Here is a 49,827-nt window from a genome sequence, read left to right as displayed (position 1 = left end):
TCCGTGGATGCGCCGTCCGCTTGCGAATTGGGCCCGCGTCAACGGGCCCAATTCTGCTTGCTGGCTGCTTACTTCAGCAGATCCTTGACGCCGTCGCGCTCTTCCAGGAGCTCCTTCAGCGTGAAGTCCAGTCGCTCACGCGAGAAAGCGTCGATTTCCAGGCCTTCGACGCGCTTGTATTCGCCGTTTTCGGTGGTGACCGGCACGCCGTAGATGATGCCTTCGGGGATGCCATAGGAGCCATCCGACGGGATGCCCATGGTGACCCACTTGCCGTTGCTGCCCAGGACCCAGTCACGCACGTGGTCGATGGCGGCGTTGGCGGCCGAGGCGGCCGACGACAGGCCACGGGCCTCGATGATGGCGGCGCCACGCTTGCCCACGGTGGGGATGAAGGTGTCGCGGTTCCAGGCGTCGTCGTTGATGAGCTTGGCCAGCGATTCGCCGCCGACGGTGGCGAAGCGGTAGTCGGGGTACATGGTGGGCGAGTGGTTGCCCCACACGACCAGCTTCTCGATGTCGGCCACGGCCTTGCCCGACTTGGCGGCCAGTTGCGACAGGGCACGGTTGTGGTCCAGGCGCAGCATGGCGGTGAAGTTCTTGGCGGGCAGGTCCGGAGCCGACTTCATGGCGATGTAGGCGTTGGTGTTGGCCGGGTTGCCGACCACCAGCACCTTGACGTTGCGGCTGGCGACGTCGTTCAGGGCCTTGCCCTGGGCCGTGAAGATCTGGGCGTTGACCGACAGCAGATCCTTGCGTTCCATGCCGGGGCCGCGCGGGCGGGCGCCGACCAGCAGGGCCACGTCCGCATCCTTGAATGCCGTGCGCGGGTCGCTGTGGGCGGTGACTTCCTGCAGCAGCGGGAAGGCGCAGTCATCCAGTTCCATGATGACGCCCTTCAGGGCCTTTTGCGCTTTTTCGTCGGGGATTTCAAGCAGTTGCAGAATGACGGGCTGATCTTTGCCGAGCATTTCGCCGGAGGCGATGCGGAACAGCAGTGCGTAACCGATTTGGCCGGCGGCGCCGGTGACGGCGACACGCAAGGCAGGCTTAGACATGGACGTTCTCCGTAATGGTGTGGCGAGAAAGAAATCTCGCCAATCAGTGTAATCCGTTGGCCGGCGAGGCAGGCCCGCGCGCAAGGGGCGGCCAGGTTGCCGGACAGACAGAAATCCTAGAACTAATTTACGGGTGCGTCAATTGATCTTATATCTTATATAAGACATAAGACGTTGGACAGCGCCACGCCCGATATGCCACAATAGAGCGTTTGTTCGAATGCGCCGCAGCACCGCCGGCTGCGCGCCTGTATCAGGCCAGAACACCGGCACCGCAGCAGGGCGCATGCGAATGGAAGCCGCATCGTTTGCGTGGCCTTTTTGCGCGGTCCTTCCATTCTCCGGATGAACATGACACTTCCAAGACGATCCATGGCAGACCCCCGGCCCGAAACTCCCCTACGCACTCGCGCCGCCCGTCCGACGGGCGAGGGGGCCGCTTTCAGCCCGCTGTACCGCCAGATCAAGGACCTGCTCGTGCAGAGCCTGGACCGCGGCGAATGGAAGCCCGGCGAGCTCATTCCCAGCGAAATCGATCTGGCCGCCCGTTTCCAGGTGAGCCAGGGCACGGTGCGCAAGGCGGTCGATGAGCTGGCTGCCGAACACCTGCTGCTGCGCCGCCAGGGCAAGGGCACCTTCGTCGCCACCCACCATGAAGCCCGCGTGCGCTACCGTTTCCTGCGTCTGGCCCCCGATGAAGAGGGCGAGGCCGTGCGCGCGGAAAGCCGTATCCTCGAATGCCGCCGCCTGCGCGCGCCGGCCGAGATCGCGCGCGCGCTCGACCTGCGGGCGGGTGAAACCGTGATCTCCATCCGCCGCCTGTTGTGCATGGGGCAGGTGCCCACCGTGCTGGACGATATCTGGCTGCCGGGATCCATCTTCCGCGGCCTCACCTTCGAGCTGTTGAGCGCCAACAAGGCGCCGCTCTACGGCCTGTTCGAATCCGAGTTCGGCGTCAGCATGGTGCGCGCGGACGAAAAGCTGCGCGCGGTGGCCGCGCCGGCCGAAATCTGTACGCTGCTTAATGTTGCCGCCGGCACGCCGTTGTTGCAGGTGGATCGGGTGTCTTACACCTATGGTGACCGCCCCATGGAAATTCGCCGGGGCTTGTACTTGACCGATCGATATCACTACCGCAATAGTCTGAATTGATGAGCTTTTTACCTACGATTTGATACCAACCCGATCTCTGGGCGAAAATACCGTGTTTGCCCGCAAGGGCCACGGCGTTGCCGCCGTCACGATTCCCTAGTTCCGAAACACCGAGGCCGTCATGTCCGACACCGCTGCCAAGCCACGTCCGCAGTTTCGCAATATTGGGCTTGCCCAAGTTGCGTTCTCCTATCGCCTGCCTTTGGCCGGCAAGCTGTCCATCCTGCACCGCATCAGCGGCATATTGCTGTTCCTCTGTCTGCCCTTGGTCATTCTGCCGCTGTTCGCGGCCAGCGTGGCCTCGCCGCAGACCTTCGCGGCCGTCGCCGCGTATGCCGGCAATCCGATCGTCAAGCTCGTGCTCCTGGTCCTGATCTGGGGCTACCTGCACCACTTCTGTGCGGGCATCCGCTACCTGCTGCTGGACCTGCACCTGGGCATCGACAAGCTGTCGGCCAAGAAGAGCGCCGGCGTGGTTTTCGGTGTCAGCCTGGCGCTGACCCTGGTGTTCGCCCTCAAACTGTTCGGAGTGCTGTAAATGGCCGCCGCTAAAAACTACGGACCCAAGCGCCTGGTCGTCGGCGCGCACTATGGCGTCATGGACTTCATCATCCAGCGCATCACCGCCGTCATCATGGCCGTGTATACGCTGGTGCTGCTCATCGGCATCCTGTTGATGCCTGCCTTCACGTACGAATCGTGGCACGCGCTGTTCACGTTCTACGTCGGCGTTCTTCCGGTCGGCCAGATCCTGGCGACCCTCGCATTCGTTGCGTTGGCCTGGCATGCCTGGATTGGCGTGCGCGACATCTGGATGGACTACGTCAAGCCGGTGGGCCTGCGCCTGCTGCTGCAAGTGCTGACGATCCTCTGGTTGATCGGTTCGGTCGTTTACTTCGCGCAAATCCTCTGGAGCATCTAAGCCGTGGTCTCTGTCATGAAATCCTTGCCGCGCCGCCAGTTTGATGTGGTGGTCGTTGGCGCCGGCGGAGCCGGCATGCGTTGTTCGCTGCAACTGTCCCAAGCGGGCCTGTCCGTTGCGGTGCTGTCCAAAGTGTTCCCCACGCGCTCGCACACGGTTGCCGCGCAGGGCGGCGTCAGCGCCTCACTGGGCAACATGAGCGAAGACAACTGGTACTGGCACATGTACGACACCGTCAAGGGGTCGGACTGGCTGGGCGACCAGGACGCCATCGAGTTCATGTGCCGCGAAGCCCCGAACGCCGTGTACGAGCTCGAGCACTTCGGAATGCCGTTCGACCGCAACCCGGACGGCACCATCTACCAGCGTCCGTTCGGCGGCCACACCGCCAACTTCGGTGAAAAGCCGGTCCAGCGCGCCTGTGCCGCTGCCGACCGTACCGGCCACGCGCTGCTGCACACCCTGTACCAGCGCAACGTCGCCGCCCGCACCCAGTTCTTCGTCGAATGGATGGCGCTGGATCTGCTGCGCAATGAGGCCGGCGACGTCGTGGGCGTGACCGCCCTCGAAATGGAAACCGGCGAGATCTACATCCTGGAAGCCAAGACCACGGTGCTGGCCACCGGCGGCGCCGGCCGCATCTGGGCCGCTTCCACCAACGCCTTCATCAACACCGGTGACGGCCTGGGCATGGCCGCCCGCGCGGGCATCCCGCTGCAGGACATGGAATTCTGGCAATTCCACCCGACCGGCGTGGCCGGCGCCGGCGTGCTGATCACCGAAGGCGTGCGCGGCGAAGGCGGCATCCTGCTGAACAAGGATGGCGAACGCTTCATGGAGCGCTACGCGCCCACGCTGAAGGATCTGGCCCCGCGTGACTTCGTGTCGCGCTCGATGGACCAGGAAATCAAGGAAGGCCGCGGCTGCGGTCCGGACGGCAGCTACGTGGTGCTCAAGCTCGACCACCTCGGCGCCGACGTCATCAACAAGCGCCTGCCCTCGATCCGCGAAATCGCCATCAAGTTCGGCAACGTCGACCCGATCAAGGAACCGATCCCCGTCGTCCCGACCATCCACTACCAGATGGGCGGCATCCCGGCCAACTACCACGGCCAGGTGCTGACGCGCGAAAACGGCGAGAACAAGATCGTCAACGGCCTGTACGCCATCGGCGAATGCGCCGCGGTGTCGGTGCACGGCGCCAACCGCCTGGGCACCAACTCGCTGCTGGACCTGATCGTGTTCGGCCGCGCCACCGGCAACCACATCGTCAATTCGCATCCGGAACGCCAGCACGCGCACCAGCCCGTGCCGCAACAGGCTGTCGAATTCTCGATGGACCGCGTCAACAAGCTGGAATCGCGCACCTCGGGCGAGAAGACCCAGGACATCGGCAATGCCATCCGCTTCTCGATGCAGCGCCACTGCGGCGTGTTCCGCACGCTGGAGCTGCTGAACGAAGGCGTGACCCAGATCGAAGACCTGGCCAAGCAAGCCGACAACATCTACTTCAAGGACAAGTCCAAGGTGTTCAACACCGCGCGCGTCGAGGCGCTGGAACTGGCCAACATGACCGAAGTGGCCCGCGCCACCATCAAGTCGGCCGCCAACCGCACCGAGAGCCGCGGCGCCCACGCGCTGGACGATCACCCGACTCGCGACGACGAGAACTGGCTCAAGCACACGCTGTGGTACTCCGAAGGCAGCCGCCTGGATTACAAGCCTGTGCAGATGAAGCCGCTGACGGTCGAGTCCTTCCCGCCCAAGGCGCGTACCTTCTAAGTCCGGATAGAGCCTACTATGAGCACCAAGAGAATCGTCAAGTTCGAAATCTACCGCTACGATCCGGACAAGGACGAGCGCCCCTACATGCAGAAGCTGGAAGTCGAACTCCAGCCGACCGACAAGATGCTGCTCGATGCGCTGGTGCGCATCAAGAACGACGTCGACGACAGCCTGGCCCTGCGCCGCTCGTGCCGTGAAGGCGTGTGCGGTTCGGACGCCATGAACATCAACGGCAAGAACGGCCTGGCCTGCACGACCAACCTGCGCGAGCTGAAGGAACCGATCGTGCTGCGCCCGCTGCCGGGCCTGCCCGTGATCCGCGACCTGATCGTGGACATGACGCACTTCTTCAACCAATACCACTCGATCCGCCCGTACCTCATCAACGACACGCCGCCGCCCGAGAAAGAGCGCCTGCAGTCGCCCGAGGCGCGCGAAGAGCTGGACGGCCTGTACGAGTGCATCCTGTGCGCGTGCTGTTCCACTTCCTGCCCGTCGTTCTGGTGGAATCCGGACAAGTTCGTCGGCCCGGCCGGCCTGCTGCAAGCCTACCGCTTCATCGCCGACAGCCGCGACGAAGCCACCGGCGAGCGTCTGGACAACCTGGAAGATCCGTACCGCCTGTTCCGTTGCCACACCATCATGAATTGCGTCGACGTCTGTCCCAAGGGGCTGAACCCGACCAAGGCCATTGGCAAGATCAAGGAACTGATGGTCCGTCGCACGGTCTAGTAGTTGGTGTATTTAAGGTGTAATGATGAGCAGGCTTACTGAACTGGAACGGGCGCGGCTGCGTTGGCGGGCGCGCCGGGGCCTGCTCGAAAACGACTTGATCATCACCCGGTATCTCGACGCCTACGAGGCCGAGCTTACCGACGATGACGTGACGGCATTGACGCAGCTCTTCGAGTTGGGAGACAACGATCTTCTCGACCTGCTGCTGGCCCGCAAGGAACTCGAGGGCGCACTGGACACGCCCCGACTCCGCGGCATCATCGGCCAGATGCGGTCGCTCTGATTAATTGAGAGGAAAAAACATGAACCTGTCTGACAAAAAAGCCACTCTGTCCTTCTCGGACGGCAGCGCACCCATTGAGTTCCCTGTCTACAAGGGCACGGTCGGTCCGGATGTGATCGACATTCGCAAGCTGTACGGCCAGACGGGCATGTTCACGTTCGACCCCGGCTTCATGTCGACCGCGGCGTGCGAATCGGGCATCACCTACATCGACGGCGACAAGGGCGAGCTGCTGTACCGCGGCTTCCCGATCGAACAGTTGGCCGTCAACTGCGACTTCATGGACATCTGCTACCTGATCCTGAACGGCGAGCTGCCGAACCAGGAACAGAAGGCCGACTTCGATTCGCAGGTGACCCATCACACGATGGTCAACGAGCAACTGCACTTCTTCCTGCGCGGCTTCCGTCGCGACGCTCACCCGATGGCCGTCCTGACGGGCCTGGTGGGCGCGCTGTCGGCGTTCTACCACGACTCGACCGACATCACCAATCCGCAACACCGCCATATCTCGGCCATCCGCCTGATCGCCAAGATGCCGACGCTGGTCGCGATGGCGTACAAGTACTCGCAAGGCCAGCCGTTCATCTACCCGCAGAACGACCTGTCCTACACGGGCAACTTCCTGCGCATGATGTTCGCCACGCCGTGCGAAGAGTACAAGGTCAACGAAGTCGTCGAGCGCGCGCTCGACCGCATCTTCATCCTGCACGCCGACCACGAACAGAACGCCTCGACCTCCACGGTCCGCCTGTGCGGTTCGTCGGGCACCAACCCGTTCGCCGCGATCTCGGCCGGCGTGGCTTGCCTGTGGGGCCCGGCCCACGGTGGCGCCAACGAAGCTTGCCTGCAGATGCTGGAAGAGCTGCAAGCCAACGGCGGCATCGCCAAGGTCGGCGAGTTCATGGAGAAGGTCAAGGACAAGAACTCGGGCGTGCGCCTGATGGGCTTTGGCCACCGCGTCTACAAGAACTACGACCCGCGCGCCAAGCTGATGCAGGAAACGTGCAAGGAAGTGCTCTCGGCCCTGGGCCTGGAAAACGACCCGCTGTTCAAGCTGGCCATGGAACTGGAGCGCATCGCCCTGGAAGACCCGTACTTCGTGCAGCGCAAGCTGTACCCGAACGTGGACTTCTACTCGGGTATCGTCCAGCGCGCCATCGGCATCCCGACCTCGCTGTTCACGGCCATCTTCGCGCTGGCCCGCACGGTGGGCTGGATCGCCCAGTGGAACGAAATGCTGTCGGATCCCGATTACAAGATCGGCCGTCCGCGCCAGTTGTTCACCGGCTCGGTCACGCGCGACGTGCCGCCGATGGACAAGCGTTGATCCTCTGCGTGGCTTGACCCAAGAAACCGCCTTCGGGCGGTTTTTTGTTGTCTGCCAGTCCCGCGTCCCCCCTGCGGTCGTGACGGGACGTTTTGGCGTTTATCATCCTGGCCATGATTCCGATAGCGCTGCCCTCCGCGGGCTTTTATATTTTTGTCTCCCTGGGCTTTCTTGCCGGCCTGGTGCTGCTGGGCTGGGCGCTGGTCCTGGCTGCCAGCGGCGGTGCGCGCCGTACGGTCCGCAAATACTGGAAGACCTTCGGGCTGCTGTTCGTGGTGCTGCTGGTCCCCTTTGCCTTCTATGCCTGGGTCCAGACGGTCATTTGGCAGATCGAGCGCGAAGGCGAGCGCCGCGAGGCCGCCCGCAACGTGATGCTGGAGGCGCAGACGACGGTAGGCGGTATCGCCATGCCCGCCGGCACGCGCCTAAAGCTGCAGGACGAAGGCCGGCTGGAAACCTACGTCGAAGCGGAGTTTCCGCAGCCGGTGGCCATGTACGGCGTGCAGGCCTCGCGCGCGCGGCGCTACCTGGACACCGAATACGACAGCGAGACCTACGCCCTGCGCGGGCGGCATCCGCGCAGCGTCCTGCTGCGCGGCGCTGGCAGCCAGGTGGTGATGGGCTGGCGGTGCGATGCCACCCAGGACATTGAATTCGACGTGGCGAAAGATGGCGCGATGATGGCGTTGAACAGGTGCGTGCTGGGGCCGGGCAACCGGGTCGAGGAACTGGATCTCGCGCCCGGGTCCATCGTCTACGGTACGAGCGGCGCCGTCTACACCGATGGCTCGCGCGATGCGGATCAATGGCGCATCGACGTCAAGGACCCGGTCGCGGTCAAGGTGTTCGGGTTGCCGTTGAGCGAGCCGCGGCTCTATCTGGATGGCCAGCGGCGGCTGCTGCGCGTGAGCGATGCGGAGCTGGCCTGCCCGACGAGCCTGGGCGCTGTGAGCTACGCCGCGGGCACGCAGGTCAAGACGGTGCGGCGCGGCCGCGGCGATGAGCGTGAATCCTATCCGGGTGTGCTGGTACTGAGTCCGTGGAACGGCCAGGTCGCCAGGCGCGAGGGCCAGGCCGACGTGCCCGAGGGCATGTCGGTGATGCAGACGCTGGCGGGCGAGGTCGTGGGCGTGGTCAAGAACGACACCGTGGGGGTATTTCATTTCGCCACCATCATCGTTGGCGATGAGGTGCCCCAGCCGACCCGCGCGCGCTGCCCTTGAGCCGCGCGGGCCGTAGCATCGCATGTCCGACCGCGCCTGTCCGAATGCGCCTGTCTTGCGCGCCCTACGCGCCAATGCCGCGCGCCATCAGCACGGCGAACAACGGCAGCAAGATGAACAGATGCGATTCGATCATCACCCAGCGGCGCGCGCGCTTGATCTGGGCGGCGTCCGGCACGAAGGCGGGTTGCTGGCGCGCTTGTTTGGCCCAGCGCAGGAAGGCCAGCGTGGGCGGGATCGAACAGAGCCCGATGATGACGAACAGCGTGATCTTGGCGTGGAACCAGGGGTTGCCCATGTAGAAGGCGGCGCCCTTGATGCCGAGCATCAGGCGCAGCACGCCGGTGGCCAGCACCAGGATCGCGCTCAGCAGATACAGGCGGTCATAGACCACCAGGCGCTTGAGCGTGGCCGGCGTCAGGTCGGGGCGCAGCAGCACCGCTTCGGCGGTCAGCACCACCACCAGGACGAAGATGGCCAGGAAGTGAAACCAGGCCAGGAAGGCGTCGAGCAACATAGGGTCGGGCTCCGGTAGGGAACGGGTGAGGGGAGTGTCTGCCCCGTTTTTACCATTCGCCCGTCGCGGCGCACCATCGCGCCATCAAGCAGTACAAAAAAAGGACGCCCCGCGGGGCGTCCCTTGCCTGTCGATCAGCGCAACGCGATCAACGGCGTTTCTTGGCGGCCTCGGCGGCTTCCTGCTGCGCATCGACCACGGCCAGGGCGGTCATGTTGACGATGCGGCGCACGGTGGCGCTGGTCGTCAGGATGTGCACCGGACGCGCCGCGCCCAGCAGGATCGGGCCCATCGCGACGCCATTGCTGCCGGTCATCTTCAGCATGTTGTACGTGATATTGCCGGTGTCCAGCGTCGGCATGACCAGCAGGTTGGCGCGACCCTTCAGGGTGCTGTCCGGGTAGGCCAGCACGCGGATCTTTTCCGACAGGGCGGCATCGGCGTGCATTTCGCCGTCCACTTCCAGGTCGGGCGCACGGTCCTGCACCAGCTGGCGCGCGGCGGCCATCTTGCGCGACGATTCGGTGACGCGGCTGCCGAAGTTCGAGTGCGACAGCAGGGCGATCTTGGGCACCACGCCGAAACGCAGCATCTCGTCGGCGGCCTGGATGGTGATGTTGGCGACTTCCTCGGCCGACGGGTTTTCGTTGACGTGGGTGTCGGTGACGAACAGCGTCTGGTCGGGCAGCATCAGCACGTTCAGGGCGGCGTAGGTCTGGCCTTCCTTCCTGCCGATGATTTCGTCGATGTACTTGAGCTGGTTGTCGTACTTGCTGGCCACGCCGCACAGCAGCGCGTCGGCATCGCCACGGCGCAGCAGCATCGCGCCGATGAGCGTGTTGTGCTTGCGGATCATCGCCTTGGCGATGGCCGGGGTCACGCCTTCGCGGCCCTTGAGCTGGTAGTACGCGTTCCAGGTTTCGTTGAAGCGGCTGTCGTCTTCGGGATCGACGATCTCGAAATGCTGGCCGGCCACCAGGCGCAGGCCGAACTTCTTGATGCGCATCTCGATCACGGACGGGCGGCCGATCAGGATCGGGAACGCCAGCTTTTCATCGGCCACGGTCTGCACCGCGCGCAGCACGCGCTCGTCTTCGCCGTCGGCGTAGATGACGCGCTTGGGCGCCTTCTTGGCCTGGGCGAACAGCGGGCGCATCAACTGGCCCGAGTGGTAGACGAAGCCCATCAGCTTCTGGCGGTAGGCCTCGATGTCCTCGATCGGACGGGCGGCCACGCCGGAGTCGGCGGCGGCCTGGGCCACGGCCGGGGCGATCTGGACGATCAGGCGCGGGTCGAACGGCTTCGGGATGATGTAGTCGGGACCGAACGACAGTTCCTGGCCGGCGTAGGCGCGGGCCACTTCATCGTTCTGCTCGGCCTGGGCCAGCTCGGCGATGGCCTTGACGCACGCCAGCTTCATTTCCTCGGTGATGCGCGAGGCGCCGGCATCCATGGCGCCGCGGAAGATGAAGGGGAAGCACAGTACGTTGTTGACCTGGTTCGGGTAGTCCGAACGGCCGGTGGCGATGATGCAGTCGGGGCGGGCGGCCTTGGCGACTTCCGGGCGGATTTCCGGTTCCGGGTTGGCCAGCGCCAGGATCAGCGGACGATCGGCCATGGTCTTGACCATGTCGGCGGTCAGCACGCCGGCGGTCGAGCAGCCCAGGAACACGTCGGCGCCGTTGACCACGTCGGCCAGCGTGCGCGCGTCGGTCTTCTGCGCGTAGCGCTTCTTGTTGGCTTCCATGTTTTCATCGCGGCCGTCCCAGATCACGCCGCGCGAGTCCACCACGTAGATGTTCTCGCGCTTGACGCCCAGGTGCACCAGCAGGTCCAGGCAGGCGATGGCGGCGGCGCCAGCGCCCGAGCAGGCCAGCTTGACCGTGCCGATGTCCTTGCCCACGACCTTCAGGCCGTTCAGGATGGCGGCCGACGAGATGATGGCGGTGCCGTGCTGATCGTCGTGGAAGACGGGGATCTTCATGCGCTCGCGCAGCTTCTTCTCGATGTAGAAGCACTCGGGCGCCTTGATGTCCTCGAGGTTGACGCCGCCGAGCGTGGGCTCGAGCGCGGCGATGATGTCGACCAGCTTGTCGGGGTCGTTCTCGGCCAGTTCGATGTCGAACACGTCGATGCCGGCGAACTTCTTGAACAGGCAGCCCTTGCCTTCCATGACCGGCTTGGCGGCCAGCGGGCCGATGTTGCCCAGGCCCAGCACGGCGGTGCCGTTGGTGATCACGCCCACCAGGTTGCCGCGCGAGGTGTACTTGGAGGCAGCGTCGTCGCCCTGGTCGAAGATGGCCATGCAGGCTGCGGCCACACCGGGCGAGTACGCCAGCGACAGGTCGTCCTGGTTGGCGAGGGTCTTGGTCGGGGTGACCGAGATCTTTCCGGGGGTGGGATAGGCGTGGTAGTCCAACGCCAGTTTGGTGAGGGTTTCGTCCATGGGATACAGCCTTTTCGGCGCTAACTGGAGATAAAAGCGAGAAGGTAAAACGGAAAGCAAAAAGCGGGCTCGCGGCCCGCCGTATTCTTTGGGAAATGCTTAGGGAACACCCGTATTTCAACAGAAAGCGGCGCGGATTGGTTGCTGCAGCGCAGCGATCGTCCGATTTTGATCAAGCTGGCGTGCATTGTGATGGCGCTGGCGAAAAGGCAGAAAAGCCCCGGGTCGGGGCTTTTCTCCTTTGCTTTCAGGGCGTTATTGCGCCCACGGGGGCGTGGCGCGATCGGCCGCGCCGAGTTTGCGGCGCAATGCGTTGGCCTGGTCCTGTAGGCCCAGGCTGTCCAGCGCGTGCAGCACGATCCAGTTGGCGCTGACCTCGAAGAAGTCGCGCAGGCGGGCGCGGGTGTCGCTGCGGCCGAAGCCGTCGGTGCCGAGCGTGCGGTAGGGCGCGGGCACCCAGGCACGGATCTGTTCGGGCACGGCGCGCACGTAGTCGGTGGCGGCCACCACCGGCGCATCGCTGCCGCCCAGGCAGGCGCGCACCCAGTCCGCGTCCGGCGCGGTGGCCAGGCCGAGGGCGCGCGCGCGTTCGGCTTCGCGGCCGTCGCGCGCCAGTTCGGAGAAACTGGTCACGCTCCAGACCTCGGCATCCACGCCGTATTCCGCGTGCAGGCGCTCGGCGGCGATTTCCGCTTCGCGCAGCATGGGGCCGGCGCCCAACAGGCGCACCGCCGCCTGCTGGCGCGCCGGGCGCAGGCGGTACATGCCGCGCAGGATGCCCTCGGTAGCCGCCTCGTCCCGTGGCAGATCGGGCTGCGCCAGGTTTTCGTTGGTGACGGTCAGGTAGAAGAACTCGTCGCGTTGTTCGTCCAGCATGCGGCGCATGCCGTACTCGACAATCACCGCGACCTCGTAGGCGTAGGCCGGATCGTAGGCGCGGCAGTTGGGCACGGCCGCGGCCATGATGTGGCTGGAGCCGTCCTGGTGCTGCAGGCCTTCGCCGCCCAGCGTGGTGCGGCCGGACGTGGCGCCGATGAGGAAGCCGCGCGTGCGCTGGTCGGCCGCGGCCCAGATCAGGTCGCCGATGCGCTGGAAGCCGAACATCGAGTAATAGATATAGAAGGGCAGCATCGGCAGGCCATTGACCGAGTAGCTGGTACCGGCCGCCGTCCACGACGAGATCGCGCCGGCCTCGGTGATGCCTTCTTCCAGGATCTGGCCGTCGCGCGCCTCGCGGTAGTACAGCACCGAGCCGATGTCCTCGGGCTGGTACAACTGGCCCTGCGCGGAATAGATGCCGATCTGGCGGAACAGGTTGGCCATGCCGAAGGTGCGCGCTTCGTCGGCCACGATGGGCACGATGCGCGGGCCGACCTGCGGGTCTTTCAGCAGCGCCGTCAGCATGCGCACGATGGCCATGGTGGACGACATTTCCTTGCCGTCGGCGCTGAGCGCGAAGCGGGCCCACTGATCGACCGCTGGCGGCGCCAGGCGTGGCGCCTGCGTCTGGCGGCGTGGGATGTGGCCGCCCAGCGCGGCGCGGCGCGCCTGCAGGTGGCGCAATTCGGCGCTGTCTTCGGCCGGGCGATAGAACTTGAGCGCCAGGCAATCGGCATCGGAGATTGGCAGGGCGAAGCGGTCGCGGAACGCCAGCAGCGCCTCGTCGTCCAGCTTCTTCTGCTGGTGGGTGGTCATCTTGCCCTGGCCGGCCGTGCCCATGCCGAAACCCTTCTTGGTCTGCGCCAGGATCACGGTGGGCTGGCCGCGATGGCTTGCGGCGCGGTGGTACGCGGCATGGATCTTGACCATGTCGTGGCCGCCGCGGTGCAGGCGGTCGATGGCTTCGTCGGTCCAGTCGGCCACCAGCGCCGCCAATTCGGGATTCTGGTTGAAGAAGTGGGCGCGGTTGAAGGCGCCGTCGTTGGCGGCGAAGGTCTGGAACTGGCCGTCCACCGTGTTGGCGAAAGCGCGCGCCAGGGCGCCGTTGGTGTCGCGGCGCAGCAGGGCGTCCCAGTCGCTGCCCCAGACCAGCTTGATGACGTTCCAGCCGGCGCCGGCGTAAAGGGTTTCGAGTTCGTCGATGATGCGGCCGTTGCCGCGCACCGGGCCGTCCAGGCGCTGCAGGTTGCAGTTGACCACGAACACCAGGTTGTCGAGTTTTTCGCGCGCGGCCAGGGTCAGCGCGGCGATCGACTCCGGTTCGTCCATCTCGCCGTCGCCGAATATGCCCCAGACCTTGCGGTCGCTCGCGGGGACCAGCGAGCGGTGTTCCAGGTAGCGCATGAAGCGCGCCTGGTAGATCGCGTTGATGGGGCCGATGCCCATCGAGCCGGTGGGGAACTGCCAGAAGTCCGGCATCAGCCACGGGTGTGGATACGACGACAGGCCGCGCAGGCCGCGCGCGGTGGCGGTGATCTCTTGGCGGAAGTGGGCCAGATCGTCGTCGCTGAGAAAGCCTTCGAGGTAGGCGCGGGCGTAGACGCCGGGCGCCGAGTGCGGCTGCATGTAGACCAGATCGCCGGGACCGTCGGCCGTGGCCGCGCGGAAGAAGTGGTTGAAGCCGACCTCGAACAGGTCGGCGGCCGAGGCGTAACTGGCGATGTGGCCACCCAGCTCGCCATGGGCCTGGTTGGCGCGCACCACCATGGCCAGGGCGTTCCAGCGGTTGATGCGGGCAATGCGTTCCTCGACCGCCAGGTTGCCGGGAAAGGGCGGTTCCTGGTCGGCGGGAATGGTGTTCAGGTAGGCGGTGCGCGTCTGGCTGTTGGCGCGCAGGCCCAGGGTGGCGGCATGACCCAGCAGGTTGTCCAGCACATAGCCAGCCCGTTCCGCGCCCGAGGCCTCGACCAGGGATTGCAGCCCGTCACGCCATTCGGCGGTTTCGGCGGGATCGGTGTCTTGCCGGTGGTCGGCTCCGGTGGAGGAATGGCTGGCATCGCACATGATGGTTTTGTCTCCTTGTAAGCGCCATGCTAGTCCTGTCGCTGGGGCATGGGTAATCAAAATGCCGGGAAGAAATCCAGGTTTTCAGCATAATCTTTTGCCGCTTCAGGCATTGGCGGCAGGATCTGCCGCCTTCGGCCGCTTACCGGTGGTGACCACCTGCTGGACGCCAAGGCGCTAGAATTCGCGCTTCACAAAAAACAAACCGGCAACCAGACAGGGCGGCAACGCCCTGATAGCCGGGGCCGTCCCGCTCCTGCGGCGGGATCGCGTCCCGGCCAGTAAAGGGAGACTTCAATGACTCAACCTACCAGCGTCCCGGCAGAGGTCACGCTACCGGAACTGACATTCCGCGGCGTGCTGCTGGGCGCAGTCATCACCATCATCTTCACCGCTTCCAACGTGTTCCTGGGACTCAAGGTCGGCCTGACTTTCTCGTCGGCGATCCCGGCGGCGGTCATTTCGATGTCGGTGTTGCGCCTGTTCAAGGACGCCAACATCCTCGAGAACAACATGGTGCAGACGCAGGCCTCGGCGGCCGGCACGCTGTCGGCCATCATCTTCATCCTGCCCGCCCTGGTCATGATGGGCCACTGGCAGGGCTTTCCGTTCTGGCAGACCCTGGGCATCTGCGCGGCCGGCGGCATGCTGGGCGTGATGTTCACGATTCCGCTGCGCCACGTCATGGTGGTGCAGAGCGACCTGCCGTACCCGGAGGGCGTGGCGGCCGCCGAGATCCTGCGGGTGGGCAGCGCCGAGCGCGCCCAGGACGCGGCCGAGGATTCCGGCCGGACGCCGGCCAAACTCGCCGCCACCGGCATGGGCGACATCGTCAGCGGCGGCCTGGTGGCGGCGGCGGTCAGCTTCGCAGCCAGCGGCCTGCGGGTGCTGGGCGACGGCGTCAGCGGCTGGTTTGCGCTGGGCGGGGCGGTGTTCCGGCTGCCGATGGGGTTTTCGCTGGCGCTACTGGGCGCGGGTTACCTGATCGGCATCGTGGCGGGCCTGGCCATGCTGACGGGGCTGGTGATCTCGTGGGGCATCGCGGTGCCGATCCTGACTTCGATGGCCGGGATTCCCGCGGACATGTCGCTGGCGAAATTCGCCACCGGGCTGTGGTCGTCGCAGGTGCGGTTCATCGGCGCAGGCGTCATCGGCGTGGGCGCCATCTGGACGCTGGCGACGCTGTTCATGCCGATGGCGCGTGGCGTCAAGGCCTCGTTCTCGGCGTTGACCCGCGCCGGCGCGGCGCGCGCGGGCAAGGCGCCGCGCACCGAGCGCGACCTGTCGGCGGGCTGGATCTCGGTGGTCACGCTGGTGCTGGTGGCGGTGCTGGTGATCACGTTCCAGGTGTTCCTGGCGGACGCGCCGCTGACGGCCGCCGCGGTCTGGAAACTGGTGGCCTACGCGGTGTTTTTCGCTTTCGTGTTCGGCTTCCTGGTGGCGGCGGCCTGCGGGTACATGGCCGGCCTGGTAGGCACCTCGACCAGCCCGATCTCGGGCGTGGGTATCGTTGCCATCGTGCTGGTGTCGCTGTTGCTGCTGGTGCTGGGCGGCGACCTGCTGGCGGTGCAGAATGGCGTGCAGATGACCATCGCGCTGGCGATCTTCAGCACGTCGGCGGTGGTGGCGGTGGCCTCGATCTCCAATGACAATCTGCAGGATCTGAAGACCGGCTGGCTGGTCGGCGCGACCCCGTGGCGCCAGCAGGTGGCGCTATTGATCGGTTGCGTCCTTGGCGCGGCGGTGATCTCGCCGGTGCTGGACCTGCTGTACAACGCCTACGGCTTTGCCGATGCGATGCCGCGCGCAGGCATGGACCCGTCCCAGGCGCTGTCGGCGCCGCAGGCCACGCTGATGCTGGCGATCGCGCGCGGCATCTTCACGCATCAACTGAACTGGACCATGATCCTGATCGGCATGGCGGTGGGCGTGGGCCTGATCGTGGTGGACGAGATCCTCAAGCGCACCTGCAAGGTGGCCCGCATCCCGGTGCTGGCGGTGGGCATCGGCATCTACCTGCCGCCAACCGTGGCGGCGCCGATCGTGGTCGGCGCGCTGCTGGCCTGGCTGCTGGAGCGCGCGCTGCGCCGCCGCGCCGCGGCCGCCGGCAAGGACTATGCATCGTTCGCCGACGCCGCCAACCGGCGCGGCGTGCTGATCGCCTCGGGCCTGATCGTGGGCGAGAGCCTGGTGGGCGTGGTGATGGCCGCCATCATCGGCGCCGCCGGCACCGATGCGCCGCTGGCGATCGCGGGCGAGGAATTCGCGCGCACCGCCTCGTTCCTGGGGCTGGCGGTGTTCGCGCTGGTGGCGGTGCTGTTCTGGCGCCGCGTGACGCGGCTGGCGCAGCCATAGGCCAGGCGTTGCGCCAGGCACGGATCTAAAGGGCATGACGCGCGCGTCATGCCCTTTTTTCATGCCGGCCGCAGCAGGTCGGCCAGGGTTCGGGCGATGACCTTGGTGGCCCGCCGCAGGTCTTCCAGCACCACGCGTTCGTCGTTGCGCTTGGCGTGCGACTCCAGCACGGTGCGCGGGCCGGCGCCGTAGATCACGCCGGGAATGCCGGCCTCGGCGTACAGGCGCACGTCGGTGTAGAGCGGCGTGCCCATGGCGGGGATCGGCTCGCCGAACAGGTCCTGGCCATGCCTGCGGATGGCGTCGACCAGCGGCTGGTTGCCGGGCAGCGGCCGCATGGCGTTGGCCAGCAGCAGGCGCTTGATCTCGACGCGCAGGCCGGGCGTGGCGGCCGCGCCTTCTTCGATGATGCGGCGGATGTCGGCCTCGACCTCGGCCGCGTTCTCTTCCGGGATCATGCGGCGATCCAGCTTGAACACCACTTTGCCGGGCACCACGTTGGTGTTGGTGCCGCCTTCGATGCGGCCGATGTTCAGGTAGGGGTGGCTGATGCCCTCGACCCGCGAAGTGATCTCGCGATAGCGAGCGTTCTGCGCGTACAGCGCGTTCATGATCGCGACCGCGCCCTGCAGCGCATCCACGCCGGTGGCCGGAATGGCGGCGTGCGCCATCTTGCCGTGCACCGTGACCTCCATTTGCAGGCAGCCATTGTGGGCCGTCACGACTTCATAGCTGAAGCCGGCCGCGATCAGCAGGTCGGGCTTCGTCAGGCCCTGGCGCAGCAGCCAGCCGGGACCGAGCAGGCCGCCGAATTCCTCGTCGTAGGTGAAGTGCAGTTCGACCGCGCCATGGCTCGGACGCGCCACGGCTTCCAGTGCGCGCAGCGCGAAAGTGAAGCTGGCGAAGTCGCTCTTGCTGACCGCAGACGCGCGGCCGTAGAGGCAGCCGTCCACGATCTCGGCGCCATACGGATCGTGCTGCCAGCCGTCGCCCGGCGGCACCACGTCGCCGTGGGCGTTGAGGGCGATGCGGCGGCCGCCGGCGCCGTATTCGCGGCGCACGATCAGGTTGGTGATGGACTCCATGCCGTAAGCGCGCACTTCGTCGGCGGGCACGGGATGGGACTCGGCCGGCATGCCGAAACCTTGCAGCAGTTCCGCGGTGCGGACCGCGTGCGGGGCGTTGTTGCCCGGCGGCGTGTCGGTCGGCACGCGCACCAGTTCCTGCAGGAAGCGCACTTCTTCATCGAAGTGGGCGTCCACCCAGGCGTCGAGTCGGGCGTAATCGGTCATGGTTCAGCTCGTTGCTTCGTTGGCGAGATCGTCAAGCAGCCGCTGCATTGCCTGCGCGGCCAGCTGCATGTCGTGGTTGGTGGTGGATTCGAGCGGGTTGTGGCTGATGCCGGCGTTCTGGCCGCGCACGAACAGCATGGCCTGCGGCATGATCTCGTGCAGCTTCATGGCATCGTGGCCGGCGCCGCTCGGCATGCAATGGACCGGCACGCCCAGGGCCTGCACGGCGCGTTCCCAGCGCTGCTGCCAGGCCGGCGCGCTGGGCGCGGCGGCGGCGCGCATGGTTTCCTCGAGGGTGTAGCGCAGGCCGCGGCGCTGGCAGATCGCTTCCAGTTCGGCCAGCACATCGGTGGCCAGCGCATCTCGCTGCGGATCGCTGGGCGCGCGCAGGTCGAGGCTGAAGCGGCATTCGCCTGGCACCACGTTGATCGAGCCATTGGGCACTTCCAGCATGCCGACGGTGCCGACCGAGTCGCCGTCGCGCGCGGCGCGGCCTTCGACGAACACGATCAGCTCGGCCGCGGCCACGGCTGCGTCACGGCGCCGGTCCATCGGCGTGGTGCCGGCGTGGCAGGCGGTGCCGTGGATCCGCACGCGGTAGCGCACGCAGCCGTTGATGGAGGTGACCACACCGAGCGGCAGGCCCATTTCATTGAGCACGGGGCCTTGTTCGATATGCACTTCGACAAAGCCCAGGTAGCGGGCCGGATCGCGCTTGAGCTTGGGAATGTCGTCCACGCACAGCCCCGCGTGCGCCATGGCGTCGCGCATGCTGATGCCGTCGGCGTCCTTCTGTTCGAGCCAGCGCGGCTGGAAGTCGCCGATCAGCGCGCCGGAGCCGAGGAAGGTGGCGGGATAACGCTGGCCTTCCTCTTCGGAAAATGCGATCACTTCGATGGCATAGGGCAGGCGCCGCCCCTGACGATGCAGCGCGCGCACGCAGGCCATCGGCACGAAGATGCCGAGGCGGCCGTCGTATTTGCCGGCGTTGCGCACCGTGTCGAAATGGCTGCCGCTCATCAGGATGGGCGCGTCGGCGCGGTTGGCGTGATAGCGGCCGACCACGTTGCCGACCGCGTCGATGCCGACCTCGTCGAAGCCGCAATCGCGCATCCAGTGCGAGATGCGCTGGGCGCAGGCGCGGTGCGCGTCGGTCAGGTAGGTGACGGTGAGCTGGCCGTTTTCGGCGTAGCCCGGATCGCTGTGGGCGCTGAGTTTTTCGTGCCAGTCCCAGATGTCGTTGCCCAGGTCCGGTTCGACGCCGAAGCGTTCGTGCAGCCGCACTTCGGCATCGCGGTGCAATTGGCGCAGGGCCTCGCGGCGCTCATCGTCCGCCGCATTGTGCTGGCGGCGCTCGAGGGCCTGGACCCAGTGCGCGTCTTGCACGGGGGCGCCGCGCGGGTCGTAGCGGGACAGCACGAACGGGAAGCCGAAACGCGCGGCATGATCGGCGGCCAGCGCGGCGGCGCCGTCGTTAGCGGCGAACGCCGGCGTGGGCTGGGCGCGCAGCAGCGCCAGCTGCGTGGCGACGTCGGCAACGTCCACCGCATGTTGCAGCGCCAACTGCAACTGGGCCAGGCTGCGCATCGGCCGTGCGCGCACCGCCTGTTGCGCGGCCCAGGGCGCGTGCGGATACAGGTCGGCCAGCATGGCGGCGGCGTCTTGCGGCGCGGCGTCGTTGAATCGGGCGAGGGTAGGGGCCATGGTTGCGCGGTTCAGGGAGCGGGTTGATAGGGATGGCGCGCCTGCCAGTGGCGGGCGACGTCGAGCCGACGGCAGACCCAGACGCGGTCGTGGCGCGCGATGTGGTCCAGGAAGCGTTGCAGGGCGACGATGCGGCCAGGTCGGCCCAGCAGGCGGCAATGCATGCCGACGCTGAGCATCTTGGGCGCCTCGTCGCCTTCGGCGTAAAGCGCGTCGAAACTGTCCTTCAGATACTGGAAGAACGGATCGGCGTGCGAATAGCCCTGGGGCAGCGCGAAGCGCATGTCGTTGCAGTCCAGCGTGTAAGGCACGATCAGTTGCGGCGCAACGCTGCCGTCGCTCTTTTGCACCCGCATCCAGAACGGCAGGTCGTCGCCGTAGTAGTCGCTGTCATATTCGAAGCCGCCGTAGTCCGCCACCAGGCGGCGCGTGCGCGGGCTGTCGCGGCCGGTGTACCAGCCCAGTGGGCGGGTGCCGGTCAGTTGCGTGATGGCGTCCATGCCCAGGCGCATGTGTTCGCGCTCGGTGGCTTCGTCCACGTCCTGGTAATGTACCCAGCGCCAGCCGTGGCAGGCGATTTCGTGCTGCAGCTCGACCAGGGCGGACGCCAGTTCGGGGTGGCGTTGCAACGCCATGCCGACCGCGAACACCGTCAACGGCAAGCCGCGCTTCTCGAATTCGCGCAGGATGCGCCAGACGCCCGCGCGCGAGCCGTACTCGTAAATGCTTTCCATGCTCAGGTGGCGTTCCGGGTAGCTGGCCGGATTGAACATCTCGGACAGGAACTGCTCGGACCCCGCGTCGCCGTGCAGTACGCAGTTCTCGCCGCCTTCCTCGTAATTGAGCACGAACTGCACCGCGACGCGCGCGTTGCCGGGCCATTGCGCATGCGGCGGGTTGCGGCCGTAGCCGATCAGGTCACGCGGATAGGGGCGGGTAGCGTCGTAGGTGCTCATGGCAGGGCAGGCGTGGACATCGTGTTCGACACGATAAGGTAAACCGCATTATCTGTATACAATTTATGTACATCATTAGTGATGACCCTAATACGTCAGGCAAGGAGCGGTCGCCCTGAAACGAACAACCCGCCGGCATGTATTGCCGGCGGGTTGTTCCTGGGCATAGGCAAGAGCGGCTCAGCGCAGGTCGCCGCAGGGCCACCCGCTGGCGCCGTAGCCGCCGTCAGCCGTTGCGGTAGAGAAAGCTGTAGGCGTTGATCGCCGGCACCCCCCCGAGATGCGCGTACAGCACCCGGGAACCGGCGGGGATTTCCCCGCGCCGCACGATGTCCATCATGCCCTGCATCGATTTGCCTTCGTAGACCGGGTCGGTCATCATCCCTTCGAGCCGCGCGCACAGGCGGATCGCTTCGTTGGTCTCGGCCGATGGCAGGCCGTAGGCCGGGTAGGCGTAGCGCGTGTCCAGCACCACGTCGCTGTCGGTGATGGGGCGCTCCAGGCCCACCATGTCGGCGGTGCGGCGCGCGATGCGCAGGATCTGGGCGCGGGTCTGGTCCGGCGTGGCCGAGGCGTCGATGCCGATGACGCGGTCGGCGCGGCCGTCGGCGGCAAAGCCCACCACCATGCCGGCCTGCGTGCTGCCGGTGACGGCGCAGACCACGATGTAGTCGAACTTGAAGCCCAGCTCGGCTTCCTGCCGCCGCACTTCCTCGGCAAAGCCCACATAGCCCAGCCCGCCCAGCTCATGGTCGGAGGCGCCGGCCGGAATCGCGTAGGGCTTGCCGCCGCGCTTGCGCACGTCCTCCAGCGCTTCTTCCCAACTGCGGCGGAAACCGATGTCGAAGCCCTGGTCCACCAGCCGCACATCGGCGCCCATCAGCCGGCTCATCATGATGTTGCCGACCCGGTCGTACACCGCGTCCGAGTAGTCCACCCAGTTCTCCTGCACCAGCACGCAGGCCAGGCCGAGCTTGGCGGCCACCGCCGCCACCATCCGGGTGTGGTTGGACTGGATGCCGCCGATGGTGACGAGCGTGTCGCAGCCCTGTTCCAGCGCCTGCGGAATCAGGTATTCCAGCTTGCGCAGCTTGTTGCCGCCGAACGCCAGGCCGCTGTTGCAGTCCTCGCGCTTGGCGTAGATCTCGACCTTGCCGCCGAGGTGGGCGGACAGGCGCTCGAGCTTTTCGATGGGAGTGTCGCCGAAGGTCAGACGGTGGCGGGGAAAGCGTTGCAGATCCATGCGGGCTCCTGAGGGAGAGGGGGCCGGGCGGGTCGCCGCGGATGGAAAAATCATAGGAATCCGCTGGATCGTTGGTCAATTGTGTATTTTCTTGAATTCTTCCGTTTTAATTTTCATATGATTTGATTTTTAGATTTAAGATTTGAGAATAAAAAATAAAAACCAAATTAAATTTTATAGGGACATATTAAATGGCCGCCATCGCCGGGCTGGATCGCATCGACCGCCAGATCCTGCGCCTGCTGCAGCAGGACGCCCAGATCACCAACCTGGACCTCAGCGCGCGCGTGCATCTCAGTCCCGCGGCCTGCCTGCGGCGGGTCGAAAAGCTCAGGGCCGAGGGCATCATTCGTAAGACCGTGGCGCTGCTCGAACCGGCCGAGGTCGAGATGGCCACGCTGGTGATCGTCGGGGTGGTGCTGGATCGCTCCACGCCGGAGTCCTTCACCGACTTCGAACAGGCCGCGCGCGGCATCAGCGGCTGCCTCGAATGCCACCTGGTGGCGGGCGAGTTCGACTACTTCCTGATGCTGCGCATCCGCGACCTTGAGCGTTTCAACAAACTGCACGCGGGCGAGATCATCAAGCTGCCCGGTGTGCGCCAGATTCGCACCTTTTTCGTGTTGAAAGAGATCCTGTCCACCACCGAACTGCCGCTGTGACGAGGCAATTGCGCAACACCTTGTCCCTGGGGCAACAAAAATGCGGCAATGCGGCATTTTTCGTTCGCGGAACTTGATGGCGTGTAGACGGCGTAATTGAAGGGGTTGCGCGGACATTCCAACGCCGCATGAAACCATTCCTGGAGCGCTTTTGCGTCACGCAATCGCAAGAAGACGCCCGTAAACTCAAAGGGTTATACTTTCGTCCATACGGCTTTCAAGGCTTGTACGCGCCTTCTGCCCCTGCTATCCGCTAAACGGGAAGCCCGTGTCGCGGAAGGTTTTCCTGCATCGTAATCGAGTGAAGCACTCGTAAAGGTGAAGCGATTATGTCTTCGGAAATAGAATCCCTATCCACGTCTTACCTGTTCGGGGGAAACGCCCCCTACGTTGAGGAGCTTTACGAAGCCTACCTCGACAACCCCGGTTCGGTACCCGACAACTGGCGCGAATACTTCGACCAGTTGCAGCACGCTCCCGCCACCGACGGCCAGGAATCCACCCGCGACCAGGCCCACGCTCCCATCGTCGAATCGTTCGCCCAGCGCGCCAAGGCCAATGCCTTCGTGCAACGCGTCGCCGAACCCGACCTGAGCGTCGCCTCCAAGCAAGTCTCGGTGCAATCGCTGATCGCCGCCTACCGCTCGCTCGGTTCGCGCTGGGCCGACCTGGATCCGCTCAAGCGCCAGGAACGTCCCCCGATCCCCGAACTCGACCCGTCTTTCTACGGCCTGACCGAAGCCGATCTCGATCAGACCTACTCGGCCACCAACACCTACTTCACGACCGCCAGCACCATGACGCTGCGCGACATCCTGAAGGCGCTGCGCGACACGTACTGCCGCAGCATCGGTGCCGAATTCACGCACATCTCCGACCCCGCCGCCAAGCGCTGGATCCAGGAACGCCTGGAAACCACGCTGGGCGCGCCGACCTACACGGCCGAAGAGAAGCGCCACATCCTGCAGCAACTGACCGAGTCCGAAGGCCTCGAGCGCTTCCTGCACACCAAGTACGTCGGCCAGAAGCGCTTCTCGCTGGAAGGCGGCGAAAGCTTCATCGCCTCGATGGACGAAGTGGTGAACCACGCCGGTGAAAACGGCGTCCAGGAAATCGTGGTCGGCATGGCCCACCGCGGCCGCCTGAACCTGCTCGTGAACATCATGGGCAAGATGCCCGGCGACCTGTTCGCCGAGTTCGAAGGCAAGCACGCCGAAGGCCTGACCGATGGCGACGTGAAGTACCACAACGGCTTCTCGAGCGACCTGTCGACCCGTGGCGGTCCGGTGCACCTGTCGCTGGCGTTCAACCCGTCCCACCTGGAAATCGTCAACCCCGTGGTCGAAGGCAGCGCGCGCGCCCGCCAGGAACGCCGCGGCGACACCGAAGGCAAGCAAGTGCTGCCGGTGCTGGTGCACGGCGACGCGGCCTTCGCCGGCCAGGGCGTCGTGATGGAAACCCTGAACCTGGCCCAGACCCGCGGCTACGGCACGGGCGGCACGATGCACATCGTCATCAACAACCAGATCGGCTTCACCACGTCGGATCCGCGCGACTCGCGTTCGACGCTGTATTGCACCGATGTGGCCAAGATGATCGAAGCGCCGGTGTTCCACGTCAACGGCGACGACCCCGAAGCCGTGGTGTTCGTGACCAAGCTGGCGCTGGACTACCGCTTGCAGTTCCGCCACGATGTCGTGGTCGACATCGTCTGCTTCCGCAAGCTGGGCCACAACGAGCAGGACACCCCCTCGCTGACGCAGCCGCTGATGTACAAGCGCATCGGCCACCATCCCGGCACGCGCAAGCTGTACGCCGACAAGCTGACCACGCAAGGCGTGCTGGCCGAAGGCGAAGCCGACCAACTGGTCAAGGACTACCGCCAGCTGATGGAAGACGGCCAGCGCACCATCGAACCGGTGCTGACCGACTACAAGAGCAAGTACGCCATCGACTGGTCGCCGTTCCTGGGCGCCAAGTGGACCGACCAGGCCGACACCGCCGTGCCGCTGGCCGAGCTCAAGCGCATCGGCGAGCGCATCACCACGGTGCCGGAAGGCTTCACGGTGCACCCGCTGGTCGCCAAGCTGCTTAACGACCGCCGCACCATGGCCAAGGGCGAGATGAACCTGGACTGGGGCATGGGCGAACACCTGGCCTTTGCCACCCTGGTGTCGTCGGGCTACGCCATCCGCATCACCGGCCAGGACTCGGGCCGTGGCACGTTCACGCACCGCCATGCCGTGCTGCACGACCAGAACCGCGAGCGCTGGAACGACGGCACCTACATTCCGCTGCAGAACGTCTCGGAAGGCCAGGCCCCGTTCACCGTGATCGACTCGGTGCTGTCCGAAGAGGCCGTGCTGGGCTTCGAATACGGCTACTCGAGCGCCGAACCCAACACGCTGACCATCTGGGAAGGCCAGTTCGGTGACTTCGTCAACGGCGCCCAGGTCGTGATCGACCAGTTCATCAGCTCCGGCGAAGCCAAGTGGGGCCGCCAGTCGGGCCTGACCCTGATGCTGCCGCACGGCTACGAAGGCCAGGGCCCCGAGCACTCGTCGGGCCGCATCGAGCGCTTCCTGCAGCTTTGCGCCGACAACAACATGCAAGTGATCCAGCCGACCTCGGCCTCGCAGATCTTCCATGTGCTGCGCCGCCAGATGATCCGTCCGTTCCGCAAGCCCCTGGTGCTGTTCACGCCCAAGTCGCTGCTGCGCAACAAGGACGCCGGCTCGCCCCTGACCGAACTGGCCGGCGGCAGCTTCCGCCCGGTGATCGGCGAGGTCGACGAGGCCATCGACGCCGCCAAGGTCAAGCGCGTGCTGGCTTGCTCGGGCAAGGTCTACTACGATCTGGTCAATGCCCGCCGTGAACGTGGCGCCGACAACGTCGCCATCGTCCGCGTCGAGCAGTTGTACCCGTTCGCGCACAAGTCGTTCGAGGCCGAACTGCGCAAGTACCCGAAGGCCACCGAAGTGATCTGGGTCCAGGACGAGCCGCAGAACCAGGGCCCGTGGTTCTACGTTCAGCATCACGTGTACGAGAACATGGTCGAAGGCCAGAAGCTGGGCTACGCCGGTCGCGCCGCGTCGGCGTCGCCGGCCGTGGGCTACCTGGCCAAGCACCAGGAACAGCAGAAGGCGCTGATCGAAGCGGCTTTCGCGCCCAAGTTCAAGGCCATGCTGACCAAGTAACCCAACCCGATGCACGCGCGGCGTGCGGCAAGTTGCAGAAATCCGATTTCGAACTTTGCCCGCGCCGCGCGGTCCAGAACACACACTCTACGGAATAAACAAAATGGCTATCACCGACGTCGTCGTCCCCCAACTCTCCGAATCCGTTTCCGAAGCGACCCTGCTGACCTGGAAGAAGCAGCCCGGCGCTGCCGTCGAAGCGGACGAAATCCTGATCGAAGTCGAAACCGACAAGGTCGTGCTGGAAGTGCCGGCGCCCGCCTCGGGCGTGCTGGCTGAAATCGTCAAGGGCGATGGCAGCACCGTGACCTCGGGCGAAGTCCTGGCCCGTATCGACACCGCCGCCAAGGCCGCGGCCGCTCCGGCCACCGCTCCCGCCGCCGAAGCGCCCAAGGCCGCCGTGCAAGCCGCCGCCGCTCCCGCCGCGCCGGCCTCGACCGCCGCCGCTGGCGTGGCCTCGCCCGCCGCCGCCAAGATCCTCGCCGAAAAGGGCGTGGACGCCGCCAATGTCGCCGGCACCGGCCGTGACGGCCGCGTCACCAAGGGCGACGCCCTGAACGCCAGCGCCGCCGCGCCGGCCAAGGCCCCCGCCGCCGCCCCGGCCCCGACCACGCTGTCGCTGGACGGCCGTCCGGAACAGCGCGTGCCGATGAGCCGCCTGCGCGCCCGTATCGCCGAGCGCCTGCTGCAATCGCAACAGGAAAACGCGATCCTGACCACGTTCAACGAAGTGAACATGCAAGCGGTCATCGATCTGCGCAACAAGTACAAGGACAAGTTCGAGAAGGAACACGGCATCAAGCTGGGCTTCATGTCGTTCTTCGTCAAGGCCGCCGTTGCCGCGCTCAAGAAGTTCCCGCTGATCAACGCCTCGATCGACGGCAAGGACATCATCTACCACGGCTACTTCGACATCGGTATCGCTGTCGGCAGCCCGCGTGGCCTGGTGGTGCCGATCCTGCGCAACGCCGACCAGCTGTCCATCGCTGAAATCGAAAAGACCATCGCCGACTTCGGCCGCCGCGCCGCCGACGGCAAGCTGGGCATCGAAGAGATGACCGGCGGCACGTTCTCGATCTCCAACGGTGGCGTGTTCGGCTCGATGCTGTCGACCCCGATCATCAACCCGCCGCAATCGGCCATCCTGGGCGTGCACGCCACCAAGGAACGCGCCGTGGTGGAAAACGGCCAGATCGTCATCCGTCCGATGAACTACCTGGCCCTGTCCTATGACCACCGCATCATCGACGGCCGCGAAGCCGTGCTGGGCCTGGTCGCCATGAAGGACGCCCTGGAAGATCCGCAGCGCCTGTTGCTGGACCTGTAATCTCGGCGCCCTGAGCCCGGCGCCCGCGCGACCTGCGTGTCGGCGGCGCCCGGCCGGCCCGGTAGGCCGGCCTGCGCGGGCCGGGGCGAGTTTCACTCCCTCCTCATTCGCGAGAACACTATGTCCAAACAATTCGACGTCGTCGTCATCGGCGCGGGCCCCGGCGGCTACATCGCCGCCATCCGCGCCGCGCAGCTCGGCATGTCGGTGGCCTGCATCGACGCCTGGCAGAATGGCCAGGGCGGCCCGGCCCCCGGCGGCACCTGCACCAACGTCGGTTGCATCCCGTCCAAGGCGCTGCTGCAATCGTCCGAACACTTCGAGCAGGCCAACCACCACTTCGCCGAGCACGGCATCGAAGTCAAGGGCGTCAGCCTGAAGCTCGACACGCTGATCGGCCGCAAGAACACGGTGGTCAAGCAGAACAACGACGGCATCCTGTACCTGTTCAAGAAGAACAAGGTCACCTTCTTCCATGGCAAGGGCGCGTTCGCCGGCCAGGTCGAGGGCGGCTGGGCCATCAAGGTCACCGGCACCGCCGAGGAAGACCTGGTTGCCAAGCACGTGGTGGTCGCCACCGGTTCGTCGGCGCGCGAGCTGCCCGGCCTGCCGTTCGATGAAAAGGTCGTGCTGTCCAACGACGGCGCCCTGAACATCGGCGCCGTGCCGAAGACGCTGGGCGTGATCGGCGCCGGCGTGATCGGCCTGGAAATGGGCAGCGTGTGGCGCCGCCTGGGCGCTGACGTCACCATCCTGGAAGCGATGCCGGAGTTCCTGGCCGCCGCCGACCAGCAAGTGGCCAAGGAAGCCCTCAAGGCCTTCACCAAGCAAGGCCTGAACATCCAGATGGGTGTCAAGATCGGCGAGATCAAGGCGACCGCCAAGTCGGTGACCGTGCCCTACGTCGACGCCAAGGGCGCCGAGCAGAAGCTGGTGGTGGACAAGCTGATCGTCTCGATCGGCCGCGTGCCCTACACCGGCGGCCTGAACGCCGACGCCGTGGGCCTGAAGCTCGACGAGCGCGGCTTCATCGCCGTGGACGGCGACTGCAAGACCAACCTGCCCAACGTCTGGGCGGTGGGCGACGTGGTGCGCGGCCCGATGCTGGCGCACAAGGCCGAGGAAGAGGGCGTGGCGGTTGCCGAGCGCATCGCCGGCCAGCACGGCCACGTCAACTTCGACACCGTGCCGTGGGTGATCTACACCTCGCCGGAAATCGCATGGGTCGGCAAGACCGAGCAGCAGCTCAAGGCCGAAGGCCGCGAGTACAAGGCCGGCAGCTTCCCCTTCCTGGCCAACGGCCGCGCCCGCGCGCTGGGTGACACCACCGGCTTCGCCAAGGTGATCGCCGATGCCAAGACCGACGAAGTCCTGGGCGTGCACATCGTGGGCCCGATGGCCTCGGAACTGATCTCGGAAGCCGTGACCATCATGGAATTCCGCGGCGCCGCCGAAGACATCGCGCGCATCTGCCACGCGCACCCGACGCTGTCGGAGGCCGTGAAGGAAGCCGCGCTGGCCGTCGACAAGCGCGCCCTGAACTTCTGATCCGCCACGCAGCGGTTCTGCCAAAGGGGGCGGGTTCTCGGACCCGCCCTTTTTTTCATTTGTCTGTGTCCTCTCCATGAACGTCCGCGAATACTACGAACACGCCCTGGCCGAGCGCGGCTACAAGCCCGATGAAGCCCAGAAGCAGGCGATCGACCGGCTGCAGCGCTATTACGACGAGTGGGTCAAGTTCAAGGCGATGCGCTCGAACGCCCTCAAGAAGCTGCTGAACCGTCCCGACGTGCCGCGCGGCGTGTACCTGTGGGGCGGAGTGGGGCGTGGCAAGAGCTTTCTGATGGACGCTTTCTATGCCACCGTGCCGGTGGTGCGCAAGACGCGCCTGCACTTCCATGAATTCATGCGCGGCGTGCATCGCGAGCTGGAGGAAGTGAAGGGCATGCAGGACCCGCTGGACGAAGTGGCCAAGCGCGTCGCCAAGCGCTACCGCCTGATCTGCTTCGACGAGTTCCACGTGTCGGACGTGGCGGACGCGATGATCCTGCACCGCCTGTTGTTCAAGCTGTTCGAGTACGGCACGTCGTTCGTGATGACTTCCAACTACGAGCCGTCCACGCTGTATCCCGACGGCCTGCACCGCGACCGCGTATTGCCGGCGATCCAACTGATCCAGGCGCGCATGGACGTGATGAATGTGGATGCCGGCATTGACTACCGCCGCCGGTCGCTCGAGCAGGTGCAGTGCTATCACACGCCGCTTGGCGAACCGGCGCAAGAGGCGCTGCAGCAAGCTTTCGACACCTTGGCCGATACGCCGCCGCAGGAGCCGGTGTTGCACATCGAGCATCGCGAGATTCGTGCCCTGGCGCTGGCCGGCTCGGTGGTGTGGTTCGATTTCGCCACGCTCTGCGGCGGGCCGCGATCGCAGAATGACTACCTGGAGCTGGCCAACCGCTTCCATGCGGTGATCCTGTCCGGCGTGCCGCGCATGGGCCCCCGGCAGGCATCCGAGGCACGCCGCTTCACCTGGCTGATCGACGTGTTCTATGACCATCGCGTCAAGCTGATCATGTCGGCCGAGTGCGAACCGGAAGAGATCTATACCGAAGGCGCGCTGGCCAACGAGTTTCATCGCACGGTTTCGCGCATTCTGGAAATGCAGTCGCGCGAGTATCTGGAATCCGAACGCCGGTTGACGGTATCGCTGTAGCGTGACATCGGCGCGTCGATCGCGACGTGCCGCCTCCTGCCTGTTTCCGCGGTCACCGTGGACGATGCGCGCATCTGGCGCGGAGTATGCAATCGAAGCGTATTCTTTATCGTAGTGAGAATGGTTATAATTCATGACTGACCGATCAAAGGCCGCCGCGGGGCGGTACCGGATCGGCGCTCACAACAGGAAAATCGACAATGAAATTCGCAAGGACTTTGGCAGCGGTCGCGCTGCTGGGCAGCGCTGGCGCGGCGCAGGCGCACTTCGTCTGGCTCGAGCGGGCCGACCAGGGCCCGGCAAAGGCGTACTTCGGCGAATGGGCGGACGACTTGCGCGAAAAGCGCGACGGCCTGCTGGGCAAGGTCCTGAAGGCGCCGGTGGTGACCGGCGCCGACGGCAAGGCGCTCAAGGCGTCGGCCGAAGGCGCGGATTTCGTCGAGTTCGCCGCCAGCGGCAAGGGCGACGTGCGCCTGTCGCAGCCAATCCAGTTCAAGGACACGCTGATGCAGTACGGCGCCAAGGCGGGCCGCGAAGACACCCAGGGCAAGCTCGACCTGGAACTGGTGCCGGCCGCCGCGGGCAGCAACACCTTCGTGCTGCAGTTCAAGGGCAAGCCGCTCGCCAAGACCGAAGTCACCGTGTTCGGCCCGCCCAAGTGGGAAAAGCGTTTCCACAGCGATGAGAACGGCCGCATCGAGATCACCACGCCGTGGCCGGGCCAGTACGTGCTGGAAGCGGCCCATGTCGAGGACAAGGCCGGTGAGGCCGATGGCAAGGCCTACAGCAAGGTCCGCTACGTATCCACCCTGACTTTCAACGTGACCAAGTGAAAGCTCCCGCAGCCGGCGCAGGCATGATGCGCTACCGTCTGGCCGTGGCCTCCCGGGCCGCGGCCGCCATCCTGGGCGGCTACGGCCTGGCCTCGGCGGCCGCGGCCTGCCTGGCCGTCTGGCTGCCGATGCACCGGGCCGATGCCGTCGTCACGGCGCAGATGTCGGCCTTCGTCGTCTACACCTGTGGTGTCATCTGGGTATTTGCCACGCGCAATGCCTGGCGCGCCTGGGCCGGCATCCTGCTGCCGGCCGCGCTGCTCGGCGGTCTGTTCCTGCTTGGCCGCACGGTGGGGGGCGCATGAAATCCGCTACCGGAAAAGCGCAAGGCGAAGAGGGCCTGCGCCAATCCATGTCGTGGCTGCACACCTGGTCGGGCCTGATCTTCGGTTGGGCGCTGTTCGCGATGTTCCTGACCGGCACGCTGTCGTTCTTCCGTCCCGAAATCACGCGCTGGATGCAGCCGGAAATCCAGGCGCAGGCCGCACCCACGCTTGAATCTGTCGCGCTGGCGCAGCGCTACCTGACCGATCACGCGCCCGATGCCAAGCGCTGGTTCATCACGCCGCCCACCGAGCGCGAGCCGCTGATCCAACTGCTGTACCAGGTGCCGAAGCCCAAGCCGGGCGAGCGCGGCTTCGTGCGCGTCAAGCTCGATCCGCACAGTGGACAGGCCGTCCAGGGGCGCGAGACGCGCGGCGGCGACTTCTTCTACCGGTTCCATTTCGAGCTCGAGATGGCGTTCCCTTGGGGGCGCTGGCTCGCCAGCATCGCCGGCATGTTCATGCTGGTGGCGATCATCAGCGGCATCATCACGCACAAGAAGATCTTTGCCGATTTCTTCACGTTCCGTCCAAAAAAAGGCGGCCAGCGGGCCTGGATGGATGGCCACAATGCACTGTCGGTGCTGGGCCTGCCGTTCCACCTGATGATCACCTTCAGCGGCCTGGTGCTGTTCGCGAGCATGCTGATGCCGGCTGGCATCCTGGCGGCCTACGAAAACCCGCGCCAATACACCGATGACATGTTTCCGGGGTTCAAGGTCACGGCGCCGCGCAACCAGCCGGCGCCATTGATTGAGCTTGCGCCGCTGGTGGAGCAGGCGGAACAACGCTGGCATGGCCGGGTTGGCCGCATCACGGTCAATAACCCGGGCGATGCCGGCGCCACCGTCACCCTGACGCGGGATGCCGCGGATGGTGTGTCGTATGGCCGGCTCGCGCCCTATGCCCGATACGACGGGGTGACCGGCGCGTTCCTGGAAGGGCGGGACGAGCTGAGTCCGACCGTGCGCACCGCAGGCGTGATTGTCGGCCTGCACCTCGGGTTGTTCGCCGAACCGCTGTTGCGCTGGTTCTATTTCCTGGTCAGCCTGGCTGGGACCGGCATGGTCGGCTCCGGGCTGGTGCTCTGGATCGCCAAGCGGCGCCAGAAAGCCCGTGCCGGCGCGCGCGAGGCTTTCTCGCTGCGCCTGGTCGACGGGCTGAATGCCGGCACCATCGCCGGCCTGTTCATTGCCATCGCGGCGTTCTTCTGGGCCAACCGGCTGGTGCCGGCCGACTTGCCCGGCCGGCCCCTGTGGGAAGTGCGCGCGTTTTTCACCGCGTGGGGGCTGTCGCTGGCGTACGCATTCGCGTTCCCGAAGCGCAAGTGGCAGGACCTCTTGACGCTGGCCGCCGCTTCGCTGGCGTTGGTGCCCGTGGTCAACGCGCTCACGACTTCGCGCCACCTGGGGGTGTCGTTGCCTGCCGGCGACTGGGTCATGGCCGGTTTCGACCTGACCTGCCTGGCTGGCGCGCTGCTGCTGGGCTGGATGGCGCGCAAGGCCACCCGGGCACGCAAGGCCCCGGCCAAGCGCGCCGCCAGGGTGCCGTCGCCTTCCCCTTCCGAAGCCTATGGACCGAGGTGATACGCCATGACGCTTGCCGCCTTCTGCCTGGCCTATGCGGGATTCTCCGCGCTGTGCCTGGGCATGGATCGACACTACGAAGACCTGTTCGATCGCGCGTTGCCACGCCGCCATCGCCTGCCGTTGCGCGCCTTCGGCTGGCTGGCGCTGGCCTTGTCGCTGTGCGCCTCGGCCGCGGTCTGGGGCTGGAGCTACGGTACCGTCGAATGGATTGGCATCCTCAGCATCGCCGGCCTCTTGCTGATCTGGTTCCTGACGTTCCGGCTACGCGCCGCGCTCACGGCTGGTGGGCTGTGCGCGGTGGCCGCGCCTTTGCTGGCGGTGCTGTGAACGCATCGTCTTCGGGGCGCTCGGCCTGACCGGCGGGGGCCGCCCCCCGGTCTCCGGGGTGGCCCGCCGCCAGCGCCCGCCATCCGGCCAACATGCGCGGCACGTTACACTGGGCGTTTCCCCAAGCAAACGCCTTTTCTTCGTCCATGAATACCCGCGTCCTCACTGGCATCACCACCTCCGGAACCCCCCACCTCGGCAACTACGCTGGCGCGATCCGCCCGGCCGTCCATGCCAGCACGCAACCGGGTGTCGACGCGTTTTTCTTCCTGGCCGACTACCATGCGCTGATCAAGTGCGATGATCCGGCCCGCGTGGCCCGCTCGCGGCTCGAAATCGCCGCCACCTGGCTGGCGGTGGGGCTGGACCCTGAACGCGTGACCTTCTACCGCCAGTCCGATATCCCCGAGATCCCCGAGCTTAGCTGGTTGCTGACCTGCGTCACGGCCAAGGGCCTGATGAACCGCGCGCACGCCTACAAGGCCTCGGTCGACCAGAATACGGCCAAGGGCGTGGATCCGGACGATGGCGTGACCATGGGCCTGTTTTCGTACCCGATCCTGATGGCCGCCGACATCGTCATGTTCAACGCCAACAAGGTGCCGGTCGGCCGCGACCAGATCCAGCACCTCGAAATGGCGCGCGACATCGCCCAGCGCTTCAACCACCTGTACGGCCGCGACTACTTCACGCTGCCCGAGGTGGCCATTGAAGAAGACGTGGCCACCTTGCCGGGCCTGGATGGCCGCAAGATGTCAAAGAGCTACAACAACACCATTCCGCTGTTCGAGGGCGGCGCCAAGGCGTTGCGCGCGGCGATCATGCGCATCGTCACCGACTCGCGCGAACCGGGCGAACCCAAGGACGCCGAAGGCTCGCACCTGTACACGATCTACCGCGCCTTTGCCACGCAAGAACAGGCCGCGGCGTTCCGCAAGCAGCTCGAGGAAGGCCTGGGCTGGGGCGAGGCCAAGCAGGCGCTCTACGATCACCTGGAGGGCCTGCTGGCGCCGATGCGTGAACGGTACTTCGACCTGATGGCCAACCCCGGCCGCATCGAGGATGTGCTGCAGGCCGGCGCCGCCAAGGCGCGCAAGCTGGCGGTGCCGATGATGCGCGAGCTGCGCGAGGCGGTGGGCCTGCGCAACCTGAATGCGCAGGCGCCGGGCAAGCAGGCGCAGGCCAAGAAGGAAAAGGGCAAGGGCGCGCGCTTTGTCAGCTTCCGCGACGAAGACGGCGGCTTCCGCTTCCGCCTGTTGGCCGCCGACGGCGAGGAACTGCTGTTGTCGCAGCGCTTTGCCGACCCGAAGGAGGCCGGCGCGCTGATGCGCCGCCTGCAATCCGAAGCGCCCAAGGCGCTGCTGCAAGCCACCGCGCAAGGCGTGGCGGCGGTGCTGGACGGCGTGGCCGTGGCCACGGCGCCGGCCGGCGCCCAGGGAGACGCGCAGGCGCAACTGGCCAAGGCGAGCGAGGCGCTGGCCTCGATGTCGCAGGAGTAAGGCGACGTGGGCGGCGCGAGTGCGCCGCCTATCTCACCCGGCTGGCGGGATCGCAAGTGCGGTGAGGCATTGCGCGAAAGTCCCCGCTTGAATGACACCCGGCGCCAGGGCGCCGGGTGTGGGACTTCCTGAAGTTGTGCCAGGCCGATTCCCGGCAGGGAAGCGGCCCGACAGCGGATCAGCGCTTGAGCTTGGCGAACGCGTCGGCCATGGCGCTGTTCATGGCGCCGGCGCCGCGGCCGCTGTCGCCCTGCGGACGCCGGCCCGGGCGATCGCCGCCCTTGGGGGCGTCGGCGCCGCGCCGCGCGGGCGCGGCGGTGTCGTTCATGCGCATGGTCAGGGCCACGCGTTTGCGCGCCACGTCCACTTCCAGCACTTTCACGTTGACGGTCTGGCCCACGCGCACGACGTCGCGCGGATCCTTCACGAACTTCTCGGCCAGCGCCGAGATGTGGACCAGGCCGTCCTGGTGCACGCCGATGTCCACGAACGCACCGAAGTTGGCGACGTTGGTCACCACGCCTTCGAGCACCATGCCGGGGTAAAGGTCGTTGAGCGTCTCGACGCCTTCCTTGAACTGTGCGGTCTTGAACTCGGGACGCGGATCGCGGCCCGGCTTTTCCAGTTCGGCGAAGATGTCGCGCACCGTCGGCAGGCCGAAGCGTTCATCGGTGAAATCCGACGGCGACACGCCCTTGAGCGCATCACGCTGGCCGATGATCTGCTTCACTTCGGCCTTGATCCGGGCGACGATGCGCTCGACCACCGGATAGGCTTCCGGGTGCACCGACGAGGCGTCCAGCGGGTTGTCGCCGTTGGGAATGCGCAGAAAGCCCGCGGCCTGTTCGAAGGCCTTTTCGCCGAAGCGCGGCACCTTGCGCAGTTGCTCGCGGGTGGGGAAGGCGCCGTTTTCGTCGCGCCACGCGACGATGTTCTTGGCCAGCAGGGAGTTCAGGCCCGACACCCGCGCCAGCAGCGCGGCAGAGGCGGTGTTGACGTCGACGCCGACCGCGTTCACGCAGTCCTCGACCACCGCATCCAGCGAACGCGCCAGCTCTCGCTGGTTGACGTCGTGTTGATATTGGCCGACGCCGATGGCCTTGGGATCGATCTTGACCAGTTCGGCCAGCGGATCCTGCAAGCGGCGCGCGATCGACACGGCGCCGCGCAGCGTCACGTCGAGGTCGGGGAATTCCTGCGCGGCGGTCTCGGAGGCCGAGTACACCGACGCGCCGGCCTCGGACACGACCACGCGCGTCACCTTCAGGTCGGGGAAGCGTTCCTGCATGTCGCCCACCAGCTTCTCGCTTTCGCGCGAAGCGGTGCCGTTGCCGATGGCGATCAGGTCGACCTTGTGGCGCGCGACCAGCGCGGCCAGGGTGTTGATGGTGCCTTCACGGTCGCGGCGCGGTTCGAACGGATAGACGGTGGTGGTGTCCACGACCTTGCCGGTGCGATCGATCACCGCGACCTTGCAGCCGGTGCGGATGCCGGGGTCCAGGCCCAGCACTGCCTTGGGGCCGGCCGGCGCGGCCAGCAGCAGATCTTTCAGGTTGGCGGCGAACACGCGGATGGCCTCGGCCTCGGCAGTTTCCCGCAGGCGGCCGATCAGTTCGCTTTCGAACGCCGTCACCAGCTTGACGCGCCAAGTCCAGCGGCATACCTCGCCGAGCCAGCGCGAACGCGGCGAGGCATCGAGCGCGAACAGGTCCTTGCCCAGCTTCAGGAAGCTGGCCACGCGCGCTACGCAGGGGTGCGGCAGTTGTGCTTCGAGTTCGCTTTCCAGGCCCAGGCGGATGTCCAGCACGCCTTGCTGGCGGCCGCGCAACAGCGCCAGGATGCGATGAGATGGCAGCGTGCGCAGCGGCTCGTTGAAGTCGAACCAATCGCGGAAGTTGGCGCCTTCGGTTTCCTTGCCCTCGACCATCTTGGAATACAGATAGCCGGTGGACCAGAGATGTTCGCGCATGTCGGCCAGCAGGTCGGCATTTTCGGCGTAGCGTTCCGCCAGGATGTCGCGCGCGCCGTCCAGTGCCGCCTTGGCGTCGTTGATCGAGGCTTCGGGATTCAGGTACTGCGCGGCCAGCGCGGCCGGATCGCAGGCCGGGTCGGCCAGGATGGCGTCGGCCAGCGGTTCGAGGCCGGCCTCGCGGGCGATCTGGGCGCGAGTGCGGCGCTTGGGCTTGTAGGGCGCGTACAAGTCCTCCAGGCGCTGCTTGGTATCGGCGCTGGCGATTTCCTGCTGCAGTTCGGGCGTCAGCTTGCCTTGCTGCGAGATCGATTCGAGGATCGCGCCGCGGCGCTCTTCGAGTTCGCGCAGGTAGCCCAGGCGCACTTCCAGGTTGCGCAGGACAGTATCGTCCAGGCCGCCGGTGGCTTCCTTGCGGTAGCGCGCGATGAACGGCACGGTGGCGCCGTCGTCCAGCAGTTCAACCGCGGCGGCGACCTGGGAGGCGCGGGCGCCAAGCTCGGTGGCGAGCTGGGCCACGATACGGGCATTGTCGACGCCGGCGGCGACGTTCGTGATAACGGAAGTTTCAGACATCTCGATACGACGGCAAAAAAGGAAAAACAAGGGGCGGATTGTGCCATAAGCCGTTGTTACAGAACGTGCCAGGCAGGACGGATCTGTCCCCACGGCATGCGCGATTTGCGACGCTACTGGCGGAAAAGGGCGGCGTCAGCGGGTATCATCTGGTCCTTTCCCACCCATTTCCGTGTCTGGCGTCCCGACCGTCCATCGGCATGGTCGCTGTCGACGCTAGGCTGTTTCAATGCTGGACCTGGACATCTCCGAATTCTTCGCCGAGGACGGCCCGCTCGCGTCGGCCCTGCCTGGTTACAAGCCGCGCCCGTCGCAGGTGGAGCTGGCCCGCGCCATCGGCCAGGCCATCCAGGACCGCGCCACGCTGGTGGCCGAGGCCGGCACCGGCATCGGCAAGACCTGGGCGTATCTTGTACCCGCGTTCATCCAGGGCGGCAAGGTGCTGATTTCCACCGGCACGCGCACCCTGCAGGACCAACTGTTCAGCCGCGACCTGCCGCGCGTGCGCGCGGCGCTGGCCGCGCCGGTCACGGCCGCGCTGCTCAAGGGGCGCGGCAACTACGTCTGCCATTACCACCTCGATCGCCTGCAGGGCGACGAGCGCGCGCTGAAGTCGCGCGCGGAAATCCAGCAGTTGCGCCAGATCCAGGTGTTTGCCGGCATTTCCAAGAGCGGCGATCGCAGCGATCTGGCACAGGTGCCGGAAGACGCCGATATCTGGCAGCGCGTCACCTCGACCCGCGAGAACTGCCTGGGCCAGGAGTGCCCGCGTATCCGCGACTGTTTCGTGGTCAAGGCGCGCCGCCAGGCCCAGGAGGCTGACGTGGTGGTGGTGAACCATGCGCTGTTCATGGCCGACCTGGTGCTGCGCGAAGAGGGTGTCACCGACCTGCTGCCCGAGGCCGATACCGTCATCTTCGACGAGGCGCATCAACTGCCCGACACCGCCACCCGCTTCCTGGGCAGCAGCGTGTCGACCCACCAACTGCTGGACTTCGGCCGCGCGCTGGAGGCCGCCGGGCTGGCCTATGCGCGCGAAGCGACCAAATGGAGCGATGTGGCGCGCCACGTGGAAACCGCCGCGCGCGAACTGCGCCTGGCCTGTGCGCCGCTGGACCGCCTGCCGGGGCGCAAGGCCACGTTCGAAGCCATTCCCAATGCCGAGGAATTCGACACCGCGCTGGCGCTGTTGCGCGAAGCGATCGACGTTGCCACCCATGCGCTCGGCTCGGTCGCCGAGCGCCACCCCGACCTGGTGGCCGCCGCGCGCAGCGGCGCCGAGATCGCCGTGCGCCTGAAGCGCTGGGCCACGCCCGGGCGCGGGGCGGGCGGTGTCGATGACGAAGGCTGGGGCCGCGACGATCAGGCGCCCGCGCCCGTTGCCGCGCTCGCGGACGGCCTGGCCACGCCGGCCGCCATTCTCGAAGGCGCGGCGGCGGCAGGCGAATGGACCGGCCCGGCGGTGCGCTGGGTCGAGCATGGTCAGCATCATGTGCGGCTGCATTCGGCGCCGCTGTCGGTGGCGCAGGCGTTTTCCAAGTACCGCAAGCCCGGCCAGGCCTGGATCATGACCTCGGCCACCTTGTCGGTGAATGGCGAGTTCGCCCACTTCACCAGCCAACTGGGCCTGGAGCGGGCGCGCACCGGCAAGTGGGAGTCGCCGTTCGACTACCCGCAGCAGGCGCTGCTGTTCGTGCCGCGCGGCATGCCCGAGCCGCAATCGCCGCAGTTCCTGGATCGTTTCGTGCAGACGCTGTTGCCGCTGCTGGAAGCCAGCCCGGGCGGTACCCTGGTGCTGTGCACCACGTTGCGCGCGGTCGACAAGGTGGCCAACCTGTTGGCCGATGCCTTCGACGATGCCGGCCACGACTGGCCGTTGCTCAAACAGGGCGAGGGAACGCGCCGCGACCTGCTGGACCGCTTCTGCAAGCTGACGCATCCCGTGCTGGTGGGCAGCGCCAGTTTCTGGGAGGGCATCGACCTGCCTGGCGACGTTTTGACGCTGGTGGCGATCGACAAGCTGCCGTTCGCGCCTCCCGACGATCCGGTGATCGAGGCACGCCTGCGGGCCTGCCGCGCCCAGGGCGGCAATCCATTCTCGGAATACCAGTTGCCCGAGGCCGCCATTTCGCTCAAGCAGGGCGCCGGCCGCCTGATCCGCACCGAATCCGACTGGGGCGTGCTGATGGTGGGCGATGCGCGTCTGGTCGAGAAGCCCTATGGCAAGCGCCTGTGGCGCGGACTGCCGCCGTTCGCGCGCACGCGCGAACTCGAGGAAGTGCTGGCGTTCTATCGTCGCAAGCAGGCGTAGCGCCAGCGGGGGCGGCGGCGTGGCCGGCCCGCCGCGCAAGGCGGTTCGCGCGCCGCCCGGACAAAAAAAACCCCTCGATCGCTCGAGGGGGCTTTCCCATGCAGAGGGCGCGGGTCAGTTGAACGGATTCCACCAGCTCTTGTCGGCCTTCAGGCCCTTGGTCTTGAACGCGCTGTTGGGGAAGTTCTTGTCGAGCACGCGTTCCGCGTCGTTCTTGAGTTCGGTCATGCCGAGCTTGTCGTAGGACTCCACCATCAGGTAGAGCGCTTCTTCGGTGGCAGGCGCGCCCTCGAAGTCGGTGATGACCGTCTGGGCGCGGTTGGCGGCGGCCACATAGGCGCCGCGTTCGAAGTAGTAGCGGGCCACGTAGACTTCGTTCATGGCGATGGTGTTGACCAGCCAGGCGACGCGCTTTTCGGCGTCGGGCGTGTACTTGCTGTCCGGGTAGCGCTTGATCAGCTCGTTGAAAGCGTCGTACGACGCGCGCAGGCCCTTGGGATCGCGCTCGGCGGGATCCTGGCCGGTGATGTTGCTCATGAAGGCGCTGGCCGGCGTGAAGTTGATCAGGCCCTTCAGGTACAGCGCGTAGTCGGTGCCAGGATGGTTGGGGTAGAGCTGCTGGAAGCGGTCGATCGCGGCCAGCGCCTGTTCGTTTTCGCCGTCCTTCCAGTTGACGTACGCCAGTTCCAGCAGGGCTTGCTGTGCATACACGCCGAAGGGGTAGCGGCTTTCGATGGCGGTCAGGCGCTCGCGGGCTTCCTTCCAGCCGCCCGAGGAGATTTCGGCCTTGGCGTCGGCGTAGAGCTGTTCGGCGCTCCAGTTGGTGGTCTTGTCGTACTTGCTGTTGGTCGAGCCGCAACCGGCGATGGCGATGACGGCAAATAGCGCGATAACCACGCGCAAGACCGACCCGCTTCGGGAGGCGGGGTTCAAGGGAGCTGCGGGGTGGTGAATCACGAGAATCGTATCCTTGGTGGTAGCATGGCAGGCTGATTATATGATTTGTCTCCATGTCTGCTACAGCCCTCAGCGCAGATCTCGTTTCCGACGATGAACTCCTGGACCTTCCCGGTGACTGCCCCGGCAACGACCCAGGCGAAAAATCGCGAGGCGAACCGCAACTTGTAACGGTGCCCGCGGGCACGCGGGCCGATCGGCTCGACAAGGTGCTGGCCGGGCTGTTGTCAGACCATTCCCGCAGCCGGCTGCAAGGCTGGATCGAGGCCGGCAATGTCCACGTGAACGGCGTTCCCGGCAAGGTGCGCCAGACGGTCGGCCCCGGTGACGAGATCGCCGTCTGGGCCCAGCCGGCGCCGGAAACCCTTGCATTCTCTCCGGAACCCATCGATTTTCCCGTGGTGGAAGAAAGCCCGGACTGGATCGTGGTCAACAAGCCCGCCGGCCTCGTGGTGCATCCGGGCGCCGGCAACTGGAGCGGCACGCTGCTCAATGGCCTGCTGCACCGCTATCCCGAACTGGCCCAGGTGGCTCGTGCCGGCATCGTTCATCGGCTGGACAAGGACACTTCCGGTCTGATGGTGGTCGCGCGCAACGAGATCGCGCAGACCCATCTGGTGCGCCAGTTGCAGGCGCGCAGCATGGGCCGCGAATACGTGGCCCTGGCGCATGGCTGGCTGGCCGCCGCCGGCAAGGTGGACCGCCCGATCGGCCGTGATCCGCGCGTGCCGGTGCGCATGAGCGTCGAGCGGCCGGTGGCGCCCAAGCCCGCCGTGACCCACTATGCGCCCGCGCGGCGTGGCGAGGTCGAGCCGGGCGGGCGCGTCAGCGAAGTAGTCTGTCGCCTGGAAACCGGCCGCACCCACCAGATCCGCGTGCACCTGGCCAGCCTCGGACATCCGCTGCTGGCGGACACGCTTTATGGCGGCAGGAACATCGCGGGCGCGCAGCGGCAGATGCTGCATGCCCGCGCCCTGCATTTCGACGATCCGGGCGGACGCGGCGAGGTCCAGTTCGCCGCGCCGGTGCCGGCCGACATGATCCAGGCCCAGGAAGCGATCGCATGGAACGCATGATCGAAGGTTTGCCCGTGGTGACCGGCCCCGCCTGGGCCGGCGTCAACTATTTCTGCACGACCCGGGCCGGTGGCGTGGGCGTGGCCCCGCACGACACCCTCAATCTTGGTCGCCGCGCCGGCGATGATCCCGACACCGTGGCCGAGAACCGCCGCCGCCTGTGCGCGGCGTTGCCGGCCGAACCCCTGTGGCTGCGTCAGGTGCATGGCAGCGAGGTGGTGGACGCCGACGCCGCCGACCTGCCGGACGAGCCTGCGCTGGACGCCAGTGTTACCGCCTGTCCCGGGCGCGTGCTGGCCGTGATGGTGGCCGACTGCCTGCCCGTGGTCATGGCCGATGTCGATGGCCGCGTGCTGGGCGCGGCCCATGCCGGCTGGCGCGGCCTGTCCGGCGGTGTGCTCGAGCACACCCTGGCGGCGATGCGCGCCAAGGCGCCGCAGGCCACGGCCTGGCGTGCGTGGGTCGGCCCAGGCATCGGGCCGGAAGCCTTCGAGGTCGGGCGCGATGTGCTGGATGCATTCATGGCCGACGATCCTGCCGCCGAGCGCTATTTCCGGCCGCGGCCCGGCGCGCCGGGCAAGTGGCTGGCCGACCTGGCCGGCCTGGCCGAATTCCGGCTGCGCCGCGCCGGCGTGCAGGACGTCAGCCTGAGCCGTCTTTGCACGGCGACGGACGCGGCCCGCTTCTTTTCATACCGCCGCGATGGTGAAACCGGCCGGATGGCATTGCTGGCCTGGCTGAACCCGGTTTGATCCAGAGCAAGGCGGTCGCATGTGCCTTGCGATCCTCATTGAATACCCGCATTGACAGCCCTTGACCCGGCATGCAACATCAATCGGGAAGTCTCGATAACAAGGTGTCGAAGTGAATGCCAATCTCTCCGCTTCAGGGCCCCTTCCGGTGAGCGTGGCTCCGGACGTCCTGGCCGATATCCAGGCTGAATTCTCGCGTGAATGGCAGCGGCTGTGCGACGACGCCCGCCGTGGGGTGCTGGCGCCGCCGGCTGATCGCCGTTTTGCCGGCGCGGCCTGGGCCGCCAATGGCCAGCATCTGTTGATGGCGCACACCTATCTGCTGTCGGCCCGCGCCATGTCGCGCATGGTCGACGCGGCCCAGGTCAGCGAACCGATGCGCGACCGCCTGCGTTTCTCGATCATGCAGTGGGTCGACGCGCTCTCGCCCTCGAACTTCCTGGCGCTCAATCCGGATGCCCAGCAATCCATCGTCGAAAGCGCCGGCCGCGCCCTGAACGAAGGCCTGGCCAACCTGCTTGGCGATGTCAAGAAAGGCCGCATCACCCAGACCGACGAAACCCAGTTCGAGATCGGCCGCAATGTGGCGACGACGCCTGGCGACGTGGTGTTCGAGAACACGCTGTTCCAATTGATCCAGTACAAGCCGGTGACCGCCACGGTGCACCAGGTGCCGCTGGTCATCGTGCCGCCGAACATCAACAAGTTCTACATCCTCGACCTGCAGCCCGAGAACTCGTTCGTGCGCCACGCGCTCGAACAGGGTTTCACCGTGTTCCTGATCTCCTGGCGCAATCCGCTGGCCAGCGATACCGACGGCGTCGACCGGGCCACCTGGTCTGATTATCTCGACGACGCGGTGCTGCAGGCCCTGCGCGTGGCCAGCGATATCTCCGGGCAGCCGCAGGTCAACGCCCTCGGCTTCTGCGTCGGCGGCACCATGCTGGCTTCGGCGCTGGCGCTGGCCGAGGCGCGCGGCCAGCATCCGGTGGCTGCGTTGACGCTGCTGACCTCGCTGCTCGACTTCCACGACACCGGCGTCCTCAGCGTCTTTGTCGACGAGGCCCACGCGCTGCTGCGCGATCATCAGTTGGGCAATGGCGGGCTGATGCCCGGGCGCGACCTGGCCACCACTTTCTCGTTCCTGCGGCCCAATGAGCTGGTCTGGAACTACGTGGTCGGCAACTACCTTAAAGGGCAGAAGCCGCCGGCCTTCGACCTGCTGTTCTGGAACGGCGACAGCACCAACCTGCCGGGCCCGTTCTTTTCCTGGTACTTCCGCAATACTTATCTCGAAAACAACCTCAAGGTGCCGGGCCGGGCGCAGGCTGCGGGCCTGCCGCTCGACCTGACACGGCTGTCGATGCCGGCGTATATTTTCGGTTCGCGCGAAGACCATATCGTGCCGTGGGTGTCGGCCTACGCTTCCACCCAGATATTGCGCGGACCGCAGCGCTTCGTGCTGGGGGCCTCGGGGCATATCGCCGGCGTGGTCAATCCGCCCGCCAAGAAGCGCCGCAGCTATTGGGTGGCGGACAATCTCGGCGCCTCCGGCCGGCCCTTGCCGGGGGATCCCAACGCCTGGCTGGCCCAGGCCCAGGAGAAGCCGGGCAGTTGGTGGCCGGATTGGGCGGCCTGGCTCGCGGGGCATTCCGGCAAGCAGGTCAAGGCACGTGCAAAATCAGGCAATACCAGGTATCGGCCGATAGAGCCGGCGCCTGGCAGGTATGTGAAGGTCAGGGCCGCCTGAAACCGCAAAGGCGGTGGGCCCAGGCCAAGAAGAAGTCAATCAACGAGGCGTCCGTCGCACACAGGAGGAAGTCCAATGAGCGGAAAACTGGCTTACGTTACAGGCGGGATGGGCGGGATCGGCACCTCTATTTGCCAACGCCTGGCCAAGGAAGGCTTTCGCGTCGTGGCAGGTTGCGGCCCCAGCCGCAATTACCAGCAATGGCTGGATGAACAGGCCGCGCAGGGATACACGTTCCATGCGTCGGTAGGCAATGTGTCGGATTGGGATTCCACCGTGGCGGCTTTCGAGCGCATCAAGGCGGAACTCGGTCAGGTCGACGTGCTGGTCAACAACGCGGGCATCACCCGCGACGGGCTGTTCCGCAAAATGACCGCCGATGACTGGCGCGCGGTCATCGACACCAATCTCAACAGCCTGTTCAACGTCACCAAGCAGGTCATCGACGGCATGGTCGAGCGCCAATGGGGGCGCATCATCAACATCAGCTCGGTCAACGGGCAGAAAGGCCAGTTCGGCCAGACCAACTATTCCACGGCCAAGGCCGGCATCCATGGCTTCACCATGGCGCTGGCGCAGGAAGTCGCCAGCAAGGGCGTCACCGTCAACACCATTTCGCCCGGCTACATCGGCACCGACATGGTGCGGGCGATCCGTCCCGACGTGCTGGAGAAAATCGTCGCCACCATTCCGGTGCGGCGCCTGGGCACGCCGGAGGAGATCGCGTCGATCACGGCCTGGCTGGCTTCGGACGAATCCGGTTTTTCCACCGGCGCGGATTTCTCGCTCAACGGCGGCCTGCACATGGGCTGACGCATCGCGGGCCGCCCTGCGGGTGGCCTTTCCGCCGCGGCGCCTCGGGGAGATGGCGCCGCGGTATTACACTTCACCCTATCGAAGTCTTAGAGATCGCCCGATCCGGGGACAAACATGACGCAAGCACAAACCGGCGCCAGCCTGCGCCTGATTAAAAAGTACCCCAACCGTCGCCTGTACGACACCCGGACCAGCACCTACATCACCCTGGCGGATGTCAAGCAACTGGTCCTGGCCAACGAAGAATTCCAGGTCGTCGACGCCAAGAGCGCCGAAGACCTCACCCGCAGCATCCTGCTGCAGATCATTCTCGAGGAAGAGAGCGGCGGCATGCCCATGTTCTCGTCGAACATGCTGTCGCAGATCATCCGTTTCTACGGCCACGCCATGCAGGGCATCATGGGCTCCTATCTGGAAAAGAACATCCAGGCCTTCATGGAAATCCAGCAGCGCATGGCCGAACAGTCCAAGGGGCTGTATGGCAGCCAGTTCGGTCCCGAAGCCTGGGCCCAGTTCATGAACGTGCAGACGCCCATGCTGCAGAACATGATGAACAACTACATCGACCAGAGCAAAAACCTGTTCGTGCAGATGCAGGACCAGATGCAGGACCAGACCCGCGCCATGTTCTCGACCTTCCCGTTCACGCCTGGCGGTGCGCAGGGCGGCGGCCGCAAGTCCTGACAAGGGCGCGGCCCCGCCGCGCGGCAAACCTGGATCAGCCGGCGAGGCACTGCCCGCCGGCTTTTGTTTTGCTTGATGGGACGCAATCGTCCATCAATTTCAGACTGTTCCGATTCAGGGAGGTGTCAGATTTTTTCGTTACATTAATGCAAACGGTTCTTGTTTATGTTTATAGGAGCCGTCGTATCAATCGTGCTTCGAGGATGACCCACATGATGAAGAAAGCCTTGGCCCTGGCCATTGTCGCTTTGAGCGTATCCGCCGCTCAAGCGGCTGAATACCCCATCGGCAAACCGGTGGAAAAGGGCGGCATGGAAATCGGCGCGGTCTATCTGCAGCCCATCGAGATGGCCCCCCCGGGCATGATGCGCCCCGCCAAGGATTCCGACATCCACCTCGAAGCGGACATCCATGCCACCGCAGGCAACCCCACCGGCTTTCCCGAGGGCGAATGGATGCCCTACCTGGTCGTCAAGTACGAAATCCAGAAGGTCGGCAGCCAGAACGTGCAGAAGGGCACCTTCATGCCCATGGTTGCCAACGATGGCCCGCACTACGGCGAAAACGTCAAGCTCGAAGGCCCGGGCAAGTACAAGCTGAAGTACACCATCCTGCCGCCGACGGCCGACAAGATGAGCCACTTCGGCCGTCATATCGACAAGGAAACCGGGGTGGGCGACTGGTTCCAGCCGTTCGATCTGGAATATGAATTCGTCTACGCCGGCACCGGCAAGAAAGGCGGCTACTGATCGTGCGTGCCCTGCTTCGCGTCGTTGCGGCGTTGCTGATCGGCCTGGCCGGCGTGGCGCCGGCGCTGGCCGACGAACTGCCAACCTTCACGCTGCGGTTCAAGCCCGACGGTACGTTCGAACCCGCCACGCTGGAGGTGCCCGCCGGCCGCTTCAAGATCGAACTGATCAACGAGAGCAACGAGCCGGTGGAATTCGAGAGCATTCCGCTGCGCAAGGAGAAGGTGCTGGGCCCCGGCGTGAAGTCGTTCGTCGTCATCACCATCTCGCGGCCCGGCGAATATCCCTTCTTCGATGACTTTCACCAGGCGGTGAAGGGCACCCTGATCGTCAAGCCCAAGGAATAGGCAGGCCGCATTACATGGAACAGGTTCTTTTCATCGTCTGGCGCGAAAGCGTCGAAGCCATGCTGGTGGTGGGCATTCTGTACACCTGGCTGCGCTCGACGCCGGAAGGCAAACGCGGACTGAAATATCTGTGGGGCGGCGTCGCCGTCGGCCTGGCGCTGGCCGTGGCGCTGGCGCTGGTGCTGCTGGGCGTGTCGTCATGGCTCAGCGACGAAGGTCAGGAATGGTTCCAGGCGATCATGTCGCTGGCGGCATGCGCGTTGGTGGTGCAGATGGTCGTCTGGATGAAAAAGCATGGCCGCACCCTCAAGGGCGAGCTCGAGAGCGGGGCGCGCTCCTCGGTCGCCAGCGACAACTGGTGGGGGCTGCTCGCGCTGGTAGCCATCGCGGTGGCGCGCGAAGGCAGCGAAACCGTGGTGTTCCTGTATGGCACGGTAGCTGCGGGCGAAGGCGGCAGCGACATGCTGAAGCTGGCACTGGCCGGCGTGGCCGGGTTCGCAGTGGCGCTGCTGACCTTCTGGCTGCTGCAACTGGGCGGCAAGCTGATCACCTGGCGCCGCTTTTTCCGCGTCACGGAAATCCTGTTGCTGCTGCTGGCAGGTTCACTGCTGGTGGGGGGGCTGGATCACCTGATCTCGCTGGACGTGCTGCCGACCCTCGTCGATCCGGTCTGGGATAGTTCCTGGCTGCTGAGCGACAGTTCCGGCATTGGCAAGATCCTGGCGGATTTCGCCGGCTACCGTGCGCTGCCGGCCCTGACCTCGGTCCTGCTGTGGGTTGGGTATTGGGGCGTGGTGTGGGCGCTGCTGCGCTGGGTGGGTGGAAAGCCTGCCGCGGTGGTGGCACGCGCCGCGTCCTGATGGTGCGCCGCCAACCGTGAACACCGGCGCTTTTAGCGGACTGAATTAATGAAGGTTTGACCATGGCAGCTGCACTCGGGAGGGCAACCTCCCGTATCGCCGACTTTCTCCGAGACCATGCCCCTCTGTTGCGTAAGCTGCAGTGGGGCATTGTTGCGATATACGCTTTCCTCCTGATCGTGCCGGCCATCATGCCGCTGCCGGACAACTCGGCCTCGGTATTCAACAACCTGACCATCGTGGCGCAGTTCGCCTTCTGGGGCGTATGGTGGCCGTTCGTGCTGGTCTCCATGCCCATTCTGGGACGGGCGTGGTGTGGCTGGTTCTGTCCAGAGGGCATGCTTACCGAATGGGCCAGCGAGCGCGGCCAGGGGCATGCCATCCCCAAATGGATGCGTTGGGGGGGGTGGCCGTTCGTGGCCTTTGCGCTGACCACGGTCTACGGGCAGCTCGTCAGCGTGTACCAGTATCCCCTGGCGGTGCTGGCGGTGCTGGGCGGTTCGACCGTGGCGGCCATGATCGTCGGCTGGCGCTATGGCCGCAGCAAGCGGGTCTGGTGCAAGTACCTGTGCCCGGTGAACGGCGTGTTCAACCTGCTGGCCAAGCTGGCGCCATGGCATTTCAAAGTCGACGAGGAGAAGTGGCGCCATCCGGTCATTCGCATCGAGCCGATCAACTGTGCGCCGCTGGTGCCCTTGCGACACATGAAGGGCGCCGGCGACTGTCACGTGTGCGGCCGCTGCAGCGGCTATCGCGGCGCCATCGCGCTGACGCCGCGGTCTCCCGAAGAAGAGGTGGTCAACGTCACCGATGGCGAGCCCTGGCAGACCGTGCTGCTGTGCTTCGGCCTGATGGGCATCGCCATGGGGGCGTTTCTCTGGAGCGCCAGCCCCTGGTACGTGACGGCCAAGCAATGGGCGGCGACCTGGCTGGTCGAGCACGACATCATGTGGCCCTTGATGGACAACGCGCCGTGGTTCGTCCTGACGCATTATCCGGAAGTGAACGACAGCTTCTCGTGGCTGGATGGCGCGGGCATCCTGATGTTCGTGGTCGGCGCCACCGTGTGCGTGGGCGGCGCCACTTTCCTGTCCTTGTGGATCGCCGACCGGCTGGCGCCGGCGGCCCCGGTGGACGGGCAGCCCGCGGGCGGTTGGTTCCGTCCGGGCCTGCACAAGCTGGCCCAGGGGCTGATTCCTTCGGCCGGCATCGGCGTATTCCTGGGCCTGTCCGCCACCACCATCAACCTGCTCAAGCACGAAGGCGTGCGCGCCGCGTGGGCTACGCCGGTGCGTTTCACGTTGCTGACGCTGGCGGTGCTGTGGACCCTGCGCCTGTTCGCGCGCCTGTTGAACCAGCGTCCGGTCGGCATGGTCAGGAAGACCACGGCATGGCTGGTGCTGGCGGCCGGCCTGGTGCCTTTCTGTTGGTCCTGGGTGCTGTTCTTCGCCATCTGGTAGGCGCCCTGCGCTACATTGGGGGGCTTCGCCGCCGGTAGCGGCTCCCGGGTACGATCCTCCATGGCCACCTACGCATTCCGTCTCCTGAACGTCTTCGCCTCCAGCACCTTCACCGGCAATCCCCTCTGCGTATTCGAAGACGCGCGTGGCATGGACGATGCCACCATGCGCGAGCTGGCGGCGCAGTTCAATCTTTCCGAAACCACTTTCATCCTGCCGTCCGACGTGGCCGATGCGCGGGTGCGCATTTTCACGCCTGGCTTCGAGATGGGTTTCGCGGGCCATCCGACCATCGGCACGTCGCAGGTGGTGCGCGACTTGCTCAAGCGCGGCGATGCGTTGACGCTGGAATTCAAGGCCGGCGTCGTGCCGGTCACCGCGCAGGGTGACGCCTGGACTTTCACCGCGCCTTGCCCGAATGGCGTGCGCACGGCGGCGCCGGCGTTGCCGGCCGCTGATATTGCCGCACTGATGGGGCTGGACGTGGATGACTTGGCGGATGATCCCATCTGGGTGGATACGGGCGCGGACCAGCTACTGGTGCCGCTCAAGAACGTCGACGCGTTGCGGCGCGCGAATCCGGATGCCTCGCGGCTGGATCGCTGGCAGGCCAACAGCCTGGGGCGCAAGGTCTGCTATCTGTTCGCGTTCGACCCGGACCGCCGGCAGGACGGGCGCGATGTCGTGGTGACGCGTTATTTCTACGCCAAGCCCGGCGGCGGGGTGCAGGAAGATGCCGGGACCGGATCGGCCTGCGCCAACCTGGGCGGCTGGCTGAGGCATCGGCAGCGTGCGCTGCCCGCCAGTTTCCTGGTGGAGCAGGGCGACCAGATGGGCCGCCCTTGCCGGTTGCTGCTGGATGTGCAGGCCGATGGCCGCATCCAGGTGGGCGGCCGCGCGCTGGAGATCGGGCGCGGCACGGTGGACGTCTGAGTGTGCGCGCGGGTCCGGCATGACCGGGCTGTGCCTGTCACGCGGGCCGCGGCGCCGCTGGCGGCAAAGCGGTCCGGTGCGGGCTTCGGGCTGGCGCCATCCCGTGCCCAATGAATAACGGCGCTCGTGCGGGGGCACCTGTCTCTTATACCTAGCTTGAGCTGCCGACG

Annotated in this window: 40 protein-coding genes; 30 read left to right on the top strand and 10 right to left on the bottom strand. The window is 66.0% G+C overall.

What is annotated here, in order from left to right; all coding sequences use genetic code 11:
* Positions 1-68: 68 nt before the first annotated feature.
* The gene (locus AC6LKG_RS18500; RefSeq protein WP_049072248.1) at positions 69-1,058 is read right to left on the bottom strand and encodes a malate dehydrogenase; all 990 of its coding nucleotides are present in this window, start codon (positions 1,056-1,058) and stop codon (positions 69-71) included.
* Positions 1,059-1,430: 372 nt separating this feature from the next.
* Between AC6LKG_RS18500 and AC6LKG_RS18495 the strand changes: the two genes are divergently transcribed.
* The 8 genes from AC6LKG_RS18495 (at position 1,431) to AC6LKG_RS18460 (ending at position 8,488) form a co-directional block, all read left to right on the top strand.
* Positions 1,431-2,210 (top strand): GntR family transcriptional regulator, encoded by a 780-nt coding sequence (locus tag AC6LKG_RS18495; protein WP_498166639.1) that lies wholly within the window; start codon positions 1,431-1,433, stop codon positions 2,208-2,210.
* Positions 2,211-2,331: 121 nt separating this feature from the next.
* A complete protein-coding gene (gene sdhC, locus AC6LKG_RS18490) occupies positions 2,332-2,748 on the top strand; it encodes a succinate dehydrogenase, cytochrome b556 subunit (protein ID WP_006389362.1) in 417 nt (138 codons plus the stop codon).
* Positions 2,749-3,132, top strand: coding sequence for a succinate dehydrogenase, hydrophobic membrane anchor protein (gene sdhD, locus AC6LKG_RS18485; RefSeq protein ID WP_006389363.1), 384 nt, complete (start codon positions 2,749-2,751; stop codon positions 3,130-3,132).
* Between the two features lie 15 nt (positions 3,133-3,147).
* Positions 3,148-4,914: a succinate dehydrogenase flavoprotein subunit gene (gene sdhA, locus AC6LKG_RS18480; protein WP_211485699.1), complete on the top strand. Its 1,767-nt coding sequence runs from the start codon at positions 3,148-3,150 to the stop codon at positions 4,912-4,914.
* Between the two features lie 18 nt (positions 4,915-4,932).
* The gene (locus tag AC6LKG_RS18475) at positions 4,933-5,649 is read left to right on the top strand and encodes a succinate dehydrogenase iron-sulfur subunit (protein ID WP_006389365.1); all 717 of its coding nucleotides are present in this window, start codon (positions 4,933-4,935) and stop codon (positions 5,647-5,649) included.
* A 25-nt stretch (positions 5,650-5,674) separates the two neighbouring features.
* Positions 5,675-5,935 carry a succinate dehydrogenase assembly factor 2 gene (locus tag AC6LKG_RS18470; RefSeq protein ID WP_049077540.1) on the top strand — a complete coding sequence of 87 codons (261 nt, stop codon included), beginning with the start codon at positions 5,675-5,677 and terminating at the stop codon, positions 5,933-5,935.
* Positions 5,936-5,954: 19 nt separating this feature from the next.
* On the top strand, positions 5,955-7,265 hold the full coding sequence (locus tag AC6LKG_RS18465) for a citrate synthase (RefSeq protein WP_076519449.1): 1,311 nt from the start codon (positions 5,955-5,957) through the stop codon (positions 7,263-7,265).
* A gap of 92 nt (positions 7,266-7,357) precedes the next feature.
* Positions 7,358-8,488: a hypothetical protein gene (locus tag AC6LKG_RS18460; RefSeq protein WP_498166636.1), complete on the top strand. Its 1,131-nt coding sequence runs from the start codon at positions 7,358-7,360 to the stop codon at positions 8,486-8,488.
* 64 nt (positions 8,489-8,552) lie between these two features.
* Here the strand turns inward: AC6LKG_RS18460 and AC6LKG_RS18455 are convergent, their stop codons facing one another.
* The 3 genes from AC6LKG_RS18455 to mdeB all read right to left on the bottom strand — a co-directional run bounded on the left by AC6LKG_RS18455 (position 8,553) and on the right by mdeB (position 14,394).
* On the bottom strand, positions 8,553-9,005 hold the full coding sequence (locus tag AC6LKG_RS18455) for a DUF2214 family protein (protein WP_498166634.1): 453 nt from the start codon (positions 9,003-9,005) through the stop codon (positions 8,553-8,555).
* A gap of 148 nt (positions 9,006-9,153) precedes the next feature.
* Positions 9,154-11,451, bottom strand: a complete 2,298-nt coding sequence (locus AC6LKG_RS18450; RefSeq protein ID WP_049072257.1) for an NADP-dependent malic enzyme — start codon at positions 11,449-11,451, stop codon at positions 9,154-9,156.
* Positions 11,452-11,706: 255 nt separating this feature from the next.
* Positions 11,707-14,394 (bottom strand): alpha-ketoglutarate dehydrogenase, encoded by a 2,688-nt coding sequence (mdeB, locus tag AC6LKG_RS18445; protein WP_498166631.1) that lies wholly within the window; start codon positions 14,392-14,394, stop codon positions 11,707-11,709.
* Between the two features lie 297 nt (positions 14,395-14,691).
* Here mdeB and AC6LKG_RS18440 point away from each other — a divergent pair, with 297 nt between their 5' ends.
* Complete coding sequence (locus AC6LKG_RS18440) at positions 14,692-16,749, top strand: OPT family oligopeptide transporter (protein ID WP_498166629.1); 2,058 nt, start codon at positions 14,692-14,694, stop codon at positions 16,747-16,749.
* A 59-nt stretch (positions 16,750-16,808) separates the two neighbouring features.
* Here the strand turns inward: AC6LKG_RS18440 and AC6LKG_RS18435 are convergent, their stop codons facing one another.
* The 4 genes from AC6LKG_RS18435 to AC6LKG_RS18420 all read right to left on the bottom strand — a co-directional run bounded on the left by AC6LKG_RS18435 (position 16,809) and on the right by AC6LKG_RS18420 (position 21,944).
* Positions 16,809-18,041, bottom strand: a complete 1,233-nt coding sequence (locus AC6LKG_RS18435) for a M20 family metallopeptidase (RefSeq protein WP_498166626.1) — start codon at positions 18,039-18,041, stop codon at positions 16,809-16,811.
* 3 nt (positions 18,042-18,044) lie between these two features.
* Positions 18,045-19,745, bottom strand: coding sequence for a hydantoinase/carbamoylase family amidase (locus AC6LKG_RS18430; protein ID WP_498166623.1), 1,701 nt, complete (start codon positions 19,743-19,745; stop codon positions 18,045-18,047).
* An 11-nt stretch (positions 19,746-19,756) separates the two neighbouring features.
* Positions 19,757-20,701 (bottom strand): allantoinase PuuE, encoded by a 945-nt coding sequence (puuE, locus tag AC6LKG_RS18425; RefSeq protein ID WP_498166621.1) that lies wholly within the window; start codon positions 20,699-20,701, stop codon positions 19,757-19,759.
* A gap of 226 nt (positions 20,702-20,927) precedes the next feature.
* A complete protein-coding gene (locus tag AC6LKG_RS18420; protein WP_498166619.1) occupies positions 20,928-21,944 on the bottom strand; it encodes a 1-aminocyclopropane-1-carboxylate deaminase in 1,017 nt (338 codons plus the stop codon).
* Between the two features lie 191 nt (positions 21,945-22,135).
* On the opposite strand from AC6LKG_RS18420, the gene AC6LKG_RS18415 reads away from it, so the two are divergent.
* The 10 genes from AC6LKG_RS18415 (at position 22,136) to AC6LKG_RS18370 (ending at position 34,417) form a co-directional block, all read left to right on the top strand.
* Positions 22,136-22,606, top strand: a complete 471-nt coding sequence (locus tag AC6LKG_RS18415) for an Lrp/AsnC family transcriptional regulator (protein ID WP_498166616.1) — start codon at positions 22,136-22,138, stop codon at positions 22,604-22,606.
* 329 nt (positions 22,607-22,935) lie between these two features.
* Complete coding sequence (locus AC6LKG_RS18410; protein ID WP_498166613.1) at positions 22,936-25,803, top strand: 2-oxoglutarate dehydrogenase E1 component; 2,868 nt, start codon at positions 22,936-22,938, stop codon at positions 25,801-25,803.
* 103 nt (positions 25,804-25,906) lie between these two features.
* Positions 25,907-27,130 (top strand): 2-oxoglutarate dehydrogenase complex dihydrolipoyllysine-residue succinyltransferase, encoded by a 1,224-nt coding sequence (gene odhB, locus AC6LKG_RS18405; RefSeq protein ID WP_498166611.1) that lies wholly within the window; start codon positions 25,907-25,909, stop codon positions 27,128-27,130.
* A gap of 120 nt (positions 27,131-27,250) precedes the next feature.
* Complete coding sequence (lpdA, locus tag AC6LKG_RS18400; protein ID WP_498166608.1) at positions 27,251-28,678, top strand: dihydrolipoyl dehydrogenase; 1,428 nt, start codon at positions 27,251-27,253, stop codon at positions 28,676-28,678.
* A 76-nt stretch (positions 28,679-28,754) separates the two neighbouring features.
* Positions 28,755-29,846: a cell division protein ZapE gene (gene zapE / locus AC6LKG_RS18395; RefSeq protein WP_498166605.1), complete on the top strand. Its 1,092-nt coding sequence runs from the start codon at positions 28,755-28,757 to the stop codon at positions 29,844-29,846.
* A gap of 200 nt (positions 29,847-30,046) precedes the next feature.
* Positions 30,047-30,679: a DUF4198 domain-containing protein gene (locus AC6LKG_RS18390; protein WP_498166602.1), complete on the top strand. Its 633-nt coding sequence runs from the start codon at positions 30,047-30,049 to the stop codon at positions 30,677-30,679.
* Positions 30,680-30,702: 23 nt separating this feature from the next.
* Positions 30,703-30,984, top strand: a complete 282-nt coding sequence (locus AC6LKG_RS18385) for a DUF3649 domain-containing protein (protein ID WP_498166601.1) — start codon at positions 30,703-30,705, stop codon at positions 30,982-30,984.
* Positions 30,981-32,588, top strand: a complete 1,608-nt coding sequence (locus AC6LKG_RS18380) for a PepSY-associated TM helix domain-containing protein (RefSeq protein ID WP_498166599.1) — start codon at positions 30,981-30,983, stop codon at positions 32,586-32,588. Before AC6LKG_RS18385 ends, AC6LKG_RS18380 begins: the two co-directional genes overlap by 4 nt.
* Before the next feature lie 6 nt (positions 32,589-32,594).
* Complete coding sequence (locus tag AC6LKG_RS18375; protein ID WP_498166596.1) at positions 32,595-32,918, top strand: DUF3325 domain-containing protein; 324 nt, start codon at positions 32,595-32,597, stop codon at positions 32,916-32,918.
* A 146-nt stretch (positions 32,919-33,064) separates the two neighbouring features.
* Positions 33,065-34,417 (top strand): tryptophan--tRNA ligase, encoded by a 1,353-nt coding sequence (locus AC6LKG_RS18370; protein WP_498166594.1) that lies wholly within the window; start codon positions 33,065-33,067, stop codon positions 34,415-34,417.
* 178 nt (positions 34,418-34,595) lie between these two features.
* On the opposite strand, the gene tex is transcribed toward AC6LKG_RS18370, so the two are convergent.
* A complete protein-coding gene (gene tex, locus AC6LKG_RS18365) occupies positions 34,596-36,962 on the bottom strand; it encodes an RNA-binding transcriptional accessory protein Tex (RefSeq protein WP_498166592.1) in 2,367 nt (788 codons plus the stop codon).
* A 229-nt stretch (positions 36,963-37,191) separates the two neighbouring features.
* Here tex and yoaA point away from each other — a divergent pair, with 229 nt between their 5' ends.
* Positions 37,192-39,273, top strand: coding sequence for a DNA repair helicase YoaA (gene yoaA / locus AC6LKG_RS18360; protein ID WP_498166589.1), 2,082 nt, complete (start codon positions 37,192-37,194; stop codon positions 39,271-39,273).
* 114 nt (positions 39,274-39,387) lie between these two features.
* Here the strand turns inward: yoaA and AC6LKG_RS18355 are convergent, their stop codons facing one another.
* Positions 39,388-40,176, bottom strand: a complete 789-nt coding sequence (locus AC6LKG_RS18355; RefSeq protein WP_498166586.1) for an outer membrane protein assembly factor BamD — start codon at positions 40,174-40,176, stop codon at positions 39,388-39,390.
* 107 nt (positions 40,177-40,283) lie between these two features.
* Here AC6LKG_RS18355 and AC6LKG_RS18350 point away from each other — a divergent pair, with 107 nt between their 5' ends.
* The 10 genes from AC6LKG_RS18350 to AC6LKG_RS18305 all read left to right on the top strand — a co-directional run bounded on the left by AC6LKG_RS18350 (position 40,284) and on the right by AC6LKG_RS18305 (position 49,657).
* On the top strand, positions 40,284-41,306 hold the full coding sequence (locus tag AC6LKG_RS18350; RefSeq protein WP_498166583.1) for an RluA family pseudouridine synthase: 1,023 nt from the start codon (positions 40,284-40,286) through the stop codon (positions 41,304-41,306).
* Entirely contained in the window at positions 41,294-42,058 is a 765-nt protein-coding gene (gene pgeF, locus AC6LKG_RS18345) for a peptidoglycan editing factor PgeF (protein ID WP_498166581.1), read from the top strand. The genes AC6LKG_RS18350 and pgeF overlap by 13 nt, the downstream gene beginning before the upstream one ends.
* 112 nt (positions 42,059-42,170) lie before the next feature.
* Positions 42,171-43,808 (top strand): class I poly(R)-hydroxyalkanoic acid synthase, encoded by a 1,638-nt coding sequence (gene phaC / locus AC6LKG_RS18340; protein WP_498166578.1) that lies wholly within the window; start codon positions 42,171-42,173, stop codon positions 43,806-43,808.
* A gap of 75 nt (positions 43,809-43,883) precedes the next feature.
* Complete coding sequence (locus AC6LKG_RS18335) at positions 43,884-44,621, top strand: 3-ketoacyl-ACP reductase (RefSeq protein ID WP_498166575.1); 738 nt, start codon at positions 43,884-43,886, stop codon at positions 44,619-44,621.
* A 117-nt stretch (positions 44,622-44,738) separates the two neighbouring features.
* The gene (gene phaR, locus AC6LKG_RS18330) at positions 44,739-45,308 is read left to right on the top strand and encodes a polyhydroxyalkanoate synthesis repressor PhaR (protein WP_498166573.1); all 570 of its coding nucleotides are present in this window, start codon (positions 44,739-44,741) and stop codon (positions 45,306-45,308) included.
* A 212-nt stretch (positions 45,309-45,520) separates the two neighbouring features.
* A complete protein-coding gene (locus AC6LKG_RS18325; RefSeq protein WP_498166570.1) occupies positions 45,521-46,057 on the top strand; it encodes an iron transporter in 537 nt (178 codons plus the stop codon).
* An 11-nt stretch (positions 46,058-46,068) separates the two neighbouring features.
* Positions 46,069-46,404, top strand: coding sequence for a cupredoxin domain-containing protein (locus AC6LKG_RS18320; RefSeq protein ID WP_498166642.1), 336 nt, complete (start codon positions 46,069-46,071; stop codon positions 46,402-46,404).
* 14 nt (positions 46,405-46,418) lie between these two features.
* Positions 46,419-47,264, top strand: coding sequence for an FTR1 family iron permease (locus AC6LKG_RS18315; protein ID WP_498166567.1), 846 nt, complete (start codon positions 46,419-46,421; stop codon positions 47,262-47,264).
* A 62-nt stretch (positions 47,265-47,326) separates the two neighbouring features.
* Positions 47,327-48,724, top strand: coding sequence for a 4Fe-4S binding protein (locus AC6LKG_RS18310; protein WP_498166564.1), 1,398 nt, complete (start codon positions 47,327-47,329; stop codon positions 48,722-48,724).
* Between the two features lie 60 nt (positions 48,725-48,784).
* Positions 48,785-49,657 carry a PhzF family phenazine biosynthesis protein gene (locus AC6LKG_RS18305; protein WP_498166561.1) on the top strand — a complete coding sequence of 291 codons (873 nt, stop codon included), beginning with the start codon at positions 48,785-48,787 and terminating at the stop codon, positions 49,655-49,657.
* Positions 49,658-49,827: the final 170 nt, after the last annotated feature.

The organism is Achromobacter sp. 46006, from assembly GCF_059761975.1.
This window is presented reverse-complemented; position numbering and strand designations above follow the sequence as displayed.

Bases quoted from the DNA above. Each gene is read 5' to 3' on its own strand.
- AC6LKG_RS18455 (WP_498166634.1), bottom strand. From the start codon at position 9,005: ATGTTGCTCGACGCCTTCCTGGCCTGGTTTCACTTCCTGGCCATCTTC.
- AC6LKG_RS18325 (WP_498166570.1), top strand. From the start codon at position 45,521: ATGATGAAGAAAGCCTTGGCCCTGGCCATTGTCGCTTTGAGCGTATCC.
- AC6LKG_RS18415 (WP_498166616.1), top strand. From the start codon at position 22,136: ATGGCCGCCATCGCCGGGCTGGATCGCATCGACCGCCAGATCCTGCGC.
- AC6LKG_RS18305 (WP_498166561.1), top strand. From the start codon at position 48,785: ATGGCCACCTACGCATTCCGTCTCCTGAACGTCTTCGCCTCCAGCACC.
- sdhC (WP_006389362.1), top strand. From the start codon at position 2,332: ATGTCCGACACCGCTGCCAAGCCACGTCCGCAGTTTCGCAATATTGGG.
- AC6LKG_RS18350 (WP_498166583.1), top strand. From the start codon at position 40,284: ATGTCTGCTACAGCCCTCAGCGCAGATCTCGTTTCCGACGATGAACTC.
- AC6LKG_RS18380 (WP_498166599.1), top strand. From the start codon at position 30,981: ATGAAATCCGCTACCGGAAAAGCGCAAGGCGAAGAGGGCCTGCGCCAA.
- yoaA (WP_498166589.1), top strand. From the start codon at position 37,192: ATGCTGGACCTGGACATCTCCGAATTCTTCGCCGAGGACGGCCCGCTC.
- pgeF (WP_498166581.1), top strand. From the start codon at position 41,294: ATGGAACGCATGATCGAAGGTTTGCCCGTGGTGACCGGCCCCGCCTGG.
- phaR (WP_498166573.1), top strand. From the start codon at position 44,739: ATGACGCAAGCACAAACCGGCGCCAGCCTGCGCCTGATTAAAAAGTAC.
- puuE (WP_498166621.1), bottom strand. From the start codon at position 20,701: ATGAGCACCTACGACGCTACCCGCCCCTATCCGCGTGACCTGATCGGC.
- AC6LKG_RS18370 (WP_498166594.1), top strand. From the start codon at position 33,065: ATGAATACCCGCGTCCTCACTGGCATCACCACCTCCGGAACCCCCCAC.
- sdhA (WP_211485699.1), top strand. From the start codon at position 3,148: ATGAAATCCTTGCCGCGCCGCCAGTTTGATGTGGTGGTCGTTGGCGCC.
- mdeB (WP_498166631.1), bottom strand. From the start codon at position 14,394: ATGTGCGATGCCAGCCATTCCTCCACCGGAGCCGACCACCGGCAAGAC.
- AC6LKG_RS18315 (WP_498166567.1), top strand. From the start codon at position 46,419: ATGGAACAGGTTCTTTTCATCGTCTGGCGCGAAAGCGTCGAAGCCATG.
- AC6LKG_RS18495 (WP_498166639.1), top strand. From the start codon at position 1,431: ATGGCAGACCCCCGGCCCGAAACTCCCCTACGCACTCGCGCCGCCCGT.
- zapE (WP_498166605.1), top strand. From the start codon at position 28,755: ATGAACGTCCGCGAATACTACGAACACGCCCTGGCCGAGCGCGGCTAC.
- AC6LKG_RS18500 (WP_049072248.1), bottom strand. From the start codon at position 1,058: ATGTCTAAGCCTGCCTTGCGTGTCGCCGTCACCGGCGCCGCCGGCCAA.
- AC6LKG_RS18385 (WP_498166601.1), top strand. From the start codon at position 30,703: ATGATGCGCTACCGTCTGGCCGTGGCCTCCCGGGCCGCGGCCGCCATC.
- AC6LKG_RS18390 (WP_498166602.1), top strand. From the start codon at position 30,047: ATGAAATTCGCAAGGACTTTGGCAGCGGTCGCGCTGCTGGGCAGCGCT.
- AC6LKG_RS18335 (WP_498166575.1), top strand. From the start codon at position 43,884: ATGAGCGGAAAACTGGCTTACGTTACAGGCGGGATGGGCGGGATCGGC.
- AC6LKG_RS18440 (WP_498166629.1), top strand. From the start codon at position 14,692: ATGACTCAACCTACCAGCGTCCCGGCAGAGGTCACGCTACCGGAACTG.
- AC6LKG_RS18420 (WP_498166619.1), bottom strand. From the start codon at position 21,944: ATGGATCTGCAACGCTTTCCCCGCCACCGTCTGACCTTCGGCGACACT.
- AC6LKG_RS18430 (WP_498166623.1), bottom strand. From the start codon at position 19,745: ATGGCCCCTACCCTCGCCCGATTCAACGACGCCGCGCCGCAAGACGCC.
- AC6LKG_RS18310 (WP_498166564.1), top strand. From the start codon at position 47,327: ATGGCAGCTGCACTCGGGAGGGCAACCTCCCGTATCGCCGACTTTCTC.
- AC6LKG_RS18435 (WP_498166626.1), bottom strand. From the start codon at position 18,041: ATGACCGATTACGCCCGACTCGACGCCTGGGTGGACGCCCACTTCGAT.
- AC6LKG_RS18475 (WP_006389365.1), top strand. From the start codon at position 4,933: ATGAGCACCAAGAGAATCGTCAAGTTCGAAATCTACCGCTACGATCCG.
- sdhD (WP_006389363.1), top strand. From the start codon at position 2,749: ATGGCCGCCGCTAAAAACTACGGACCCAAGCGCCTGGTCGTCGGCGCG.
- AC6LKG_RS18450 (WP_049072257.1), bottom strand. From the start codon at position 11,451: ATGGACGAAACCCTCACCAAACTGGCGTTGGACTACCACGCCTATCCC.
- odhB (WP_498166611.1), top strand. From the start codon at position 25,907: ATGGCTATCACCGACGTCGTCGTCCCCCAACTCTCCGAATCCGTTTCC.
- AC6LKG_RS18470 (WP_049077540.1), top strand. From the start codon at position 5,675: ATGAGCAGGCTTACTGAACTGGAACGGGCGCGGCTGCGTTGGCGGGCG.
- AC6LKG_RS18410 (WP_498166613.1), top strand. From the start codon at position 22,936: ATGTCTTCGGAAATAGAATCCCTATCCACGTCTTACCTGTTCGGGGGA.
- AC6LKG_RS18375 (WP_498166596.1), top strand. From the start codon at position 32,595: ATGACGCTTGCCGCCTTCTGCCTGGCCTATGCGGGATTCTCCGCGCTG.
- AC6LKG_RS18465 (WP_076519449.1), top strand. From the start codon at position 5,955: ATGAACCTGTCTGACAAAAAAGCCACTCTGTCCTTCTCGGACGGCAGC.
- tex (WP_498166592.1), bottom strand. From the start codon at position 36,962: ATGTCTGAAACTTCCGTTATCACGAACGTCGCCGCCGGCGTCGACAAT.
- lpdA (WP_498166608.1), top strand. From the start codon at position 27,251: ATGTCCAAACAATTCGACGTCGTCGTCATCGGCGCGGGCCCCGGCGGC.